52 protein-coding genes (2 of these 52 running past the window's edge) are annotated in these 56,453 nt (G+C 64.3%); 30 read left to right on the top strand and 22 right to left on the bottom strand.

The genetic code is table 11. The annotated features are described in order from the left end of the window. The 10 genes from ACFQNJ_RS02115 to ACFQNJ_RS02070 all read left to right on the top strand — a co-directional run. On the top strand, positions 1-294 hold the 3' portion of the coding sequence (locus ACFQNJ_RS02115) for a hypothetical protein (protein ID WP_374638867.1). Its footprint begins 84 nt before the window's first position; only the last 294 of its 378 coding nucleotides appear in the window; the start codon falls outside the window, past its left edge; the stop codon is at positions 292-294. Next, positions 291-1,163, top strand: a complete 873-nt coding sequence (locus tag ACFQNJ_RS02110) for a helix-turn-helix domain-containing protein (protein WP_382253451.1) — start codon at positions 291-293, stop codon at positions 1,161-1,163. The genes ACFQNJ_RS02115 and ACFQNJ_RS02110 overlap by 4 nt, the downstream gene beginning before the upstream one ends. Continuing rightward, a complete protein-coding gene (locus ACFQNJ_RS02105) occupies positions 1,156-2,550 on the top strand; it encodes a replicative DNA helicase (RefSeq protein WP_382253449.1) in 1,395 nt (464 codons plus the stop codon). Before ACFQNJ_RS02110 ends, ACFQNJ_RS02105 begins: the two co-directional genes overlap by 8 nt. Positions 2,551-3,072: 522 nt before the next feature. Further along, positions 3,073-3,624 (top strand): hypothetical protein, encoded by a 552-nt coding sequence (locus tag ACFQNJ_RS02100; protein WP_382253447.1) that lies wholly within the window; start codon positions 3,073-3,075, stop codon positions 3,622-3,624. A gap of 7 nt (positions 3,625-3,631) precedes the next feature. Next, positions 3,632-4,231, top strand: a complete 600-nt coding sequence (locus ACFQNJ_RS02095; RefSeq protein WP_374638871.1) for a hypothetical protein — start codon at positions 3,632-3,634, stop codon at positions 4,229-4,231. After that, entirely contained in the window at positions 4,228-4,581 is a 354-nt protein-coding gene (locus ACFQNJ_RS02090) for a hypothetical protein (RefSeq protein WP_374638872.1), read from the top strand. Before ACFQNJ_RS02095 ends, ACFQNJ_RS02090 begins: the two co-directional genes overlap by 4 nt. 958 nt (positions 4,582-5,539) lie before the next feature. Further along, positions 5,540-6,280 (top strand): hypothetical protein, encoded by a 741-nt coding sequence (locus tag ACFQNJ_RS02085; RefSeq protein WP_374638873.1) that lies wholly within the window; start codon positions 5,540-5,542, stop codon positions 6,278-6,280. 38 nt (positions 6,281-6,318) lie between these two features. Beyond that, positions 6,319-7,887: a hypothetical protein gene (locus ACFQNJ_RS02080; RefSeq protein ID WP_382253441.1), complete on the top strand. Its 1,569-nt coding sequence runs from the start codon at positions 6,319-6,321 to the stop codon at positions 7,885-7,887. A gap of 12 nt (positions 7,888-7,899) precedes the next feature. Then, on the top strand, positions 7,900-17,109 hold the full coding sequence (locus ACFQNJ_RS02075) for an LPD38 domain-containing protein (RefSeq protein WP_382253439.1): 9,210 nt from the start codon (positions 7,900-7,902) through the stop codon (positions 17,107-17,109). 53 nt (positions 17,110-17,162) lie between these two features. Beyond that, on the top strand, positions 17,163-17,867 hold the full coding sequence (locus tag ACFQNJ_RS02070) for a terminase small subunit (protein WP_382253437.1): 705 nt from the start codon (positions 17,163-17,165) through the stop codon (positions 17,865-17,867). A 254-nt stretch (positions 17,868-18,121) separates the two neighbouring features. On the opposite strand, the gene ACFQNJ_RS02065 is transcribed toward ACFQNJ_RS02070, so the two are convergent. From ACFQNJ_RS02065 to ACFQNJ_RS02055, 3 genes are read right to left on the bottom strand one after another with little or no spacing between them, the layout of a single operon-like run. Continuing rightward, positions 18,122-18,616: a hypothetical protein gene (locus ACFQNJ_RS02065; RefSeq protein ID WP_382253435.1), complete on the bottom strand. Its 495-nt coding sequence runs from the start codon at positions 18,614-18,616 to the stop codon at positions 18,122-18,124. Between the two features lie 32 nt (positions 18,617-18,648). Beyond that, on the bottom strand, positions 18,649-18,927 hold the full coding sequence (locus ACFQNJ_RS02060; RefSeq protein ID WP_382253433.1) for a hypothetical protein: 279 nt from the start codon (positions 18,925-18,927) through the stop codon (positions 18,649-18,651). Between the two features lie 2 nt (positions 18,928-18,929). Beyond that, positions 18,930-20,588, bottom strand: coding sequence for an SNIPE associated domain-containing protein (locus tag ACFQNJ_RS02055; RefSeq protein WP_382253431.1), 1,659 nt, complete (start codon positions 20,586-20,588; stop codon positions 18,930-18,932). A 416-nt stretch (positions 20,589-21,004) separates the two neighbouring features. Between ACFQNJ_RS02055 and ACFQNJ_RS02050 the strand changes: the two genes are divergently transcribed. Then, complete coding sequence (locus ACFQNJ_RS02050; protein ID WP_382253429.1) at positions 21,005-21,181, top strand: hypothetical protein; 177 nt, start codon at positions 21,005-21,007, stop codon at positions 21,179-21,181. A gap of 58 nt (positions 21,182-21,239) precedes the next feature. Beyond that, the gene (locus tag ACFQNJ_RS02045; protein WP_374638881.1) at positions 21,240-21,917 is read left to right on the top strand and encodes an SOS response-associated peptidase family protein; all 678 of its coding nucleotides are present in this window, start codon (positions 21,240-21,242) and stop codon (positions 21,915-21,917) included. A 2-nt stretch (positions 21,918-21,919) separates the two neighbouring features. Here the strand turns inward: ACFQNJ_RS02045 and ACFQNJ_RS02040 are convergent, their stop codons facing one another. The 4 genes from ACFQNJ_RS02040 to ACFQNJ_RS02025 all read right to left on the bottom strand — a co-directional run bounded on the left by ACFQNJ_RS02040 (position 21,920) and on the right by ACFQNJ_RS02025 (position 24,051). After that, positions 21,920-22,189, bottom strand: a complete 270-nt coding sequence (locus ACFQNJ_RS02040) for a hypothetical protein (RefSeq protein WP_382253427.1) — start codon at positions 22,187-22,189, stop codon at positions 21,920-21,922. Positions 22,190-22,332: 143 nt separating this feature from the next. Next, the gene (locus tag ACFQNJ_RS02035) at positions 22,333-22,584 is read right to left on the bottom strand and encodes a hypothetical protein (protein WP_374638883.1); all 252 of its coding nucleotides are present in this window, start codon (positions 22,582-22,584) and stop codon (positions 22,333-22,335) included. 8 nt (positions 22,585-22,592) lie between these two features. Continuing rightward, the gene (locus ACFQNJ_RS02030; protein ID WP_374638885.1) at positions 22,593-22,817 is read right to left on the bottom strand and encodes a hypothetical protein; all 225 of its coding nucleotides are present in this window, start codon (positions 22,815-22,817) and stop codon (positions 22,593-22,595) included. Between the two features lie 625 nt (positions 22,818-23,442). Next, positions 23,443-24,051 (bottom strand): HD domain-containing protein, encoded by a 609-nt coding sequence (locus ACFQNJ_RS02025; RefSeq protein ID WP_374638887.1) that lies wholly within the window; start codon positions 24,049-24,051, stop codon positions 23,443-23,445. A gap of 291 nt (positions 24,052-24,342) precedes the next feature. Between ACFQNJ_RS02025 and ACFQNJ_RS02020 the strand changes: the two genes are divergently transcribed. The 4 genes from ACFQNJ_RS02020 (at position 24,343) to ACFQNJ_RS02005 (ending at position 27,921) form a co-directional block, all read left to right on the top strand. Further along, entirely contained in the window at positions 24,343-24,882 is a 540-nt protein-coding gene (locus tag ACFQNJ_RS02020; RefSeq protein ID WP_382253425.1) for a hypothetical protein, read from the top strand. Positions 24,883-24,983: 101 nt separating this feature from the next. Next, the gene (locus tag ACFQNJ_RS02015; protein ID WP_382253423.1) at positions 24,984-25,703 is read left to right on the top strand and encodes a hypothetical protein; all 720 of its coding nucleotides are present in this window, start codon (positions 24,984-24,986) and stop codon (positions 25,701-25,703) included. Between the two features lie 365 nt (positions 25,704-26,068). Further along, positions 26,069-27,151, top strand: coding sequence for a TRAP transporter substrate-binding protein (locus tag ACFQNJ_RS02010; RefSeq protein ID WP_382253421.1), 1,083 nt, complete (start codon positions 26,069-26,071; stop codon positions 27,149-27,151). A gap of 14 nt (positions 27,152-27,165) precedes the next feature. Next, positions 27,166-27,921 (top strand): 16S rRNA pseudouridine(516) synthase, encoded by a 756-nt coding sequence (locus ACFQNJ_RS02005; RefSeq protein WP_382253419.1) that lies wholly within the window; start codon positions 27,166-27,168, stop codon positions 27,919-27,921. Positions 27,922-27,952: 31 nt separating this feature from the next. On the opposite strand, the gene ACFQNJ_RS02000 is transcribed toward ACFQNJ_RS02005, so the two are convergent. Further along, a complete protein-coding gene (locus tag ACFQNJ_RS02000) occupies positions 27,953-28,684 on the bottom strand; it encodes a DUF2726 domain-containing protein (protein ID WP_382253417.1) in 732 nt (243 codons plus the stop codon). Between the two features lie 165 nt (positions 28,685-28,849). Next, positions 28,850-29,665: an alpha/beta fold hydrolase gene (locus tag ACFQNJ_RS01995; RefSeq protein ID WP_374638895.1), complete on the bottom strand. Its 816-nt coding sequence runs from the start codon at positions 29,663-29,665 to the stop codon at positions 28,850-28,852. 80 nt (positions 29,666-29,745) lie between these two features. Between ACFQNJ_RS01995 and ACFQNJ_RS01990 the strand changes: the two genes are divergently transcribed. The 6 genes from ACFQNJ_RS01990 (at position 29,746) to ntrC (ending at position 36,590) form a co-directional block, all read left to right on the top strand. After that, a complete protein-coding gene (locus ACFQNJ_RS01990) occupies positions 29,746-30,651 on the top strand; it encodes an EI24 domain-containing protein (RefSeq protein ID WP_382253414.1) in 906 nt (301 codons plus the stop codon). 18 nt (positions 30,652-30,669) lie between these two features. Further along, a complete protein-coding gene (locus tag ACFQNJ_RS01985) occupies positions 30,670-31,503 on the top strand; it encodes a competence/damage-inducible protein A (protein ID WP_382253413.1) in 834 nt (277 codons plus the stop codon). Positions 31,504-31,762: 259 nt separating this feature from the next. Beyond that, on the top strand, positions 31,763-33,178 hold the full coding sequence (glnA, locus tag ACFQNJ_RS01980) for a type I glutamate--ammonia ligase (protein ID WP_374638898.1): 1,416 nt from the start codon (positions 31,763-31,765) through the stop codon (positions 33,176-33,178). 181 nt (positions 33,179-33,359) lie between these two features. Then, the gene (locus ACFQNJ_RS01975) at positions 33,360-33,890 is read left to right on the top strand and encodes a hypothetical protein (RefSeq protein WP_382253411.1); all 531 of its coding nucleotides are present in this window, start codon (positions 33,360-33,362) and stop codon (positions 33,888-33,890) included. Between the two features lie 10 nt (positions 33,891-33,900). Further along, on the top strand, positions 33,901-35,025 hold the full coding sequence (gene glnL, locus ACFQNJ_RS01970) for a nitrogen regulation protein NR(II) (protein ID WP_374638900.1): 1,125 nt from the start codon (positions 33,901-33,903) through the stop codon (positions 35,023-35,025). Between the two features lie 38 nt (positions 35,026-35,063). Then, complete coding sequence (ntrC, locus tag ACFQNJ_RS01965) at positions 35,064-36,590, top strand: nitrogen regulation protein NR(I) (protein ID WP_382253409.1); 1,527 nt, start codon at positions 35,064-35,066, stop codon at positions 36,588-36,590. A gap of 10 nt (positions 36,591-36,600) precedes the next feature. On the opposite strand, the gene xth is transcribed toward ntrC, so the two are convergent. From xth to ACFQNJ_RS01935, 6 genes are read right to left on the bottom strand one after another with little or no spacing between them, the layout of a single operon-like run. Further along, a complete protein-coding gene (gene xth, locus ACFQNJ_RS01960) occupies positions 36,601-37,368 on the bottom strand; it encodes an exodeoxyribonuclease III (protein ID WP_374638902.1) in 768 nt (255 codons plus the stop codon). Continuing rightward, entirely contained in the window at positions 37,365-37,871 is a 507-nt protein-coding gene (locus tag ACFQNJ_RS01955; RefSeq protein WP_374638903.1) for a dihydrofolate reductase, read from the bottom strand. The genes xth and ACFQNJ_RS01955 overlap by 4 nt, the downstream gene beginning before the upstream one ends. Next, positions 37,868-38,755 carry a DMT family transporter gene (locus ACFQNJ_RS01950; RefSeq protein WP_382253408.1) on the bottom strand — a complete coding sequence of 296 codons (888 nt, stop codon included), beginning with the start codon at positions 38,753-38,755 and terminating at the stop codon, positions 37,868-37,870. The genes ACFQNJ_RS01955 and ACFQNJ_RS01950 overlap by 4 nt, the downstream gene beginning before the upstream one ends. A 16-nt stretch (positions 38,756-38,771) precedes the next feature. After that, positions 38,772-39,611, bottom strand: coding sequence for a thymidylate synthase (locus ACFQNJ_RS01945; protein WP_382253406.1), 840 nt, complete (start codon positions 39,609-39,611; stop codon positions 38,772-38,774). Between the two features lie 42 nt (positions 39,612-39,653). After that, positions 39,654-41,072 (bottom strand): FAD-binding oxidoreductase, encoded by a 1,419-nt coding sequence (locus tag ACFQNJ_RS01940; protein ID WP_382253404.1) that lies wholly within the window; start codon positions 41,070-41,072, stop codon positions 39,654-39,656. Further along, positions 41,069-41,533, bottom strand: a complete 465-nt coding sequence (locus tag ACFQNJ_RS01935; protein WP_382253403.1) for a DUF2069 domain-containing protein — start codon at positions 41,531-41,533, stop codon at positions 41,069-41,071. Before ACFQNJ_RS01935 ends, ACFQNJ_RS01940 begins: the two co-directional genes overlap by 4 nt. Before the next feature lie 40 nt (positions 41,534-41,573). Here ACFQNJ_RS01935 and ACFQNJ_RS01930 point away from each other — a divergent pair, with 40 nt between their 5' ends. Continuing rightward, entirely contained in the window at positions 41,574-42,809 is a 1,236-nt protein-coding gene (locus tag ACFQNJ_RS01930) for a YihY family inner membrane protein (RefSeq protein ID WP_374638909.1), read from the top strand. Here the strand turns inward: ACFQNJ_RS01930 and ACFQNJ_RS01925 are convergent. From ACFQNJ_RS01925 to ACFQNJ_RS01915, 3 genes are read right to left on the bottom strand one after another with little or no spacing between them, the layout of a single operon-like run. After that, complete coding sequence (locus tag ACFQNJ_RS01925) at positions 42,802-44,061, bottom strand: cytochrome P450 (protein WP_382253402.1); 1,260 nt, start codon at positions 44,059-44,061, stop codon at positions 42,802-42,804. The two genes, ACFQNJ_RS01930 and ACFQNJ_RS01925, sit on opposite strands and share 8 nt — an antisense overlap. A 33-nt stretch (positions 44,062-44,094) precedes the next feature. After that, positions 44,095-44,913, bottom strand: coding sequence for an alpha/beta fold hydrolase (locus tag ACFQNJ_RS01920; protein ID WP_374638911.1), 819 nt, complete (start codon positions 44,911-44,913; stop codon positions 44,095-44,097). Continuing rightward, entirely contained in the window at positions 44,913-46,223 is a 1,311-nt protein-coding gene (locus tag ACFQNJ_RS01915) for an O-acetylhomoserine aminocarboxypropyltransferase (protein WP_382253400.1), read from the bottom strand. Before ACFQNJ_RS01915 ends, ACFQNJ_RS01920 begins: the two co-directional genes overlap by 1 nt. Before the next feature lie 136 nt (positions 46,224-46,359). On the opposite strand from ACFQNJ_RS01915, the gene ACFQNJ_RS01910 reads away from it, so the two are divergent. From ACFQNJ_RS01910 to ACFQNJ_RS01900, 3 genes are read left to right on the top strand one after another with little or no spacing between them, the layout of a single operon-like run. Then, complete coding sequence (locus ACFQNJ_RS01910; RefSeq protein WP_374638913.1) at positions 46,360-46,836, top strand: CBS domain-containing protein; 477 nt, start codon at positions 46,360-46,362, stop codon at positions 46,834-46,836. Between the two features lie 38 nt (positions 46,837-46,874). Next, positions 46,875-47,975, top strand: coding sequence for a chorismate synthase (gene aroC / locus ACFQNJ_RS01905; RefSeq protein WP_382253399.1), 1,101 nt, complete (start codon positions 46,875-46,877; stop codon positions 47,973-47,975). Further along, positions 47,968-49,143, top strand: a complete 1,176-nt coding sequence (locus tag ACFQNJ_RS01900; protein ID WP_382253397.1) for an MFS transporter — start codon at positions 47,968-47,970, stop codon at positions 49,141-49,143. Before aroC ends, ACFQNJ_RS01900 begins: the two co-directional genes overlap by 8 nt. 4 nt (positions 49,144-49,147) lie before the next feature. Here the strand turns inward: ACFQNJ_RS01900 and ACFQNJ_RS01895 are convergent, their stop codons facing one another. Then, on the bottom strand, positions 49,148-50,035 hold the full coding sequence (locus ACFQNJ_RS01895) for a pirin family protein (protein WP_382253395.1): 888 nt from the start codon (positions 50,033-50,035) through the stop codon (positions 49,148-49,150). Between the two features lie 34 nt (positions 50,036-50,069). Beyond that, positions 50,070-50,669, bottom strand: coding sequence for an FMN-dependent NADH-azoreductase (locus tag ACFQNJ_RS01890; protein ID WP_382253393.1), 600 nt, complete (start codon positions 50,667-50,669; stop codon positions 50,070-50,072). 95 nt (positions 50,670-50,764) lie between these two features. Between ACFQNJ_RS01890 and ACFQNJ_RS01885 the strand changes: the two genes are divergently transcribed. Further along, positions 50,765-51,715, top strand: a complete 951-nt coding sequence (locus ACFQNJ_RS01885) for a LysR family transcriptional regulator (protein WP_382253392.1) — start codon at positions 50,765-50,767, stop codon at positions 51,713-51,715. A gap of 5 nt (positions 51,716-51,720) precedes the next feature. On the opposite strand, the gene aroQ is transcribed toward ACFQNJ_RS01885, so the two are convergent. After that, positions 51,721-52,191 carry a type II 3-dehydroquinate dehydratase gene (gene aroQ, locus ACFQNJ_RS01880; RefSeq protein WP_382253390.1) on the bottom strand — a complete coding sequence of 157 codons (471 nt, stop codon included), beginning with the start codon at positions 52,189-52,191 and terminating at the stop codon, positions 51,721-51,723. Positions 52,192-52,268: 77 nt separating this feature from the next. After that, positions 52,269-53,162 carry a DMT family transporter gene (locus tag ACFQNJ_RS01875; RefSeq protein ID WP_382253389.1) on the bottom strand — a complete coding sequence of 298 codons (894 nt, stop codon included), beginning with the start codon at positions 53,160-53,162 and terminating at the stop codon, positions 52,269-52,271. Positions 53,163-53,319: 157 nt separating this feature from the next. Between ACFQNJ_RS01875 and ACFQNJ_RS01870 the strand changes: the two genes are divergently transcribed. The 3 genes in view from ACFQNJ_RS01870 to ACFQNJ_RS01860 are tightly spaced (at most 13 nt apart) and all read left to right on the top strand, a layout consistent with a single transcriptional unit that may run on beyond the window. After that, complete coding sequence (locus tag ACFQNJ_RS01870; RefSeq protein ID WP_382253387.1) at positions 53,320-54,057, top strand: ABC transporter ATP-binding protein; 738 nt, start codon at positions 53,320-53,322, stop codon at positions 54,055-54,057. Between the two features lie 13 nt (positions 54,058-54,070). Continuing rightward, a complete protein-coding gene (locus tag ACFQNJ_RS01865) occupies positions 54,071-56,440 on the top strand; it encodes an ABC transporter permease (RefSeq protein ID WP_382253386.1) in 2,370 nt (789 codons plus the stop codon). Continuing rightward, a protein-coding gene (locus ACFQNJ_RS01860; protein ID WP_382253384.1) for an efflux RND transporter periplasmic adaptor subunit crosses the window boundary here: on the top strand, positions 56,437-56,453 show its beginning. It continues 1,210 nt past the right edge of the window; only the first 17 of its 1,227 coding nucleotides appear in the window; its start codon is at positions 56,437-56,439; its stop codon lies off the right edge, out of view. Before ACFQNJ_RS01865 ends, ACFQNJ_RS01860 begins: the two co-directional genes overlap by 4 nt.

Below are 56,453 nucleotides of genomic sequence, written 5' to 3'. Positions count from 1 at the left end.
CCTGACGCGCGCAACTTCTGCGTCACCGGGGCCGTGGTCCTCTGCGCGAACGAGGACCAACCTCATGACGCCTTCGCCGGCTTCGCCCGCGCGGTCGTACCAGCGCTCCAGGACGTTCCCGCGGATGCCAAGCGCCTGGCAACCCTTGCTGCACGTGCAGCGCTCGCTGGCCACCAATGCACCCGCGCTGCTGATGGTTCGATCACCTTCAGCCGCTGGGCCAGGTCAGTGACGTTCGACGACCTTGCGGATGCCGAGGCATGGCTGGATCGGGTGACTGGGGCCGGCAAGTGAGTATCAAGGTCATGAACCTGGTCTGGGACCACTACCCGGCCGGAGGCTCCGAACTGCTGGCGCTGCTTGCGCTGGCCGACTGGTCGAACGACACCGGCGTTTGCTTCCCGAGCATGGCCGCCATCGCGACCAAGACCCGGCTCTCCCGATCGCAGGCCCAGCGAGTGGTGCACGGGCTGATCAACGACGGGTTCGTTTCGGTCCTGGAGAACTCCATGGGTGGCGCGCCCGGGATGACTCGGCGGTATCGCCTCAACATCGAAAAGCTGACGGGTAGCGCCGGTGCGACGGGTCGCATGGATGCTACCCCTACGGGTCGCACTGATGCGACGGGTAGCGCCGGTGCGACGGGTCGCATGGATGCTACCCCTACGGGTCGCACTGATGCGACGGGTAGCGCCGGTGCGACGGGTCGCATGGATGCGGCAGACGGGTCGCATGGGTGCGGCGAGACGGGCCGCATGGGTGCGACCCAAACCGTCATAGAACCATCAGTAACCACCAAGGAGAGTGGCAAACCTGCAGCGGCAGGTATTGCCGACCCCTGCCCGCATCTGCAAATCATCGATGCATACCACCGGCTGTTGCCGATGGGGCGGCAGGTCCGGGAGTGGACCCCCGCCAGGGCATCAGTGCTGCGCAGCCGGTGGCGTGAAAAGCAGGCCCGCCAGTCACTGGCGTGGTGGGAGCGGTTCTTCTCCTACGTGGCGCGATCTGCCTTTCTCACCGGGCAAGCCTCCACACCTGGCCGCCGGCCGTTCGAGTTGTCTCTGGATTGGCTGGTGAAGTCCGAGAACATGGCCAAGGTCATCGAGGGCGCTTATCACGACGCCGAGGACGTGGCGCAAGAGGAGACCACCCATGCATGACGGAGCCTTCCCCGATGAGGTTGCGCTGCCGCCTCACTCTATCGAGGCCGAATCCAGTGTGCTGGGTGGCCTGCTGCTGGACAACAGCGCGTGGGATCGGATTGCCGACCTCGTTTCAGAAGCCGACTTCTACCGGTATGAGCACCGCTTGATCTTTGGTGCCGTGTCCGAGTTGGTTAATGCGGCGAAGCCGGCTGATGTTGTGACGGTCTTCGAGCACTTGCGCAGTCTGGGCAAAGCGAACGAGGCCGGCGGGCTGGAGTACCTCAACGGCCTGGCTCAGTACGTGCCCAGTGCGGGCAATGCGAGGCGCTATGCAGAGATCATCCGCGCCAGGGCCACGCAACGCCGGCTTCTCAATGCATGCACCGAGGCCCGGGAAATCGCTGCGGCGATCAAGGGTGACGACGTGCTGGCCGCCTGTAGCACCATCCAGGGACTGTTCGAGCCGATTGCTATGCAGCACACGGCCAATGAGCCCAGGCATGTGTCAGAGCTGGTGGTGCCGATGCTGGACCGGATCAGTGATCTTGCAGACGGAAAGCAGCAGCCAGGTGTGCAAACTGGTCTACGTGGGCTCGATCGCCACCTTGGCGGCGGACTGAAGGCGGGCAAGCAGATCGTGATTGCAGCCCGGCCTTCGGTCGGAAAGACCTCACTGGCGACAGATATTGCCCTCCGCTGCGCGCAAGCGGGTGAGCCGTCAGCCGTACTCACCATGGAAATGCCTGCTGACGAGCTGGGCGACCGGCTGGTTGCACGTCTGGGCCGCATTGACCTGGGCCGGCTTAGTACGGGCAGCCTGGAGGACTCGGAGTGGTCCGCCCTGACCGATGCGGTGGAGGCCTTGCGGAATCTCCCGCTTTTTATCGACGACCAGGCTGCGCTGAGTCTGCACGAGATCCGGGCCAAGGCCAGAAAACTCAAGCGGCTGCATGGAATACGCGTGCTGGTGGTGGACTACCTGCAGCTCTGCGCTTCTAGCACCCAACGCGCCGGCAGCAATCGACACCTGCAGCTCGAAGAGATCAGCCGCGGACTCAAGGCCCTGGCCAAGCAACTGGGCATCACGGTGATTCTGTTGTCCCAGCTCAATCGTGAGGTCGAGAAACGCACGGGCGGTCGCCCAACGTTGGCCGATCTCAAGGAGTCCGGTGCGATCGAGGAGGACGCCGACACCGTGATCCTGCTTTCTAAAGATGGAGATCTCTCCGACGGGACCATGGTTGTCCATGCGGAGCTGGCCAAGAACCGTGGTGGCAAGCGAAATGTGTTCGTCAAGCTGGCATTCAACGGTGCACACCAGTCCTGGAGCGAGACGACAGCAACGGTTCCCACTTCAGCACCGACGCGGCGAGGCCGCCATTTCACGGAAGACTTCGAATGACTCAGAACTTCAACCCCTGGGCCGTTGCCTTCGCCCAACTCACGAGCACCGGCACACCCGAATGCCGAGTGGAGAGGATCAATCCTCGTCCTGCTGGAGTGGTTCGGCGAGGCAGTCCGACACACCTGATATGGCAGCACCTGGCCGAATGCCCTGGCCGATGGTTCACGGCTGTGGAGGTTCGTCGATTGACTGGTTTCAGCCACGCGGCAGCAAGTCATGCGCTTTTGTACCTCAGCCGACATGAACTCTTGGAGACCTCCCCAGATGTCAGAAACCCGCGATACCTCCGATACAAGGTTGTGTCCGGCGCCGCCTTCCGCGTCTCTGAAACAGCAGATGACCCGGGCCCGCAGCGCTTGGCACGCGATGAGAAGGCGATGCCTATCGCCGAGCAGCCACGCCTGGCACCGGTACGGGGGAGCTGGGATCAGGATCTGCCCGCAGTGGGAGACGTTCGAGCAGTTCCTGCAGGACATGGGGCTACCTCCCACTCCTGGGCACTGGCTTGGGCGCAAAGACGTGAGCGGGCACTACACGCCGAGCAACTGCCTGTGGACGGAGCCAGCAGCCCAGCAGCGGCGCCGAAAGTTCTGCCACCAGGTTCACCTGAAGGACGGCAGGGTGATGACGGCATTAGAGGCGTCGAGGTTGCCCGGGATGCCGGGGTTCTGGGCCGTGCGCAGCAGACTGGCCCAGGGCTTCAGCCTGGAATTACCCCAGCCACATCGGCTGTATCGCACGTCCCGCTGGATCAACTGGCAGGGGGAGACGCTGCCTCTTCCTCAGTGGGCGAAGCGTCTGGGTCTTCGGCCCCAGGTTCTGGCCAACCGTCTGCGCCGGATGACGCTGGATGCAGCGATGACGCCCCAGGTGATGCGCGAGCACCGGGCGATCGAGTGGCAGGGCGAGCGGCTGCCATTGAAAGTCTGGGCTTCACGTCTGAAGCTGAGCACACGGACCCTGAGACGGCGGATCGCCAGTGGCATGCCGCTGGAGCAGGCTATGACACCCGAACCCTTGAAACCCTTTCGGCGGAGCTTCCGCAAATCTGAACCCACCACCCAGGAGTGACACCACCATGAGCACAAAAGCGAATCTCTACCTCGATCAGGCCCTGGCAGCCACGGGCTTTGCCGTCATCGACAGCACCATCGCGTGCACCCTTCGTCCGGATCTGTGGTCATCGGGCATGGAGGCGGCCGGCGACTTCTCCCCGACGTTCTTCCGGCCGACTGACCGAATCGGGGTGCGTCGGTACCGCGGGTACCTGGAGGGACGCGAGGATCGTCCGGTGGATATCCTCGCCCGCAGCCACGATCGCTTGGCCATGCGGGTGGAGTGGATCACCGGCATGAAGCTGGTCGATCTGTACGAGGTCCTTCCTCAGCGCAGCCCCATGGCCGTCGGCGCTGGCGTGGTCCCTCCCCGCAATGACCGCCATGCGAGATCCGAGGATGTCCATGCCGGGGTGGCCACGAAGGAGCCAGGGCGCGCCTGTGGTGAGTGCGATCACTTGTCGGTAGCCGGCCGATGCATGCGCGCCTCGGTCAGCACTCTGGAGTGGCCCAACCAAAACGCGCCACGGCGCTGTGTTGCCTTTCAGCCGAAGTTTGACGCCAACGACCAGCGCAATGGCCTGCAGCTTTGGCCTGAACTTAAAGAAGTGGCCAGCGCATGACCACGTTCGTGAATACCAACGACGAGCCGGCATTGCACACCGAGGCTGCAGCGCTGGCCCTGGTGGCCACGCAAGCGGTAACGATCAGCGTGGTGCTGGCCAGGGAACTGGAGCGCCAGTGCTTCGATGCCTGCACCCAGGTCACCCAGCGGGACGTCGCAGAGCTTCGCTATGCCGCGGGTGAGGTGGTCAGCCCTGAGTTGGCCAGCAGTGTGCAGGCACTTCGCCAAGCGACTGGGCTTCGGGAAGAGTTGGAGTCCTCAATGCATCAGCTCCTTGGCTGGTGCGCATCCGTGCAGGTGCGAGAGGCCTGGATCACATCCAGGGAGTTCACCGGGGCCATGCAATGAGATCGCACAACCCTTTGACCCGATGGATTGTTGAGTTCCAGCGACACCAGCCTGATGCGTCAGTGAAGGATGCATGGTCTCACCTCCTGAACGTCGTGCCAGCCTTTGGGCAGTTGCCATGGGTTTCCACGATCGACACGAATGGTCATGCGATTGCCTACCGCCGACGGCCTGGCAATCCTGAGACCGTGGTTACTCGCTCCAGCTTTGCGAGGCAGTTTCAGCGATGCAGACTGACTCAGATCCGTGATGCCTCTGACAGCAGATCGGCCGATATGAGTAAGTCGATTGGGGCCCTGCGAGCTGAAGATGTAGATCTCCCAGGCCGATCAGAACCCAACACTGTGAGTGCAACATGACAGTCGTCTGCTCTGTGCAATGTCGGATGTACTCCCCTGCCGGCGAGCCCAAAAAGGGTGTCCAAATCACTGCGCGATTGAACCGTCCCAGCGTGACGACATCAACGGGTCTCATCTTGCGGAAAGTCCAGCAGGTGGAGACAGACGCCGACGGGTTTGCCGTCCTTCACCTTTGGCCAAATGAGCTTGGCATCGAGCCATCGGCATACCTCGTTTCGATATACGACCCCAAGATTGGACGGTCAGCGAAAGGAACGGCGCTCGTTCCCAACCTGGCATCAGCCGACCTTCACGAGATCCTCTGCCTCGGCACTAGTGGCGTGACGTTCTCGTCCTGCAGTCACTCAAGCAGCTCTTGAGCAGAGTCCGGCTGCCCTGCGACAACTTATCGAGTTTGTCGCCGTTTTCGTGGTGAGCATGCGAATCTAGCTCCGTTGTTTGTGCTGCAGAGGATGGCGGCGACGTTGTGATCTACGTCATGTGGGCGAAAGGATGCCGCTATGTTGATTCGCAGTAAGCACGATGGGTATTGGGGGGACGGCATTCGGCTGTACCTGGGTGGCGGCGGTGGCTCTGCTCCGCCCCCGGATCCTCGCCTGGTGGACGCACAGATCAACTCGCTGAACATCCAAGCGGATGCGGCGAAGTCGATCATGGCCAACGCCAACGCCATGGCCCCGCTGCAGCAGCAGCAGATGCAGTTTGGGCTCATGGCGGCAAGAACCGCCTATGCAGACTCGCGAGAAGACCGCCGGTACATGCTGGAGCGCCGTGGGCAGCTCACCACCCAGCAGAACCGGATGATCAAGGAGGCCAACGAGTTCAACCTGCCCGGCCGGCAGGAGGAGCTGGCCAGCAAGGCGATGGCCGACGTTGAGACGGCTGCCGCAAGCGCTGACCAGGATCGTGTCCGTAGTCTCACCCGCATGGGCGTCAACCCCAATTCCACGCGGTTTGGCGTGGATGCAAATGCCGCGAGTCTGGCCAAGGCCGGTATCAAGGCTTCTTCAGGGAACGCGGCAAGAGCTCAAGCTCGAGAAGAGGGTCGCGAGCTCACAAACAGAGCTGCCAATGCGCTTGCTGGATACCCAGCAATGGGCATGGCTGCAACTCAGAACAGTGCTGCCAACGGAATGGCGGGGGTCACGATCGTCAATCAAGGCTTGGCGGGGATGACCAGTGGTTATTCGGCCGCCGCGGGAGCAGCCAGCGGCGCGGGCTCGACTGCAGCACAGCTCTACGGCACCCAGTCCGGCATCTACCAGAACTCGCGCAACGCTGCCGCCCAAGAAGACGCCGCCCTCTGGGGTGCAGTCGGCATGGGTGCAGTCGCAATTTGACGTCTGACGTCAAGCACAACGAACCATAGGAGGCCACCATGGGCTTTGGTCTGAACTTTGCGAGCTTCATCAACGGCATGGGCAGCGGCTTGGTATTGCGCGATCGCTTCCAAGCCGCCGGCGATGCTGAGGAAATTCGCTCGATCACGAAAGCGCGACCGGAACAGTCGAAGGGCTTCACCGAAGCCCAGGGCGAGGAGCTGCGCCGCGCGGCCGAGTCTGGCCAGTACGACATCCGCTGGGATGAGCAGCGGGGCTCTTACACCGTGACCCCGAAAGCTGACTCGACCCAGGTTGGACACGTGAGCCAGCAAGGTGTGACGGACTTCCTGGGAAAGCGTACCGCGGGCAATCTCTCTGACGAGGAAGAATTCAGCGCTCGCCAGTTGGCCATCGCTGGTGTGCTCGACCGCCGTGATCCCGGCGCGGCCTCCCGCATTCGGCGTGATCTGGTCACATCCAAGCGGGAGGATCAGCGCTTTGAATGGGAGCAACAGCGGGCTGACCGCGAGGCGAGAGCAGCGGCACGCAAGGAAGCAGACGATACTGAGCTTCGCGATGCAATGGGCCACAACCCAGTCGTGATCACGCGCCAGCGTCCCGACGGCAGCCTGGAGCAGGCAGACTCCCGAATCACCCGCAATGCGAACGGGCAACAGGGGGCTGGCCAGCAGCAAGACGATGCGGCGAGCTACTTCCAGACTGCAGCACCACGGGTCGTGAGTGTCCTGGTCAAGCAGGGAAAGCTGCAGGAAGCGCAGAAGTACCAGGAGTTCATCGACTCCCAACAGGGCCGGCAGTACGCGACGATGTGGACGCGCGGCGTGCGTGCCTTGTCGTTTGGTGACACCCAGACGGCCATGCAGCAGTTCGAGCAGCTCTACAACTCTCAGCTTTTCAATGATGGCTTGACCGCCAAGTTCAGCGCCATCGACCCGAGGGCTGGAACCTTCCAGATCGATCTGCAGGACAAGGACGGCAAGGTCGTTGCAACTGAGCAGGGCTCTGCCAACGAGCTGGCCAGCAAGGCGGCTTTGTTCCTCGATCCTGTCCGCGCGGTCGAATTTCAGGCGAAAGAGACAGCCAAGAGGCAGTCCGAAGAGGCGGTTCTTGATCGACAGATCCGACTGGAGTCAATTCGACAGCAAGGCAGGGAGCAAGCGGAGGACCGGCGTGATGCGAGGCTGGCCGCCCGTCTTGGGGTGACTGGTCAGGCGCGGCCGTTGACCACCTCGCAGCAGCGGATCAATCAGGAGATCGACGTGTCCCGTCGAACGATTGCGGAGATCGACCCGGCCGAACTCAAGCGCAAAACGACTCCCACCAACCAGTGGGGAGGTCGAAATCCCGACTTCGACCCCGCGCTGGCGCGCGCGGCGTCTCAGGCCGCCCGCCGCAAGTACGGAGAAGACCAGGACTTTGATGCCCGTGGCACCGGTTCCAGCGCGCCTCCCTCAACCCAGCAAGGGGGTAGCAAGGTCGCACCCTCAGCGGCTGATCGATTCAAGGCGGACAAGTCCATGCAGGCGAACCGGCTGGGTAAGCAGACCGATCGCGGCTACGAGGTCTTCGATTCCAAGGGCAAGTTGATCGGTTACTACCGCTGAGGGAGATCGGGCATGGGATTCATTTCGCTTGATGAGCTGGAGCAGGGGCAACAACAAACTCCGGTAGCTGATGCGCAGCCCTTGGAGCCCATGGGCTTCGTTCCCATTGAGCGCGAACGCACCTGGGGGGAAGCGGCCAAGGACACCGCGGTGCAACTGGCTGAGGGTGTCAACACCATTGCGGGCGCGGTTCCCAACCTGGTGGCACCAGAAGGAAACGTCGCCGGGTTCTTTCGGGAGAACGCCGACTTCTGGCGCGACAAGCAATCTGATCCACTGAAGAAAAAAATGGCGCGCGCCGACGAGGCGATCACCGCCGCCGGTGAGGATGGCGTGATTGCCCAGGTTGCAGAGGCCGCATCACAGTATTTCAGTGACCCTGCACTGGCCGCCCGCTTTGTGGTGACCAATCTGCCGAGCATGATTCCTGGCATCGGAGCGGCGAAGCTGACCCAGGCCGCTGCCCTGGCCAAGGGCGCAAGCCTGGCGCGAGCCGCCCAAGTGGCCACGACAGCGGCAGGTGCAACCAATGCGGTGCTCAATGCCGGCGGCGCCCGGGGCGAAGCCTTCGAGGACATCAAGCGCACGCTGGTTCAGCAGGGCTACACCGTCCGGGAGGCCGAAGAGCTGGCCATCAAGGATTCGCGTGTGGTGGCGGCCGTCGGCGGTTTGACCGGTTTCATCAGCGGCAAGACGGGCCTGGAGGGCAGCGTCGTCGGCAAGGCTGGCGCGGGCAGCGCCGTGCGTGCTGGCGGGCGAGCCTTCGTGGCAGAACTGGCCGGCGAGCAACTGGAGGAGGTCACGCCCAAGGTGACCACCAACGTCCAAGCCTCACGCTATGACGGCCGATCCATCGGCAAGGATGTTGGGCGCACCATTGTCGAGACAGGCATCGGGTCTGGTCCGGGCGCTGTCGTCGCCGGCGGCACCACCGGCTTAAATGTGATCCGCAGCCAGCCGGGAGCCCAGCAGGCGGGCACGCCGACCGGTTCGGCTGCGCAAGCTGGTGCGCCCGCGGATGGATCTGCTGGCTTTACCCCCGTCGCGAGTGAGCCGAGTGGTAGCGCGTCGATCTCTGAGGCAGTGCAGCCTGCACCGCCGACCGCCCCGAAGGTGGCAGCACTGGCCCCTCTGGATGTTCGTCTGGCGGAGCTGGAGCTACTGGCGCAGTCACGTGACCTGACCGACCAAGAACTGACCGAGGCGCAGGATCTGGTGCGCCAGCTCGATGAAGCCGATCCGCTTGGCGATCAGCCTGGGATGACTGGACCGGGTGAGGAAGCTACCCCGGGGGCTGATGAGCTGGATCCTCTGAGCGCTGCAAGTCCTGAGCCCGCTGAATCGCAGGGCGCCAGCGATGCAGGGCCCGAGGTCTTGAGCGAGGGGCCGATGGCGCCCGTACTTGCTGAGCCTGGGCTGGCATCGGTGGATGTCGAGCAGGTCACACAATCACAACCGGATCCTGCCCTGCAGCAGCAGCCAGGCGCTGACGCCACGCCCGTACCAGAGCAGTCATCGAATCCTGATCGCATTGGGTTCACAGCGCTGACGGATCAAAGCGTCTCGCAGTCGTCCATGTCCCTGTCCGGTCCCACGGGACAAGTGCAAACTGCACCCACCGTGCAGGCACTGCAGAACAGGGATCGCTCCCGGGCGGCCTCGGTGGCTCAGATGGCCGACATTGCCCGAAACCCGGATTACATGCGCCTGGCAACCAGCCGGACGCCCGACGCAGGGGCGCCGATGGTGTTTGCGGTGGGCGATGAGCTGGTGAAGATTCCCCAGGGCAACGGCGGCAGGACCGATGTGGCTGTCATGAGTGACGGCCAGCGCGTGCCGTTCCGCTATGCAGTGGTGGACGCGAGCAGCGTGGAGCCGTCGAATTTCGTGGATGGTCGGAGCAACCCAGCCTTCAGCGCGAACGTGATCGGCACTCTCAAGGCGCTGAACAATGGCCGCACAGCAGGTCTGCGCGCTGCCTATGAGGAGGGGACGGCCGAACAGTACCGCGCGGAGCTGATTGCCGACGCCCAGGCCCACGGCGTTCCGGTGGAGGCGATCCAGCGCACGCCCAATCCGATCCTTGTCCGGGTGTACTCTGAGCAGTCCAATACGCCTGACATGGCGGCCAAGAGCCAGGGTCAGGGGCTTGGAATGTCGCCGGCAGAGCTGGCGGTCCAGGATGCCAGCCTGATCAACTCGGGTGCGCTGGCAGTCCTGCAGCCTGGCGATCTTTCCAGCGCAGCCAACCGGGATTTTGTTCGGACATTCATCGGACGGGTGCAGCAGGTCGGTCAGGACGTGGCCGGGATGATGACTGCCGATGGCACGCTCTCGCCGGCAGGTCGCCAGCGTATGCAGGCCGCGCTGATGCAGGCCGCCTATGGCGACGCGGAGCTGGTCGGGGAGTTGTTCGACAGCCTGGACACCGACATCAAGTCGATTGGGGAAGCCCTCAAGGCAGCGGCCGGAGAGTGGGCAAACCTGCGAGACAGCGCCCGACAGGGGGTCATCAACCCGGCCGCGGACATCACCGACAACCTGATGCAGGCGGTCAACCTGGTGCGCCGGGCCCGTCGGGACAGGACTTCACTCTACGATCTGACCCGCCAGCCAGACCTGATGACCGGTCAGACGCCCGATCCGATCACGGTCGGCGCCCTGCGCATGTTCTATGGGGGCTCGTATCTGGTCCGCGCGCTGGGCAGGGATGCCATGATCAGCATGTTGCGGGACTATGCACGTTCGGCCATGGCCACAACGGCTGGCGCCGATATGTTCGGCGAGCAGGTTACACCCGGCCAGATCCTGGCTGGCTTCGAAAACCAAGGAGTTCTCAATGCGCAAGATCCAGCCCAAGACCGTGGCCGAGCACCCGATGGCGGCCAAGTTGCTGTCCGGGGTCCTGATGCGACACGCGAGCCAGAACAACGATACGGCGGTGATGAAGGAAGCGCAGGAGCTGTCCGACCTGGCCGATCAGGCGCAGTCGAACCTGCAGGTTCCAGCCAGCCCGGCGACACCGGTGGACAGCCCGAGGCGGCCGACCAACCAGTAGCTGCAGATCTGGAGTTGCTGCGACGCGAGGCCCTTCCAATTGCTCGCACCGGCGCTTTTGCCAAGCATGGACTGAGCTTCGAGGAGCGCGGTCAGCAAACGGCGGTCATGTTCAAGGGGCAGGAGATTGCCCGCCTCGATGGCGCCGGAAGCCGTGCCAACATCGTCAAGGCCATTCAGTCGGCCATCGCCGGCAACACGCCGCAGGCCCAGTCCTCTCAGCCGGCGGTCCGGGCGCCCAAGGCGAAGGCTGCGAAAACACCGACGGCAGAAGTCCGGCCCGAGGAGCCTCGCATCGCGGATGTGGGCGAGCAGCTCTATGCCAACCGCCGAAACTTCACCGGCCGGGGTCTGAAGTGGGATGACGTACAGGACCTGAACGACACCCTCAAGCTCAAGGAAGTGACCAAGGCCAAGGTCTGGCCGCGCCCGGACTACGAGCAACTGGTCACCGATGGCATGCCGCCGGTGGTGGCCCGGCTGGTCAAGCAGGTGTATGACGGCATCAGCGCCGGCCCGACCGTGCGCAGTAGCACACCACCGACAGACGCGGACCTGCAGCGCTACATCGACACCCTCAGTAAGGTTCGGGAGGGGCTTTTCTCTTTCGTGAAAGACCGCCAGCGGGTCGCCGCATTCGCCCAGGGGGTGCTGGCCACCATCAAGCGCGATGCATCCGCGATCGGGCCGGTGTCGGTGATCGACCTTGCCCGGGAAACCATGGACCCTCAAGGCGTGGCCACCGTCTTGCTGCGCCAGGTTTGGCCAGACCAGTTTGCTGATGGTGTGCCGACCATGGGTCGCTTCCGCCGCGGATCAGACGCCCACCAGGATCTGGCGATCATCGGGGGCAACAAGGCGCTAGCGGCTATGCAGTTCACCCGGCCAGACCTGAGCAAGTGGGTTGCCGATCTGGGCAAGGGCTGGCCGGCCAAGCGCGAGGCCTGGCAGGTTCAGGGCTATCGAGTTCTGGGGCCGGACGAGTACGTGCTGGACCGATACGACGGAGCACGCGGAACCGTGCACTACATTCGCCCGGTTCAAGGGCGTGGCTCCTGGTCCAGGGCTGAGCCGTTCACCGGTGGCAAATTCGCTCTGGTGCTTGACTCCGGATCCTTCGCCCAGGAGTTCGACACCCGGGAGGCGGCCATCGAAGCAGCACGGGAGAAGGTCAAGCGATCTACCTCGGGCGGCCAGGACATCCGCGGCACAAACATCGCGGAAGCTGAGCGGGTGGGCCCTGCACGCCGCCAGGATGGGGAGGACGTCACCCCGCAGGGCCTGATGGACACGTTCGGCTTCCGTGGCGTTAACTTCGGCCGAGAGGGCTGGATCAAGCAGGCCGAGCGCCAGGAGTACCTGAACCAGGCGTATGACGGCTTGCTCGACCTGGCTGAAATCCTGGGTGTTCCCCCCAAGGCGATGAGCCTCAATGGAAAGCTGGGCATTGCCTTCGGTGCACAGGGCAAAGGCAAGTTCGCTGCCCACTTCGTACCGGGGTACAACGAGATCAACCTCACCAAGACAAAGGGGGCTGGCACGTTGGCCCACGAGTGGGGTCACGGCTTCGACCACTATTTCGCCACGCTGGCCGGCCTGGAGAAGGATGCCGAGCCGTTCCTCTCCGAGCACGCGAACAAGGGCGACACAACTGATCGGATGGTGTTTGAGGATGGTCGCTACGTCAGCAAGAAAGGCATTCCCACCTTTGGTGACGGCATCCGGCCAGAGATCGTCATGGCATTCCGGGCGATCTACCAAGCCATGGAGAAGCGCAACGAGTCGCCCGGTGAGGCCCAGGCCCGGCGAGCCATGGCCAAAGAGTCAGCGGCAAAGCGCCTGAAGCAATGGCTGCGCGTGGCCCGCGGCAAGATCGAGGACAGCGCTGCCAGCAACAAGGCCGATCTGCTGGCCGAGTTCGACCAGCACGCCGAGAAGCTGCGCGAGGGCGACACCGGTGACGGGTACGAGCAGGCCGGCAAGCAGGTGTTCAGCGCCAGGGTGGCCGCCGTGCGCAACCTGATCAAGGACGCCACCGGGCGGGTTTGGAGCCTGGACGAGTCCAATGGACTGGAGGCCTCCGCCAGCTACGTGCGCAGCCTGGCGGGCAAGGAAGATGCCGACGCGACTCACGAGCCCCAGAAGGTCAGCAGCCAGTACAAGCGCGACAGCGTGGCTATGGACCGGGAGAAGGGCGGCAAGGCCTACTGGAGCACGCCCACGGAGATGTTTGCCCGTGCGTTCGAGCTTTATGTGCACGACAAGCTGTCTCAGCGTGGCCAGCGAAACACCTTCCTGACTGACGCAGAGCAACGCGCGGCAACGCCGGTGCAGGTGGATGACACCACCAGCGCCATGGGCAGGGCCAGCGGCGCCAAGCGTGATCTGTACCTCTACCCGGTGGGCCAGGAGCGCCAGACGCTGCGCGATGCCTTCGACTCCCTGATCGGCCAGATCCAGACCCGCGAGACCGAGCAGGGCGTGGCCATGTTCAACCGCAAGGACGACACCTATACTGACCAAAATGGAACTGACACCCAGCCAACAGCCCAAGACCTGGCCGACATCGAGGCCCTCGAAGCCATCGTTGACGATGGAAATCGGGGCGCCATTGACGCCGGCCGGTCGCGACGTGCCCGTGACGTCCGTCCATTCCGATGGGTTCGTCTGCCTGACGGTGATGGACTTGCCGACATCGCCTCAGCCTTCGGCAAGCGAGTCGTCGGATTTGACGTCCCCGCCGGTGTTCTAAGCCGGGAATTCGGGTTCTTCAACGGGGTGACCCGCCCCGGGCGCGACAACCGGATCTTCATCAACGCGAAGTCAGACCGTCCGCAGCTTGCGGTGCTGGGCCATGAAATGGGGCACCAGCTCAAGCGGCAGCGCCCGGATCTCTACGACGATCTGGTGGCTGCGATCCGTCCTTATGTCAGGGCCAAGGAATACGGCACCGAGTTTGCGGCCTCGTCGGTGGCACGGTTTTCGTACCCCCAGGGCGCGACCGCTGAGCAGAGGGATGCTGCAGTGCGGGAGGAGTTCATCGGGGAAATCCTCTCCGATGGCTTCATGGACAAGGGCTTCTGGCGCGCTGTCGGTGATCACAACCCCAGTTTGCTGCAGAGTCTGGTGGGTTTCATCGGTGGCCTGATCGACCAGATCAAGGCGGCCGTGGGGTACGCACCAAGGACCGCCCGATACCTCACCGACTTCGACCGTGTGATGCAGATCGCCGGCCAAGTGATGGCCGAGTACGGCCTGGATTCCGCAACGGCTCGCATGGATTCGACCCCGGACGGTGCCCCCCGATTCCAGCGAAATGACCAGGACGAACAGACCCAGCCATCGACAGAGCAGCAGAACGTCTGGACCCGTGCCAAGGCGAAAGTCCAGGAGCTGACCAGCCCCGCAGCCATCGACCGCCTGCTGTATGAGTTCCAGGACAAGCTGATTGACCTGCGCCGGCTGCGCGATCACATCAAGGCCCTGGGCGGAACGGTCACGGACCTCAACGACGCCTATCTGGGCGAAGAGCTGTATCACAAGCGCCTGGCCAAGCGGACAGCAGACTTTCTGGACAAGGAGCTCAAGCCCCTGCTGGGCGAGCTGCGCGCGCGAGCGGTCAGCCTGCCTGAGTTCGAGCAGTACCTGCACGCCCGGCATGCGCCAGAGGCAAACCGTGTGCTCGCTCAGCGCAACCCCAATCGCACGATCCTGGAGGCCAACCGACAGAAGGCCGCCAAGGCGGTACGCGACCTGGAGACGCAACTGCAGCGAGCCAAAACACAGGGCAGTGCGACCACCGCGATCGAGGAAGCGCTGCAGCTTGCCCGGGAGGATGCGGCCATGTGGCGTGGTGCGCAGGCCTTCACCGGTACGGAGGATGAGCGGCTGTCGCTCTCCGGAATGTCTGACGCCCAGGCCAAGGCCTTCATTGACGCGCTGGCTCCGCGCAAGCGCCAGCACATGCAGGAACTGGCCGCACTGGTCGACAAGATCCAGGCCAAGACCCTGGATGATCTGGAAGCCTACGGGTTGATGGACAAGGCCACGCTCAATGCCTGGCGTTCGTCCTATCAGTTCTATGTGCCCTTGCACCGCGACGAGGCACGTCCGGAGAGTGACCGCCATCCGATCGGCCAAGGCTTCAGCGTCAAGGGTACCGGGGTCAAGAGCCGGGTCGGCTCCAACGAGAAGGTCACCAACATCCTGGCCCACATCGCCATGCAGCGTGAGGCGGTCCTGACCCGCGGCGAAAAGAACAACGTGGTCAAGAAGCTGTACCTGATGGCGGCACAGAACCCGGATGACGAGTTCTGGGTGCTGGACGCTCCGCCGAGAGTCAAGACAGTGGATCCGCGCAACGGGACCGTGCGCACGACGATCGACCCGACCTACAAGCATCGGCCCAACGTGGTGATGGTGCGCATCGCCGGCCGAGATAAGTCCATCGTGTTCAACGAGCACAACCCCAGCGCCGTGCGCCTGGCCGAGTCCATGAAGAACCTGGACATCGGCGATCTGCACGTGGTTGTGGGGCTGGCGGCCAAGGGAACCCGTTGGTTTGCCAGCGTGAACACGCAGTACAACCCGATCTTCGGCCTGATCAACTTCGCCCGCGACGTGCAGGCTGGACTGCTGAACCTGAGCACCACCCCACTGGCCGGCAAGCAAAAAGACGTTGCCAAGCACGTGATGACCGCCATGCGCGCCATCTACCGCCAGCGCAGGGGCAAGGCCTCGCGCAATGGCCAGTGGACCGCGCTGTGGGAGGAGTTCGAGAACGTCGGCGGGACTACCGGGTACCGTGATCTCTTCTCGGATGCCGACGACCGGGCCAAGGCCCTGGTGCGCGACCTGCAGGCGCTCGATCGTGGGCAGGTTTCCAAGGCAGCCCATGCGGTGGTCGACTGGCTGAGCGACTACAACGAGGTGATGGAGAACGCGGTCCGTCTGGCAGCTTACAAAGTGGCCACCGACCAGGGCATGAGCAAGGAGCAGGCCGCCAGCCTGGCCAAGAACCTGACGGTCAACTTCAACCGCAAAGGCCGGCAGACCCGTGAGCTGGGCGCGCTGTACGCATTCTTCAACGCGGCGCTTCAGGGCACGACCCGGATGGTCGAAACCCTGCGCGGCCCGATCGGCAAGCGGATCATGTACGGCGGGGTGGCCCTGGGAGCGATCAATGCCTTGATCGGCATGGCCATGATGGGTGCCGGTGATGACGACGAGGCGGACAACTGGGAGAAGATCCCCGAGTTCGTCAAGGAGCGCAGCATCGTGATTCCGTTGGGGCGCGAGGACTATCTGACCATCCCGATGCCGCTGGGCTTCCATGTGTTCCCCAACATCGGGCGCCTGGCGGTGGAGTTTGCCTTTGGGGACGACCAGAAGTCGCTGGGCAGCCGTCTGGGCGACGTGCTGTCGATCCTGGTCGACGCCTTCAACCCGCTGGGTGGCGCGCAGAATCTGGGCCAGATGGTGTCTCCAACCGTCATCGATCCGGTGGTGGCACTGATGCAGAACCGGGACTGGACCGGCAGGCCGATCTACCGTGAGGACTTCAGCGACCTGGATCCGACACCAGGATTCACCCGTACCAAGGACAGTGCATCGTCGGTTTCCCGGGCAATGGCCGAGGCGATCAACACGATCACCGGCGGGTCGGAGTACCGGCCTGGCGCCTGGAGCCCGACACCGGACCAGATCGACTACGTGTTCGGCCAGCTCACCGGCGGCCTGGGGCGCGAGCTGATCAAGGTCAATCAGACTCTGACCTCAGCCGTGACCGGTGATGAGCTGCCCCCGTACAAGGTGCCGCTGATGGGGCGCCTGTACGGCAACACCCGGGGCACGGCCGGTCAGTCCGAGCAGTATTACGAGAACCTGCGGCAGATCAATGAGGCGGAGCGTGAACTCAAGGGCCGCCAGCGCAAGGGAGACGCGGCCGAGGTCTTCATGCAGCGCGAGCCGATGACAGGCGTCATTTCGCTGGCCAACCAGGTCGATCGCCGGATCCGGGAGCTTCGCAAGGAGCGCAGCGAGTTGGTCGAGGACAAGGGGCCCGGCTATCAGACGTGGGTGCGCGACATCGACATGCGCATAGCCCAGGCCATGGCTGAGCTCAACAACGAGGTGACAAGGGTGCGCAGGGAGGCAGCCAAGTGACGAAGGCGCATGGGAAGCGGGCAGAGAGGAAGCCGGGGCAGGGCGGCCATCGGGTGAATGCCGGCACTCGTGAGTCGGTGGCCGGCGGCGAGTTGAACATCAAGCAGATGGCGTTCGTGCGCGAGTACCTGGTCGACATGAACGCCACCCAGGCAGCCATACGGGCTGGCTACTCACCCAAGACAGCAAGATCGCAGGGGGAGCGACTGTTGACAAATGCTGCCATTCGGCGTGAGGTGGATGCTGGCGTCTCGGACTTGGCGGCCCGTGTGGGGCTGACGGCTGAGCGGATCCTGCGCGAGCGCATGCGTATTGCGTTCTTCGACCCGCGCAAGCTGCTGGACAACGAGGGCAACCCGAAGCCGCTGCAGGAGTTGGACGAGGACACTGCTGCAGCGATTGCCGGCCTGGAGGTGGTGCAGATGACCGGAAGCGACGAGACGCCCGGTGTGATCAGCTACGTCAAGAAGTACAAGCTGGCCGCCAAGGACACGAGCCTGGCAGCGCTGGAGAAGTTCGTCGGGCTTAACGAGAAGCCGGTGCGCTTTTGCCTGCCCAAGATCACGCGGGCGGAGGATTGCAGTCTTGCTCAGGCTGTGGTGCTCGATGGCCTGGCATCCGGCCGCCTGGGGGCAACCGAGGCCAAAGTGCTGTCTGACTTGATCGAGGGCCAGCGGCGTGCCTTCGAAACCCATGCCCTCATGCAGCGCATGGAGGCCATGGAGGCAGCCTTATCTCAGAGAGGGATCAGACCATGAGCATCACACTCCAGCGTCGACTGGATCGGTTGGAACACATGGTCAACCAGGTTGCGAAACCGAAGGGGCCGCGGAAGATCATCTTGCTGGCAGTGCCACCGGATGATGCGTCACCCAAAGCGATAGCATCATTCGAGGCGCAGTGCCAAGCCGCTAAGAAACGTGGAGGCGGTGTTATTGGATTGGTTGGGGTCAGGCCACGTTTGCGGGAGTAGCCTGCGCGACCGGGGGAGCCCACCGCGTGCCATTCGGCATCACGTGCGCGGCAAAAGCTGCGGAAGCAGAAGGTTGTCCACGGTGATGCAGAGAGCCCCGATAAAGAGGAGGAAGCTCACTACTCCAAGGGTGACGGCGAAACGTCCCAGCCAGATCAATGGCTTCGGGATGCTGATAGCCATTGCTTCCACCAGATCTACCTCTTGGGCGTCAAACCGCTTAATCGCCACGCTCATCGCGAACATGAGACCACGGGTGGCGAAGTACGAAAGGGCACGGATGAAGCCGCAAAGAACCACCCCGGCAATGAGTATGGCGATCGTGTGTGCCAACCAGGCGATCTCCATTTTCCCGCGATCACTCGACAGGAAGGCGAGGGCTGCAACCAGGCCGCCGCCATGCACAGAAAACAGGAATGTCTGGATCTGCTCGTTGGCAGAGTTGAACAGGTTGGCCCGGAACATCAGTTGCTCGAACAAACGCTGCCGCATCAACTGATGGCCTTCTGCTTCAGTGCTGAGATGGTCATTCATCCTGTCCTCCTCCTAGGCTGCAAACGGGGCTGTCAGAGCTTTGCCGCCCATGATCCAAACCTGACCATGGCCAAACCGACGATCACGCCCGCAATCGCGAACGCGTATCCACCAGCGGTGGTCGGAAAGGGCAGGACCTCCAGCGCCTTGGTCAGATCGATATTCATGCCTGTCGCATCCTCGACACGATTGACCCGCTTTGCCAGTCGCCAAGCTCCAAGCAGCATGCCGATGCTGAAGGTCAAGAGCACCGACCCGGCGGCCTGAAAGCACCGAGGGCAGCCGAACAAGACTCGAAAGAGCAGTTCCATGGTCAGGCAGCGTCCGTGTGAACTGATGACACGGCCGCATCCTCTGCATCGTCCTCGAGGTGTTCCTCAGCAGCCAGCACAGCAGCAAGGGCTGCCCGGCGCTGTTCAGCCGACGCATGACGCAGGGCCATGGTTTCGCGGTATTCCCTGGCGGCAGCCGTGATCGTGAACTCAGCCTCGACCCCCAGCTCGCTCAGCTTCTGTTTCACATCCGCCAGGCCAACCCTGAAGAACTCCTTGCGCGGATTGACCATGTTCACCCGTGTCTCGTTGAAAACCCGGTGCAGCGTCTTCTCCAGCGTGGGAGCGTCGTCGCTGTAGACCATCGCGTGGACGTCAAACTCAAACGGCACACTTGCATCCCCGAGTTCGCGCACTCGGTCCAGCGGATCCAGGCGACGGGTCATCCCGATCTTCAGCACTTCAGCACCGAATGAGCCCTCGTTGCTGATGACGTAGCAGTGGCCTGCCCTGGTTTGCTGAGCCATGGAAAGGGCGCGTGCGCTCTTGGCCTCTGCTTCCGCCAGGGCAGCCTGCAGGGATTGCAGGCGTTCCTCCATCTTGGCCCTGTCCTCCGCGGCGGCTGTCTCGAACCGACGCTGTGCCTCGGCCAGCGCTTTGCGAACGCGCTCTTCCTCCTTTGCCGCTGCACGCTGAGCGGTTTCGAACTCACGCTGGGCCCGTGCCTCTTCGCGGATGCGCTCCTTGATGGCTCGCTGTTCCTCTTGTTCCTTCTTCAGGAGCGCCTGGAACCGCCCGGCGGCCTGCAGCTCCGCCATCCGGGCGGCCAGATACTCGTCGGTCACCCGGGCATTGCGAAAGGCTGCCCCGTGGTAGTTGATGACGGCGCACGCATCCTTGATCTCTTGTGCCAGCTTGCCCACGTTGTCGACCTTGACCCGGGCGAGCACTGAGTCGACGGCGCCATTGAACGCATCAGCCACGAAACGCTTGGCGGTCGATGCACGCTTGGGCTCGGCGTAGTCGCATGCCGCGGCACGTCCCGTCTTGAGCAGGATCCGGGAATGCTCTCGTGCAGCTTTCAGATCGACCGCTGCATCGTTCGATCCGTAGGCTTCTGCCAGGCCCTCCAGCAGGAGCGCAGCCGGCTGAATGTAGCTGTCGTCGTAGCCGTTGAGTCGGTTCTCCAGGGCCGTGACAGACGCCAGCAAAGCCTGTTCCCTTCCAACCAGGGCCATCGCTTCGCTCGCCTTTTCTCGCGCAGCCTGCAGCACGGCATCCGCCTCCTGCTTTGCCCGTCGACTCATCGCGTCCGCGTCAATCTGGGCCTGCTTGGCTACATTCTCGGCAGCCGCCTTCGCCTTCGCTGTCAGATCAGCGGCCGCTGCGCGCAGGGCATCTGACTCCGCTTTCGCCTCAGCAATGTGCGCCGACGACAGCTCCCTGACGCGATCAAGAATCTTCTTGGCCTCGTCGTCTGCGTCTGCGACCTTCTCGAAGGGCTTGAGCCGCTCCGCGATCATCTGCGCGGCTTCCTTGGCGCGATTGGCCTCGGTGATCTCAAACTCCAGGGTGGTCACTCGGCGCTTCATGAGGTCCGACTCCCTCATCAGGCGCTTGCCGTTCAGGTGGCAGCGCACGAGGAAGAAGCCCAGAACAAACGGGCTGAAGGCAAGGACGATTGCAGCTATGTCGGTCATGAGGGCAGCTTGATCACGAGGCGTTCGCTCGATTCTGTCTGACCATCTCTGATCAATGTCTGATCAATTGCCGCATGGTGCGCAATGTGTCGCGTTCGGACACCAGACATCCCCAATATGTGGGACGGAGCGGCGCAGGTGCTGTCGTTTCAGGAGCGAAAACTAGCCTTAAAAGGCTTGGCCAATAACCCCTTATGCACGCGGTTTTGTGCTGAAATTGCTTCACCGCGAACCTGCCGCGTGGGATTCAAGACGGCAGGAAAAGGCGGGGCCAGAAGGTGCTGCAACACCATCCGGCCCCTGACCACCCAGCACGTTGGAGGTGCTCAATGGCTCAAGCAACTGTAACCCCTTCCCTGAACCAACCGGATGCCGATCGCATCAGCTTGGCGCTCGACGCACTCGGAGAACTTGAGATGCTGATGCGTGCCCAGGCTGCTTACATCAGGGACCAGGGTGCGCCCGAGGAAATGCTGGTGCTGCGCTCACATGCAATGCGCAGCCTGCAACTGGCGTCAGTGGCGATGGCCTCGCTGGGCGACATGGCCGACCCCATCGAAGGCCTGCAGGCTCGTCTCACCGGCCCGGTGTGATCCCAGTCTGACAATGTGCAACCTGTACGGGACTACCGATCGCGGCACTTTGCGGACCATGACGTTGGTCCGTGTGCCCGAGGCACTGCCAGACTGGGCGGCCGTGGTGGGGCCCCTGAGTCAGGGTGTGTACGTGCGTCAGCGCGGTGAGGCTGTCGTCGGGCAGTGGGGCATGATTCCGCCCGACTCGCCCACCAGACGGCCGACCAGCAAGAAAACCGGCCGGCCACTGTCGACCAACAATGCCCGGCGCGAGACGGTGGCTACCGCCTGGACGTTCAGGTTCCCATGGTCACGTGGCCAGCGCTGCCTCATCCCGGCCTGGTGGTTCCAGGAGCCCTATTGGGGCATCAGCCGGGCCGACATGATGACTAGGGCACCGAAGTCCACGCCCTGGCATTTTCGGCGGGCAGATGGCCTTCCGTGGATGCTGGCCGGCCTGTGGGCAGAGTGGACCGATCCAGCCACTGGCGAAGTCGTGCCGTCATACACGCTGCTGACCCAGAACTGCGACGGGCATCCGGTCCTGGAGCTGATGCACAAGCCCGAGCCGGATCTGCCGCCTGACCGTCAGGACAAGCGCACCGTGGTGCCCATCTGGGAGCAAGACCAGGACGCCTGGCTGCATGGCACCAAGGAGCAGGCCGCGGAGCTGATCAAGGTTCCCGCCCCCGACACCCTTGAACATGGGCCGGCAGACCCTGAGCGGGCTTTGTACCGGGCTCTGCCGCTGTAGGTTCAGCCGAACCGCTTGTGTGGTGGTGTCCCGTTCCCGGGGCCGAAGAGAGTGTTGTGCTGCTGCTGCGCCAGCTCGTCCAATGGGTCCGGCTCGTCGAATGCCTCGGACAAGTCCAGGGTGCGTACCAGCACCCACCAGGTCTGAGGGTGCGATCTGACTTTCGCCTTGGCGCTGCCGGGTACTCGGGAATACAGCTCAATCCCTTGGATGACCAGCCGGGTGCTGGCCGATCTGGTCGAGAAGCGACACGACAACGTGAAGCGATCCATTGAACGCCTTGCCGATCGTGGCGTCATCACACTCCCGCCATTGGCGGAAGTCCCCAACCATGGCCCGGGGCCGAAGACGGTGACGGTTTACCAGGTCGGCAAGCGTGACAGCTATGTGATCGTCGCCCAGCTCTCGCCTGAGTTCAATGCCAGGCTGGTGGACCGCTGCTCACGCCGCCATTCAATCCCGTTTCTCCATAGGCGAGCTCTGCGTCTCGACAGAAAACTTCACCGCTCTCCGAGAGTTTGTCCATCAGGGCGATTGCTTCTCCTCGTGTGGTCGGGTTGTCCAGTGAGTTCCGCAGCACCTGGATGGCTTCGCGCAGGTCAGCGAATCGATCTGCAGCGGCACCGAACATTTGCGAGGCGGAGTAGGTTTCAAAGCAGGTGTTCATGCTCGTTCTCATTGGTCGAGTGCAGAGGGCCAGCGTTTCAACCGTTTCAGCATCGGCGCGCCATTGACCGTGCGAACGCGGTAAACAGCAAGGGTCCCGCCGATGTTTGAAAGGCGTACGTATTGAAGGCCCTCGTGGTCTACCTCGCACACCTCGCCAGGCTGCTGGAGCTGCCCAGACCCATCCCAGGCCTTGAGGTATGCGGCAAGTGCACGGGATTCGATGAGATTCATGGCTTGGGCGTCTCGAGGTAGGTCGATACATGCGTTTGACAAACGCAGGTAATGTTATCCAGATTGGTGCGTTTGTCAAACGCAGATTGCCGCTCGCAGAATCTGTCACTCCTATGCTGCAGAGGCAGCCCCCGGTGGGTCCTGGCTGAGTTTCAACCCTCGGGGACTCTGGGGGGGGCTGCTGGGGATTGCCGAGAATCAACCGCGTGGTTCAAGCACCAATCGACTTCGCCAGCCTCGCCTTTGCAGGTGCTCGCGTGGTGCGACGGGGCCTCGATTTGCAGCGCTTTCGCGCCAGTTCTTGGCGCCCTGAGGATTTGAGCAAGTTCGTTCATTGCCTCCTGGAAGTCTGCGATTGCCATTTCACGCTGGACTTGCCTGGCCTGGTCAGGGGGCAGCCCCGGAAGCGGTCTCAGGGAACCATCCGGTGTGTACCCGACAAGCCGAGGCCCATCGGTGGTTTGCAGTGGGCCCTGGCTCCAGGTGCGAACTCGCCACCCAGGACCACGGCCAAGCCCGAGCTCCGTGAAGTCCCACGATTCCAGGTATCGGTCCACGTAAACGACGCGGCCGATGTTCGGCCATAGGCCTTTGACGATGACGGCCAGGCCGCCGGGCTGGATGTTCATGACTTGCTCCCGATCAAACGCTCCAGCTCTCCCACCTCCTGGGTGAACTCGTCAAGCAGGGGGCTCGACCATCCCGTGGCCAGCGCGTCGCGGCACGCGCGGTAGTACCAGAGCTGCTTTTCAGCCGACCCGTTGGGTGTACCCGCTGCGTCAATGCGCCAGAGACCGACCCCCTTGGTTCGGATGTCTCGCAGCGTATTGCTCAGGTTGTGCAGCTTGTCGGCCGTCACCACCAGGCGGGCGCGCGCCGGCTCAGTGCGCATCCTGCAGATGTACGCCTCCTTGCGCGTGCGCCAGGCGGGCTTGGGCGACTCGAACGTGTCGGTGCAGCACTCGACGATGGAGGCGACTTCCTCACCGAACATCACCCGGACCGTTTCCAGCATGGGCCGGCCGCCGCAATCCTCTGCTGCGTCGTGCAGCAGCGCGGCGATGGCCTGGTCTTCGTCACCGCCGTATTCCAGCACCAGGGCGCTGACGGCCATCAAGTGGGAAATGTAGGGAGCCCCGAGCCCTTTGCGGACCTGGGTGGCGTGGATCTGGTTGGCGAACTGCAGGGCCAGGGCAAACCGGGGCGAGAGCAGGGGGGCTGTGCTTCTGGGCATGGACGAGCTTCCTTTGTGCCAGGACTCCAAAGGACGACCAGCCGCGAACCTGGCTATCGCAGCCGGTCGGGAAGAGTTCAGGAAGGGAAGAAACGCGGCGAGAGCAGAGCGAGATTTCGCGTGCCGCAGTGTCATTGTAGGTCAGGGCGTGAGCTGTTGGCCGTGCTTGCAAGCCTGGTGATAGACTGCACCAGCGCTGTCACGCGCCCGGGTGAACCTCCCTGACCCGGCATCGGCTCTGATCCGATGTTGCACCCGGCCCTGAGCCGGGTTTTCTTTTGAGGAGTACCGGTGGACGATCCCAGCGAAGAAGTGCTTGCGGAAGCCATGAATACCGTCGAGCGAAACGACTTGACGTTCCGAGAGGAACGCGCGCGACGAATGATCTGGGCTTCAAGTCTTCCAAAAGCACCAGGCATGGTGATGGGGCGATTCGAACAACTGCACCTCGCGGAAGAGGCAAGATGGTGCTACATCGATGGGCGCTACGCGGCCACCGTCATGATCTCGTATGCAGTGATCGAACATTCCCTGGACGAAATCGCCGAGGCATTCATCGGCACCCGGTCATCTAAGAAGGGGCAGACCTCGATTGATGTGTGTCGCGAGGCCAGTTTGCTGGACAACGATCTGCTGGATCAGGCAGACAGGGTACGCGAGGTCCGCAATGCGCTTGGTCATTACAAGCCAGAAGCCAACCCCCATAGGGCAGTGAATCGCTCAAGAGACAAGAACATCTCTCCCCAGGTGATGCTTCAGGAAGACGCCAAGGATGCGCTGAAGGTCGCGATGTCGATGTTCGTGGCCACCCTGCGCCCGGCTGAGTTCTGAGCTGGGACTTGCAGCGCACCCCCAAAATTGGGGGGCTTGATGGTTCCGGTTCGTGACTCTGACAGGTATGGTGGAGTTACGAAATCTCACAAGGGGCCCACATGACGAGGATCGCCGTGCTTCTGACGGGTGCTGCGCTGCTGAGCGGCTGTGCCACTACACCCTCGTACCAAAATCCGAACATCGCCGACCCGATTGCGGCGAAGCGGCAGTTCGACATAGACGACGGCTACTGCACGGGTGTCTCCTCTGGGTCTGTCCCCATGCCCATGGTCAGAACCTATGTTCCCGGCCAGCAAGCCTACAAGATCAACGGGACGGGCAGCATGTTCACGCCAGGCGTGGGCACTTCGAGCTACGGCTACCAGGCGCGTGTCACGCCGGTACCAAATCCTGGGGCAGCCTTTGCAACCGGAATGGCCAACGGCATGAACATGGGCATCGCCATGCGAGCGGCTCAAGATCGGCAGCGTGTGTACCACGGGTGCATGGTTTCGCTGGGCTGGTCGAATGATCCAGAGGTGCTTGCCGCTGCGTCAAAGCCCAATGCGCCGGCGAAAGAGCCGGCTGGCCAGGATGTGGATGAAGAGCGTTGGCGCCAGGCCATCGAGACCTTCCTGGACATGGAGGCAGCCTCACCGGGCGGGATCGACTATCGCAAGGATCCGGCCAAGATGGACTTGTTGGATGCAACCGTCAGGGCTCTGGGAAGAGATCCGCGGCACCAGGATAAGTTGATGTCCTGGTTCCTGATGGAGGCAAACCGGATGGTGAAGACGGCCTATGGGCAAGCAAACTTGCTTGAGTCGACGGCGAAGTGAGCTTGACGGTGCGAGAATGAGAGTCTGCGGACGCTGGTTAGGTTCCGAAGATCAACAAACACAACACCGGGTAACTTACCGGGTAACCCTCACTTTCATTGGCAGCTTGATCCTTGATTTGAAAAGGGTTTTTCGTTGATTTCGATAGACCCCAGCCCATATGCCAAACAAGGCCACCATTTTCCAGAGGAAATGGTGGCCTTTTCCATTGGTTTGCATGGATTGGCGAGGGCGGCGGCATCCAGGGTCGCCGATTGCCTTGCATCCCCATGCTCGATCGGGTATGGTCAAAGGCTTTGGTACGTTTTTTCAACTTCGGCAGCAGGTTTCTTTTTGCTGCTGATCATTACGAGGAGTACTTTTCCATGGATCGTCGTTCCCTGATGAAGAATGCCGGGCTGGCCGGCGTGCTGGCTGCCGGTATCGCACCCGCGGTGCACGCGCAAGCGGCCGTTCGCTGGCGTCTGGCTTCCAGCTTCCCGAAGTCGCTGCCCACCATCTTTGGCTCGGCCGAGAAGTTCTCGGAGACGGTCAAGGCCTTGTCGGGTGGACGCTTCGAGGTGTCGATCCATGCCGCCGGTGAACTGGTGCCCGCCTTTGGCGTCGTCGATGCGATCCAGGACAACACGATCGAGATGGCCCAGACCGCTCCCTATTACTTCACCGGCAAGGACCCGATCTTCGCTTTCGGTTGCGCTGTGCCCTTTGGCCTGACCGCGCGCCACATGGATGCCTGGATGGAGCACGGCAACGGCCGCAAGCTGCTGGACGAGTTCTATGCCAAGTACAACATCCTGTCGATGAGCTCGGGCAACACCGGCACGCAGATGGGCGGCTGGTACCGCCGCGAGATCAAGAAGGTGTCCGACCTCAAGGGTCTGAAGATGCGTCTGGGTGGTGGCCTGTTCGGCGAAACCATGGCCAAGCTGGGCGTGGTCGCCCAGAACATGCCGGCCGGGGAGGTCTACCAGGCGCTGGAAAAGGGCACGCTGGACGCCACCGAATTCGTCGGTCCTTTCGATGACGAGAAGCTGGGCTTCAACAAGGTGGCGCCGTACTACTACTACCCCGGCTGGTGGGAAGGCGGTGCCGAGCTCGAGTTCTTCATCAACAAGAAGGCATTCGAGGCCCTGTCGGCCGAGAACAAGGCCATCGTCCGGGCCGCTGGCGCGGTGGCCGCACGCGACATGACCGCCAAGTACGATGCCCAGAACCCGGCCGCGCTCAAGCGTCTGGTGGCCGCCGGCACCAAGCTGCAAGGCTTCTCCAAGGAGATCATGGACGCTGGCTTCAAGGCCGCCATGGAGGTGTTCGCCGCTCATGAGGCCAAGTCGCCCGAGTTCAAGAAGATCCACCAGGACATGCGTGCCTTCCAGCGCGACCAGATCCTGTGGAGCAAATTCTCGGAGTGGCGTTACGACGGCTACATCGCCAACGCGAAAATCTGAGGACGGTCTGCTGAATGTCGCGAGCGTTGCTTGAGCTGCACGAGGTCCTGTTCAGCCAGGGCTTCGGCACCCGGCGGGTGTGCTGGGGACTGGTTCAGCAGGGGCTGGTGCAGCTCGGTGAAGACCGGCAGCCTTGCGAGGACCCGGCCCAGGCGGTTGACACCGCCGGGCTGGTGTTCTGGGTGCAGGGTGAGCGCTGGACATATCACGCACAGGCGTATCTGATGCTGCACAAGCCGACTGGCTTTGAGTGCTCGCACAAGCCCGGTGCCCATCCCAGCATCTACACCTTGCTGCCCGCGCCGCTGCGACAGCGCGGCGGATCGGCGGCGGCCGGCGTGCAGGCGGTGGGGCGTCTGGATCAGGACACCACCGGCCTCTTGTTGCTGTCGGATGATGGCAAGTTCATCCATCGGATGACGTCACCCCGGCACCATGTGCCCAAGGTCTATGAGGCGGGTCTCAAGCACCCTGTGACAGACAATCTGCTCGGCAAGTTGCTGGAAGGGGTGGTGCTGGACGATGACCCCAAGGCGGTGAAGGCATCATCCTGTCGTCGTCTCGACAGTCATCTGCTGGAGCTGGTGCTGACCGAGGGCAAGTACCACCAGGTCAAGCGCATGGTGGCGGCGGCAGGCAACCGGGTCGAGACACTGCACCGCAGCGCCATCGGAGCGCTGGAACTGCCTGCTTCCCTGGCACCTGGTCAATGGCGCTGGTTGACCCCGGAGGAAGTGGCTGCCTTGTCAGCCAAACAGCCGGGCGGGTGAGGGTGCGCCCACGCCGGTCGACGGCATCGGCTCAGAGCAGCTCGCCCTTGCGGCTGTCCAAGGGCTGCAGGAACGAGTTCTCTCCACCCCAGTTGGAATGGAAGTCGCTGCGCGGTTCGACCGTGCTGGGAGGCCAGGTGGACAACGGAGTGAAATCACTCTGCCGATTCTTGCGCTGGCGGTCGATGGCGGTGCGAAGATTGTTTTGAGCCGCCATCGCTCGCTCTTCCATTTCCCGCTCACGCATGGATTGGGCCAAGGGGGTCTCTCCCAGGAACTCGCCCCGGATCTCGGCCACGGTGGGCAGGCTGTCGGCGCGGACGATCCAGTAGGGAAGCCCGCACTGGGTCAGCAGGGAATGTTTGATCTGGCGGACCGTTCGGGAGATGCCCCCACGTCCGGGCACGTCGACGCAACCGATCACCCGCCCGTCCGAGCGGCAGATGGTGAAGGTGCAGTAGACGCTGCCTAGCAGGGTGTACCAGGCTTTTCCCTGGTCCGGATCCCTGGGCAACGTGAACCGCGTCACGGGCAGTTTGACCATGACATGGTGGTCGTAGAAGGTGCGTGCCAGCCAGTGCCAGACCCGCGTTTCCTCGGTGTTGGCCAGCGGCCTGGCGGTCAGCGGCCAATGTTTGGGGATGCGGCGGCGTCGCCTGGCGCTGCGCTCGGCCCAGACGTGATGGCCCCAGGCGCCCAGCGCCAGCAGCGGGGGTGCCAGCGCGGTGAGCAACCAGGGGTCAAGGACGTCGACGGAAGACATGAGAATGCGTTGGCAGGGTTTTGTATCCAATTGTGTGCAATTGGCGCACAAAACACCATCCGACCGCAATCCAAGGATTGGGGATGTGTGAACTCTTTGGTATTTTTACCGCGAATTCATCACATCGCCGGTCCGATGCGCGATTTGACAGATGCCGGATGCGTCTCAAACGCCAGCAAGAAATTCGGCGACGGCGTCCGTCAGGCGGTCTGGCTGGTCCCGGTGGGGGCTGTGGCCGCACTGGTCGAGGACGAGCAGTTCGGCGGCTGGGAGGTGTTGTCGGATGTCCTCGACCTGGCGCAGGCTGCCATAAGGGTCGTCAATGCCCTGAATGGCGAGCACAGGCGCCTGGATGGCCGCGCATTCCTGGCGAATATCGAACGACCGGAAGGATTCGCTGAGCCAGATGTCGTTCCATTGCCAGAAAGCGTTGTCGACGTCGTGGTGGTAGCGGGAAAGACGTTCGCGCAGGCTGCCGGGCGATTGATGGTCCAGGTACTGCTGGCGGGCCGTGTCGATGGCCTGGATGGTCATCTCCTCCACGAAAACGTGGGGAGCCATGACGACGCAGGCCGCCACCGGATGTTGGGTGGCGTGCAGGAGCGCAATCGTGCCCCCGTCTGAGTGGCCGATCAGCACCGGACGGCGGATGTCGAGCGCGGCGAGCAGCCGGGGCAGGACGTCTCTGGCCTCACGGTGCATGTAGTCGACCTCATGGCGGCCGACATGCCAGAAGCCTTCGATCCGGGATGGGCCTCTGACGTCCGGCACCGGATCGGATCCTCCGTAACCACGCCGCGAATACACCCAACCTGCGCGCCCGGTGCGCTCACACAGTTCACGGGGCCAGTCCCGCCCCCGCTGTGGCCACATGGCCACGCTGCCCAGGCCCTCGTGCAGGAAGACCAGTGGTTCCCGGTGCGGATCGCCAGGATGGCAAGCCACTTCCAGATCCACGCCCTCGATGTTGATGCGCCTCATGGGAGCATGCTAGCGCAGATGCCCGACGCGGCGTAGCCCCCGGTGGCCGGCACACGCGGGAAACCCGCTATGCTGCAGGCATGAGACACATGCTTGACGCTTTCTGGCGCGCCGTGGCCTATTGCATGCATCCACGGGTCATTGGTCTTTCGATGCTGCCGCTGGCCCTGATGACCCTGCTGTCGTTTGGTCTGGGCTACTTCTTCTGGCAATCCAGTGTGCAGGCGGTGGAGCTCTGGCTCTCGGGCCTGGGCTTCTATCAGACCTTGTCCGGGTGGTTGTCCGGCATGGGGCTGTCTGGCGCCCTGACGCTGTTACCAGCCTCGCTGGTGCTGATGCTGGCCACGCCGGCCATCCTGGTGGTGAGTCTCCTGCTGGTGGCCGCGTTCATGACCTCTGCCATGGCCGAACTCGTGGCCCAGCGCAGGTTCCCCTCGCTGGAACGCAAGCGCGGCGGATCCATGCTGGCGGCGATCTGGTGGTCGCTGGTCTCGACGGTGGTGGCGGTGCTGGCCCTGTTGGCCTCGATGCCCCTGTGGCTCATCCCTCCGCTGATTCTGGTCCTGCCGCCCCTGATCTGGGGATGGTTGACCTACCGCGTGTTCGCGTTCGATTCGCTGGCCGCCCACGCCAGCCGCGAAGAGCGACAGACCATCCTGAAGGAACATCGGGGTAGCCTGCTGGCCATGGGGGTTCTGACGGGCTACCTGGGGGCTGCACCGAGCCTGCTGTGGGCATCGGGTGCGCTGTTCGTGGCCCTGGCGCCTGTGCTGGTGCCTCTGGCGATCTGGATTTACACGCTGGTGTTTGCACTGGCCTCTCTGTGGTTTTCCCACTTCACGCTGTCCGCACTGGAGGCGCTGCGCAGCAGGGCGGGCCCCGTCGAAGTCCTGGATCCGCAGGAGGGATCCTTGCCGTCGGGAACCCCTCCCGGTGGGGCGCCGCAGGAGCCGCCGCCGGTCTTGCCTCCTGCATCTTCCCGTTGAGCCAAGTTTCTGAACACCATGACAGACACCAGCAAGCTGCCCCCTTCCTTCGGGCTGATCATCATCGGGGATGAAATCCTGTCGGGAAAGCGGGCCGACAAGCACCTGCCCAAGGTGATCGAGCTGCTGGCTGCCAGGGGGCTGACACTGTCCTGGTCGCGCTGTGTCGGCGATGATCGACGCCGCATCACGGCGGCCCTGGCCGATGCCTTTGCGTCAGACGACATCGTGTTTTCCTGTGGTGGCATCGGCGCCACGCCCGATGACCATACGCGCCAGTGTGCCGCCGCCGCGCTGGGGGTGCCCTTGGCGCTTCATCCGCAAGCCCGTCTGTTGATCGAAGAGCGCATGCAGGACGTGGCCCGGGAGCAGGGCGTACCCTATGAGCCCGAACGCGCCGACAATGTGCATCGGCTCAACATGGGGGTGTTTCCGCAAGTGGCACGGATCATTCCCAACCCCTACAACAAGATTCCCGGGTTCACGTGTGATGGCACCGGCGGCGGTGCGGTGCACTTCGTGCCAGGATTTCCGGTCATGGCCTGGCCGATGATCGAACACTTGCTGGATACCGAATACCGTGCCTGGCATCGAGGCCCGGGCGACTGGGTCGAGCGTTCCGTGGTGGTGTTTGGCGCCATGGAAGCGACGCTCACGCCGTTGATGGAGGCGATCGAGCGGGATCACCCTGTCAAGGTGTTCAGCCTGCCCAGTGTCGATCACCCGACCTGGGGTCGGCACATTGAGCTGGGGGTCAAGGGCCCTTCGTCTGCCGTGCCGCTGGCATATGGGCAACTGATGGCAGGGTTGCGGGGGCATGGTGCGCAGCTTGGCCCCGAATTGGTGCGATAAGGGGCTCACCAAACCGGTGCGCTGCGCTCTATTGCACCACAAGCGTGCATTGCTTGACTTGGGCCGAGGCCAGGGCGGTGCGACGCATCGATATCGGTGCGCACGAAAGCTGTTTCTTGTGCGCTGGCCAAGGAGGATAATCGTCACGCCGTGTTTTCAGGCGTCAGGCTGAGTCCCCCGTGGTCAGTTCTTGGCATGGAAACTGCTTAGGCAAGGACATCCGACCGTTTTTCCACCCAACCCGACTCAGGAGCAATTGATGGCCAAGACCGCCGCCGACGTGATTCAGCTGGTGAAAGACAACGACGTGAAGTTCGTTGATTTCCGTTTCACCGATACCCGTGGCAAGTGGCAACACATCACCATTCCGGTCTCCCAGTTCAGCGAGGACAAGTTCGAAGAAGGTCAGGCCTTTGATGGCTCCTCGATTGCTGGCTGGAAGGGCATTGAAGCGTCCGACATGCTGCTGATGCCCGATGCCGGTTCCGTCTTCATCGATCCCTTCGTCGAAGAAACCACCGCTGTGCTGGTTTGCGACGTGATCGAGCCGACCGACGGCAAGGCCTATGAGCGCGATCCGCGTTCCATCGCCAAGCGCGCCGAAACCTACCTCAAGGCCACCGGCCTGGGCGATGTGGCCTTCTTTGGTCCGGAACCCGAGTTCTTCCTGTTCGACGAAGTTCGCTGGAGCAATGAGCCCGGCCACAGCTTCTACCAGATCGAAGAGTACGAAGCACCGTGGAACAGCGGCGCCAAAATCGAAGGTGGCAACCGCGGCCACCGTCCGCGCACCAAGGGCGGCTACTTCCCGGTCGCGCCGGTGGACAGCACCATCGACATGCGCAACGAGATGGTCCAGATCCTGGAAGCCGTGGGCGTGCCGGTCGAAGTGCACCACCACGAAGTGGCTGGCGCCGGCCAGTGTGAAATCGGTACCCGCTTCTCGACTCTGGTCGAGCGCGCCGACTGGACCCTGCTGCAGAAGTACGTGATCCAGAACGTGGCCAACGCCTACGGCAAAACCGCCACCTTCATGCCCAAGCCCTACCACGGTGACAACGGTTCCGGCATGCACGTGCACCAGTCGATCTGGAAGGATGGCAAGAACCTGTTCGCGGGCAGTGGCTACGCTGGTCTGAGCGAGTTCGCCCTGTACTACATCGGCGGCATCATCAAGCACGCCCGTGCCCTGAATGCCATCACCAACCCGGGTACCAACAGCTACAAGCGTCTGGTGCCGCACTTCGAAGCCCCGGTCAAGCTGGCCTACTCGGCCAAGAACCGCTCGGCTTCTATCCGCATCCCCAACGTGGCGTCGGACAAGGCCCGTCGCGTGGAAGCCCGCTTCCCCGATCCGCTGATGAACCCCTATCTGGGTTTTGCGGCCCTGTTGATGGCCGGTCTGGACGGCGTGGAGAACAAGATCCATCCGGGCGAGGCCGCTACCAAGGACCTGTACCACCTGCCGCCGGAAGAGGACAAGCTGGTCCCGACCGTCTGCCACAGCCTGGACCAGGCCCTGGATCATCTGGACAAGGACCGTGCCTTCCTGACCAAGGGCGGCGTGTTCACCGATGCCTGGATCGATGCCTACATCGAGCTGAAGATGACCGAGGTCACCCGTGCCCGCGTGGAAGTGTCCCCGGTCGAGTACGACATGTACTACAGCCTGTGATCGCTGACCGGACAGACTCTCTGCCCGGACGACGATACCCAAGGACGGCCTCGGCCGTCCTTTTTTTACGCCTGTTCGATGGCGTTGCGTCAAATGCAACAGTGGGCACTTTCCATCCGGAATTCGGTCATACTCAAAAATTCACGTGCGCCAAGGCGCAGGAGTGCGAAATTTGTCCCTGATGAAAGACTTCCGAGCTGTCCGTTGGATGTTGGCCGCGCTGGTCCTGGGTCACGGCGCTGCTGCGCTCGCCCAAGGCAAGATCTACCGATGTGGCAACGAGTACACCAACGATCCCAAGCTGGCCAAGGAGAAGGGCTGCAAGCTGATGGAGGGTGGCAACATCACCATCATCCAGGGGACCACACCACGCGGCTCGGGCGAGGGTGGCGCCACGCGCAGCAGCACCGCCGCACCGCGTCCTGCGCCGCCAGCGTCCGCCGAGCAGAGGGCCAGGGACAGCGATGCCCGTGCCATCCTGGAAACAGAGCTGCGCAGGGCGCAGGAGCGGCTGGCCGAGGCGCGCAAGGCCTACGCGGATGGCAACCCCGAGAAACAGGGCATCGAGGGTCGCAACCATCAGCGCTATCTGGACCGGGTTGCCGAACTGAAGGCGGCTGTGGGTCGCGCCGAGGCCGACGTGGCTGGTATCGAGCGGGAACTGTCCCGTTTACCTGGGGGCAACCCGCCGGCGGCGCAGGGCGCCCGTTGAAAGCCGCTGGATGAAAGGCAAGAGGGCCGCAGACCAGGCGAGCACGCCTTTGGAAGACCCGCAGGTTTCGCCCGAAGACCGGCTGGCGCGGCGCTTTCAGTCACTGGACCTGCTGGCCACGCTGGTGGCGGTGGTGTCGCCGGATGGTGGCATCCTGTTTGTCAATGCAGCCCTTGAGGATGCGTTAGGCATTTCCCGTCGCAGCATGGCGGGTGTCAGTTTTCCAGACTGGTTCACCGAACCCCAGCAGCTGGTCAATGCCCTGCAGGGCGCCAAAGGCAACGAGTTTGCGGCCCTGCGTTATGACGCCTGGCTCAAACGGCTCGGTCACGATCCTCTGCAGGTGCATGTGGTGGTGGCGCAAACCGAGACACCGTCCGAGGTGGTGGTGGAGTTGCTGCCGCTGGAGTTGCAGACCCGACAGGAACGAGAAGAGCGGCTGATCGACCAGGCACAGGCCAACAAGGAACTCATCCGTAACCTGGCGCACGAGATCAAGAACCCGCTGGGCGGCATTCGTGGGGCGGCACAACTGCTGCAGATGGAGCTCGAATCCCGGGAGCTGATCGAGTACACGCAGGTGATCATCCACGAGGCGGATCGTCTGCAGTCGCTGGTCGATCGCCTGCTGGCACCGCACCGCCGGCCACATGTGGTGGGCGACGTGAACATCCATGAGGTGTGCGAGCGGGTGCGATCCCTCATCCTGGCGGAGTTTCCCAAGGGCCTGAGGGTGGTGCGCGACTACGATACCTCGATCCCCGAGTTCAGGGGTGATCGGGAGCAACTGATCCAGGCCGTCCTGAACATCGCCCACAACGCGGCGCAGGCGCTGGCCGAACGGATCGCCGCGGGAGACGCTCAGATCATCTTCCGCACGCGGGTGGGTCGGCAGGTGACCTTCGGCAAGCAGCGCTATAGGCTGGCACTGGAATTGCATGTGATCGACAACGGGCCCGGCGTACCGGACTCGATCAAGGATCGCATCTTCTTCCCTCTGGTATCAGGGCGCGATGGTGGATCCGGTCTGGGGTTGACGCTGGCGCAGACGTTTGTTCAGCAGCACCACGGTCTGATCGAGTGTGAGAGTGTGCCGGGCCAGACGGATTTCAAGATCCTGATTCCGTTGCCATGAACAACCACACCTGAGCCTGACGAAGGGAAGACCGCGACATGAAGCCGATCTGGATCGTTGATGATGACCAATCCATCCGCTTCGTGCTCGAGAAGGCGCTGCTGCGAGAAAACCTGCCCACACGCAGCTTCACCAATCCGCAGGAGGTGCTGAAGGCGCTGACCGATACACCGGAAGCCGAGGGCCCGCAGATCCTCGTCAGCGACATTCGAATGCCAGGCGGCTCGGGGCTGGACCTGCTCGAGAAAGTCAAGGAGCGCTTGCCCGGCCTGCCGGTGATCATCATGACCGCGTTCTCCGACCTGGACAGTGCGGTGTCGGCCTTCCAGGGGGGCGCATTCGAGTACCTGCCCAAACCTTTCGATCTGCCCAAGGCGGTGGAACTGATCCATCGCGCCGTGGCCGAGAGTCAGCGCGAAGAGGTGGCCCAGGAGTCGATCACGGCGGCTCCCGAGATGCTGGGCCAGGCGCCAGCGATGCAGGATGTGTTTCGCGCGATCGGGCGGCTGTCGCAGAGCAACGTCACCGTGCTCATCACCGGTGAGTCGGGCTCGGGCAAGGAGCTGGTGGCCCGGGCGCTGCACAAGCACTCACCGCGTGCCAACGGTCCATTCGTGGCCATCAACACGGCGGCCATTCCCAAGGACCTGCTCGAGAGCGAGCTGTTCGGACACGAGCGGGGGGCTTTCACCGGGGCGCAGGCCATGCGTCGCGGCCGCTTCGAACAGGCCGAAGGAGGCACGCTGTTTCTGGATGAAATCGGCGACATGCCCTTCGACCTGCAGACGCGGCTGCTTCGTGTCCTGTCGGACGGCCACTTCTACCGCGTCGGCGGGCACAGCGCCGTCAAGGCGAACGTGCGCGTCATTGCGGCGACCCACCAGCACCTGGAACAGCGGGTCAAGGAAGGTGCATTCCGTGAGGACCTGTTTCACCGGTTGAACGTGATCCGCTTGCGCCTGCCAGCCCTGCGCGAGCGCCGCGAGGATATCCCGATGCTGACGCGGCACTTCCTGCAGCAGAGCGCCAAGCAGCTGGGGGTGGAGCCCAAGCGCATCTCCGATGCGGCCTTGCGGATGCTGTCGCAATTCGACTTTCCGGGCAACGTGCGCCAGCTGGAGAACGTCTGTCACTGGCTGACCGTGATGGCGCCAGCCCAGGTGGTCGATGTCAACGATCTGCCGCCAGAGGTGCTGAACGGACAGCCGGTTCCGTTGCCGGAGGCCGAGCGCAGGGTGGATGATAGGCCAGTTCCGGTGGAGGATCCCGTGGTCGCGATGACCCCCGTGACCTTGGCCAGCTTGCCTTCGGCGGTGGTTCAGGCCGGATCGGTGATGGCACCGGCTGGGGGCTGGGAGGGTGGTTTGCAGGCCGAGGCCCGCCAGCTGCTGGAGAGTGGGCGAACCGACGTCTGGGATGTGCTGACCCGCCGTTTCGAGACCTGCCTGATCCAGACCGCGTTGGTCAACACCCGCGGTCGCCGGATCGAGGCGGCACAGAAACTGGGCATCGGCCGCAACACCATCACGCGCAAGATCCAGGAACTGGGGATGGACGACGATTGAGCGGGCGGGCTCAGCTCCCGAGGGTCAGAACGACCGGGGCGTGATCGCTGGGCTGCTTGTTCTTGCGCGGGGCGCGATCGATGGTGCAGGCAGAGGCCCTGGCGCGGACCGCATCGCTTATCAGAATGTGGTCAATGCGCAGGCCCCGGTTCTTCTGGAAACCCAGCATGCGGTAGTCCCACCAGCTGAAGCTCTTGGGCGGCTGGTCGAACAGCCGGTGGGCATCATGCAGTCCCAGACCGATCAGCGCCTGCAGATGGGTGCGTTCTTCGGTCGTGCAGTGAATGGTTTCACGCAGGCCGTCCGGGTCCCAGACATCGGCGTCGTCAAACGTGATGTTGAAGTCGCCCATCAGCACCAGTTCGGGGTGGCGGGCCATTTCGGTGCGCACCCATTCGCGCAGCGCGTCCAGCCAGCGCATCTTGTAGGCGAACTTGTCGCTGCCCGGCTCCTGGCCGTTGGGGAAATAGGCTCCGATGACGCGGATGCCGTCGATCGTGGCGCACAGCACGCGTGACTGCTCGTCCTCGAAGCCGGGGATGTTGCGGATCACCTCGATGGCGGGCGAGCGGCTGATGAGTGCCACTCCGTTGTAGGTCTTCTGCCCGAACCACTGGGCCTGGTAGCCAGCTTCGGCAAAGGCCTGGGCCGGAAACTTGTCATCGGTGAGCTTGAGTTCCTGAAGGGCCAGCACGTCGACCGGGTTGGCTGCCAGCCATTCCAGCACCTGGGGCAGACGGACATTGAGCGAGTTGATGTTCCAGGTGGCGAGCTTCATGGCGTGCGGGTGTAGGTGACGAAGGCAAAGGGCAGGCCGCTGGCGCTGACATGGGCTTCACGGGCGGTCTCCTGCCACACGGCGCCGAGCACAGGCGCGAAGGCGTCGCCGTCGAAGTCGCGGTCGATCTCGGTGACCACCACGCGGCTGGCCAGCGGCAAGGCCTGTGTGTAGATCTGCGCACCACCGATCACCCAGGCGTCGGTATCCGGTGGACACAGGGCGCGGGCCTCTTCCAGCGAGTGCGCCACGCTGGCGCCATCGGCCACCCAGTTCCTGTCCCGGGTGACTACGATGTTGAGGCGGCCAGGCAGGGGCCGGAACTTCGGTGGCAAGGAGTCCCAGGTCTTGCGGCCCATGATCACCGGGCAGCCCAGGGTGGTGCGCTTGAAATGCGCGAGGTCTTCGGGCAGGTGCCAGGGCAGTTGGTTGTCCTTGCCGATCACGCCGTTGCGGGCGCGGGCGTAGATAAGGTTCAGGCGGGCTGGAGTCGCGGGGGTCATGCCCGGATTGTGCCGCGGGTGGGCCAGAGCACGCTGGCGATCGCCATCATCACGAAGCCCATGGCCAGCCAGTCTTGCCAGTGCGGGACTTCGCCGACGATGAAAGTGGCGCTGAGCGTGCCGACCAGCGGGATGGCCATGACGCTCATGGCGCTGGTGGCCGGCGGCAGGTCGCGGGCCATGCCGAACCAGATCAGCTGGGCGAAGCCATAGTTGATGAGCACGCCGTAGGCCAGGCTCAACCACATGGACAGGCTGAAACTCGCGATTTTCGGAACCGGTTCGGTGGCAAAGGCCAGCACCCACAGCACCAGGGAGCCCAGCAGCAACATCCAGACCGTGACCGCCAGCGGGGACAGCGTCAGCTTGGCGCGCCGGAACATCAGGGTGCCCAAGGCCCAGCAGATGGCGGCACCCAGCATCCAGGCGATGCCTGCCGGACGGCCCGAGAGTTTCTGCAGTTCGTGCCAGAGCAGCAGGGCAATGGCCAGCGCCGCACAAATGACCGCCACCCGAACGCGTGGCGTGATGCGTTCGCCGAAGAAGGCCGCCCCCAGCAGGACGGTGAAGATGGGCATGGTGAAACCCAGGATGGCCGCGCGGCCCGAGGCCAGTTCCTGCACACCGAAGATGGACAGGGTGTGCCAGCCCAGCACGTTGGGCAGGCCGAGCCACAGGATGGTCAGCCACTCGCGCCCGGTGGGATGCATGCGCTGTCCCTTGGCGGCCACATACACGAACAGCCATGCGGCCCCCAGGAGCATGGTGCTGGCACGGAAGTACAGTGGCGTGAGCTGCTGCAGGGACAGCTTCATCATGGGCCAGTTGACGCCCCACATGAGCGTGAGGGCCAGCAGCGCCCAGAGCTGGCGTCGCGACATCATGGGCGGAACCTGGTGGTCAGACAGCCACAGGCGCCTTGATCGCCGGATGGCACTCGTAGCCGACGACCTCGAAATCCTCGTACTCGTAGTCGAGGATCGAGGCGGGCTTGCGTTTGATGTTCAGCGTCGGGTAGGCGAAGGGCTGGCGGGCCAGCTGGGTCTGTACCTGTTCGACGTGGTTGTCGTAGATGTGGCAGTCGCCGCCGGTCCAGATGAAGTCGCCGACGTCCAGGTCGCACTGCTGGGCCAGCATGTGGGTCAGCAGGGCGTAGCTGGCGATGTTGAAGGGCACACCGAGAAAAATGTCGGCGCTGCGCTGGTAGAGCTGGCAGGACAGCTTGCCCTTGCCGCCCGGCTCGGTAGCGGGCGCCACATAGAACTGGAAGAACGCGTGACAGGGCATCAGCGCCATCTTGGACAGGTCTGCCACGTTCCAGGCGCTGACGATGATGCGGCGGCTGTCGGGGTTGGTCTTCAGCTGCTTGACCACCTCGGCAATCTGGTCGATGTGGCCGCCATCCGGGGTGGGCCAGCTGCGCCACTGAACACCGTAGACCGGTCCCAGGTCGCCGTCCTCGCGCGCCCATTCGTCCCAGATGGTGCAGCCGCGCTCCTGCAGCCATTTGACATTGCTGTCACCGCGCAGGAACCAGAGCAACTCGACGATGATGGCCTTGAGGAACACCTTCTTGGTGGTCACCAGCGGGAAGCCTTCGTTGAGGTCGAAGCGCATCTGGTGGCCGAACACGCTGCGGGTGCCCGTGCCGGTGCGGTCGCCCTTCTGGACGCCATGCTCGAACACATGGCGCATGAAGTCTTCGTACTGGGAGCGGATGGGGCGATTCGGGGCGGTCATGCGAAAGAAGCGGTATCGGTGGGACGGCGGATGCGCTCGGGTTCAGGCCAGCACGCGCCCGGGGTTGAGTATGTTGTGGGGATCGAGTGCCTGCTTGATGCTGCGCATCAGGCCCAGGGCCACGGGATCCTTGTACAGCGGGAGCTTGTCGGCCTTGAGGCTGCCGACGCCATGTTCGGCGCTGATGGAACCACCGAAGCGGTGCACCTGGTCAAACACCAGGGTGTTCACCCGGGCCTCTTGTTCGCGCAGAAAGGTGGCCGGGTCGCCATGGGCGGGGGCCTGCACGTTGTAGTGCAGGTTGCCGTCGCCCAGGTGGCCGAAGTTGACCAGGCGCACGCCCGGGATCTCGCGCTGGAGCAGGGCATCGGTCTCGGCGCAGAACGCCGGTATGCGTGACACCGGAATGCTGATGTCGTGCTTGATGTTCAGGCCTTCTTCGGCCTGCGCCAGCGGAATGCTCTCGCGGATGTGCCACAGCTGATGGGCCTGCTGCAGGCTTTCGGCGACCACCGCATCGCTGACGATGCCGTCCTCGAAAGCAGACTCCAGCAGGTGCTCGAACTGGGTCCGGGCGTGGGCCTCGGATTCGCTGTCGCTGTTTTCCAGCAGCACGCAATACGGATGGTCGGCCCACAGGGGCACGCGCAACTGCGGCATGTGACGGTCCACCAGCCCCAGGGCGAACTGGCCCATGACCTCGAAGCCGGTGAGGCCGGCACCCAGGTGGCGATGCGCCAGGCCCAGCAAGGCCACGGCCGCTTCCAGCGACGGCACGGCCGCCCAGGCGGTCAGCTGCGCTGCAGGCAGCGGGTAGAGCTTCATGGTGGCGGCGGTGATGATGCCCAGGGTGCCTTCGCTGCCGACAAACAGATCGCGCAGGTCGTAGCCGGTGTTGTCCTTGCGCAAGCCGCCGAGACCCTGCCAGACCTCGCCTTGTGCCGTGACCACTTCCAGCCCCAGGCACAGGTCACGGGCGTTGCCGTAGCGAACAACCTGGGTTCCGCCGGCGTTGGTGGCCAGGTTGCCGCCGATGGTGCAGCTGCCTTCGGCCGCCAGCGACAGGGGAAACAGGAAGCCTGCCTTCTGCGCGGTTTCCTGCAGTGTCTGAAGAATGCAGCCCGCTTCGACCGTCATCGTCAGGTTGGCGCCGTCGATGGCGCGAACCTGGTTCAGGCGCGTCAGGCTGAGCACCACCTGGTGGCCGCTGTCGTCGGGCACCGACCCGACCACCAGGCCGGTGTTGCCGCCCTGGGGCACCATGCTGTGTCCTGCGGCGGCGCAAGCCCGCACCACGGCGGACACCTCGTCGGTCGATCCTGGCCGCACCACGGCCAATGCGTGGCCATGGGCGCGTTTGCGCCAGTCCTGTTCCCAGGCGGACAGATCGTTGCCGTCATCCCGGGTCAGGACGTGGGCGGCGCCGACGATGGCGCGCAACTGGTCGATCAGGGTACTCATGGCTTGGTGCTGGTGGTGGGAACCGGATCGGACGGTGCACCGGTTTCGATCGCACGACGGGCGGCATCGGCCGCTACCGCGTCCTTGCCGGCCGACTTCAGCCGGATCCGCACATGCAGGGCGCAGGCCACAAACAGCAACACGCACAGCAGCACCTCGATACCGGCCAGGACGGCGGACAGGCCTTGGTCACTGGTGGCGCGCACCACGCCTTCGGTGAAATACACCCACACCAGCAAGCTCAGCCAGCGGTAGGTGTACATGCGGTTCTTGAGCAAACCGGCCAGCGGCAGGGTCAGCGGAAGGACTTTGAGTACCAGCCACGAACCGCCGGGGCGCAGAGGCGCCAGCCAGAGCTCCCAGGCCAGGCCAAGAACAATGAGTCCGATGAGGCTGGACACGGCCAGGACACGGGTCCGGGCGACCAGACGGGCAGAGGAAGCGGAAGAGGCTGGGGACATGGAGGGGCGGACGGCGGACGTGAGGTGGCATGATACCGGGATGACCCTGAGTGAGCGCCTGGGCGCGCTGGAAACCTTCCTCAACGAACTGTGGCGTGACCTGCTCGGCTTCCCCTGGCGGACCACCGCCTGGACCCTGCGCGAGCGTTTTCGCGAGGACCGGCTGGGCGTGACCGCCAGCAGCCTGACCTTCACCACCACGATTTCGCTGGTCCCCCTGTTCACCGTGGCGCTGGCGGTATTCAGCGCCTTCCCGATGTTCTCGCGCCTGCAGAACACGGTGCAGCGCTGGCTGGTGGAAAGCCTGGTGCCCGACAACATCGGCAAGCAGGTGCTCAGCTACCTCAGCCAGTTCGCTTCCAAGGCGGGGCAGATGGGCTGGGCCGGTGCGATGATCCTGCTGGTGACCGCGCTGGCGCTGATTCTGACCATCGATCGCAAGCTCAATGACATCTGGCGCGTGCGCACACCGCGGTCTCTTACGCAGCGGATCCTGGTCTACTGGGCTGTGCTGACCCTGGGCCCGCTGCTGCTGGCCGGCAGCCTGTCCGTGACTTCCTACGCGGTCTCGATGTCGCGCGGGTGGGTGGGTGCCCAGCCCGGATCGGTGCGGTTCCTGCTGGATGCGCTGCAGTTCCTGCTGGTGGCGGGCGGAGTGGCTGCCCTGTATCGCTACGTCCCGAACACCCAGGTGCGATGGACCCATGCCTGCGTGGGTGGCCTGTTTGTGGCGACCGGCCTGGAGCTGGCCAAGAGTGTGCTGGCCTGGTACCTGGGCCTGGTGCCCACGTATTCGGTGGTCTACGGGGCGTTTGCCACGGTGCCGATCCTGCTGGTGTGGATCTACCTGCTCTGGGTGATCGTGCTGCTGGGGGCGGTGGTGACCGCCTACCTGCCCAGCCTGCTCTCAGGGATTGCCCGTCGGGGTGACGGTGCCGGCTGGAACTTCCAGCTCGCGCTGGAGGTGCTGGATCAGCTTAGGGAGGCGGGCCGCCAGCCGGTCCGGGGCCTCGCGCTCGACGAGATCGCCCGGCGATTGCGGGTGGACCCCTTGCAACTGGAGGAGCCCGTGGCCGTGCTGATCCGGCTGGACTGGGTCGCACGCCTGGATGAAGGGCAGGAACGCTATGTGCTGATGGCCGATCTGGAGTCGACACCGCTGGCCCCCCTGGCCGAGCGGCTGTTGCTGGCCCGTGAGCCTGGCACGCAGGCGTTCTGGAGCGCCAGCCGGATGGTTGACATGCCGGTGGCCGATGCGCTGCAGCGGCTCAGCTGACGGCAAAGGGTGCTGACAGAAATCCGCGAAAGCGTGCCCGACCGCCGCGGATGGGGGCAGTCGTCAGCTGGTAGGTGGGAAAGCGCTGCAGGAAGCGCCCGATGGCGATGCGGCCCTCCAGGCGCGCCAGGCTCAGACCCGCGCATTGGTGGATGCCAAATCCGAAGGCCAGGTGCCTGTTGGTTTCGCGTCGCAGGTCCAGTGTTTCCGGGACTGCAAAAGCCGCGGGGTCGCGATTGGCGGCACCGATGCAGAGTGTGACCAAGGTGCCGGCGGGCACGTCCACTCCCCCGACGACCGTGGGTGCAAGCGCGCGCCGGTTCCCCAATTGGTTGGACGACTCGAAGCGCAGGCATTCGTCCACCGCCAGCGTCAGCACCTGTTCTTTGGCTGCCTCATCAGCACCGGCTGCGCGCAGATCGGCCTGCAACTGAGTTCTCGCCGAGGGGAACTCCTGCAGCAGGATGAGTCCGTTACCGATCAGGTTGGTGGTGGTTTCGTGGCCTGCGTTGAGCAGGAAGATGCAGTTCTGCAGCAGCTCCACCTCGCTCAGCTGCTCGCCGTTGGCCTCGCCCCGGATCAGGCGGGTGAGCACATCACGTTCGGGATCACCGGGCGCCTTGCGCCGCTCGGCCACCAGGGTTCTCAGGTAATCCAGCATCTCGGTCACGCTGCGGTTGCCGGCCGCATGCTGCTCCGGCGTGGGTACGGGTTCCAGCGCGCCCAGGATGGCCAGCGACCAGTCGCGCAGCGGGCCGCGATCAGCGTGCGGCACACCGAGCAGGTTGCCAATGATTTCCACCGGGATGGCGGCAGCGAAGTCCTCGATCAGGTCGCCGCCTCCTTGGGCCTCGATGCGATCGAGCAGGCTGTCGACCAGCGTGACCAGGCCCGGCTCCATGTCGGCGATCGCGCGCCGCGTGAGTGCGCCCATGATCAGCTTGCGCACCCGGGTGTGCAGTGGCGGGTCGTTGAACACCAGGCTGGTGGTGTGGTGCTCGTACAGCGGCGAATCCACGCCATACTTGGGCGCGAACTCGACATGCTTGTCCGAGCTGAACACCGCCGCGTCGCGGTACACCGCCATCAGGTCGGCGTGGCGCGTGAGGAACAGCGATCCGTCGGGCATACGGTGTACCGGCTCGGTCTCGCGCAGGGTGGCATACACCGGGTAAGGGTTGGCCAGAAAGTCGGCCGGCAGGGCGCGCAGATCGAAGCTGGCCGCGATCTCGCGCGCCCGTTCGGCGCTCATGGGCGGGGTGATCTGCGCGGCCGCCACCATGGCTCAGGTCTTGAGGAAATCGCGGATGGCGAAAAGCGTCTCGTCCGGCGTTTCGGTCATCTGGTGATGGCCGACGGGCAGGGTCACCACCTTCACCTTCTGACCAGCTGCTTGCGCCGCCTTGATCAGGCCCTGGGCCGCCTTGGGGTGGGTCATCTGGTCCTGCCCGCCAAGCAGGAACAGCACCGGGCAAGTCAGCGCTGCCATCGCCGCCTCGCCGCCCGCATAGTTGTCGCAGGCCACGAAGCCCCGGTGGAACACATTGACCCTGGGGTTGCTGCGCAGCACACGCCGACCCAGCGCCATGCCGGCGCCATAGACCCAGGTGCCCGGCCCCAGCGCCGACGGCGGGGCGCACAACGTGGAGCGCGAGAACACATTGACCATGGTCAGGGCCTTCTCGGGCTGATTCAGCGAGGCATCGATCAGGGCGGGTGAGACCTTCATCGGGAAGGCCGTGCCGACCAGCACCGCGTGCGTGACGCGGTCCTTCAGGCGTGCAGCCGCTTCCATGGCGATCAGCGAGCCCCAGCTGTGCCCGACCAGCGCGGCCTTCTGCACACCGGCGGCATCGAGCAGGGCACCGATGAAGTCGGCCGCTTCCTCGACCGTGGAAGGGGCATCGCCCTCGCTGCGGCAGTGGCCCGGCAGGTCCACCGCCAACACGTTCCAGCCGTGGTGGGCCAGGTAGCGCGTTTGGAGGATCCAGACGCTGTGGTCGTTGAGCACGCCGTGGATGAACACGACCGTGGGCTTGGCGGGGTCGAAAGCCTTGCCGCCGGTGTAGCAGTAGGTCTTGGCGCCGTTGACTTGGAGTTCCATCACGCACCTGCCTTTTCTGCGGCTTTGAGCGCACGCTTCAAATCGTCGATCAGGTCGTCCGGGTCTTCCAGCCCGATGGACAGGCGGATGGTGCCGGGGCCGATGCCGGCGCCGGCCAGTGCCTCGTCGCTCATGCGGAAGTGGGTGGTGCTGGCCGGGTGAATCACCAGCGAGCGGCAGTCGCCCACGTTGGCCAGGTGGCTGAAGATCTTGAGCGCCTCGATGAAAGCCTTGCCCTGCTCGCGGCTGCCCTGGATGTCGAAACTGAACACCGAGCCTGCGCCCTTGGCGCCGTGCCGGAGCAGCCGGTTCGCCAGCGCATGGCTGGGGTGCGATTCGAGCAGGGGGTGGCCGACCCGGCCGACCAGCGGGTGGCTGGCCAGGAACTGCACCACTTTCTCGGTGTTGGACATGTGCCGTTCCATGCGCAGCGGCAGGGTTTCCAGCCCCTGCAGGATCAGCCAGGCGCTGTGCGGGCTCAGGCAGGCGCCGAAGTCGCGCAGGCCCTCGCGGCGCGCACGCAACAGGAAGGCGCCGACGGTGCTTTCCTCGCTGAAGGTCATGCCGTGGAAACCGTCGTAGGGCTCGGTCAGTTCCGGGTATTTGCCCGAGGCGTCCCAGTCGAAGCTGCCGGCATCGACCACCACGCCACCAATGACGGTGCCGTGGCCACTGAGGAACTTGGTGGCCGAGTGGTAGATCAGGTCGGCGCCGTGTTCAAAGGGCTTGATCAGGTAGGGCGTGGTCAGCGTGCTGTCCACCAGCAGCGGCACCTGGGCCTCGTGCGCGATCTGCGCCACGGTCGGGATGTCCAGCACGTCCAGGCCGGGATTGCCCACGGTTTCACCAAAGAACAGACGGGTGTTCGGTCGCACGGCGGCCTTCCAGCCGTCGATGTCGCCCGGCTTCACGAACGTGGTTTCGATGCCGAAGCGGCGCAAGGTGTAGTGCAGCAGGTTCTGGCTGCCGCCGTAGAGGGCGGTCGATGCCACGATGTGCGAGCCGGCGCCCATCAGGGTGGCGATCGACAGGTGCAGCGCCGCCTGGCCACTGGCCACGGCAATCGCGCCGATACCGCCTTCCAGCGCCGCCATGCGCTGTTCGAACACCGCATTGGTCGGGTTGCTGATCCGGCTGTAGACGTGGCCGGCGCGCTCCAGGTTGAAGAGGGCAGCGGCGTGATCGCTCGATTCGAAGACGAACGAGGTCGTCAGGTGGATGGGCACCGCACGGGCGCCGGTGGCCGGGTCCGGCGCGGCGCCGGCGTGCAGCGCCAGCGTGTCGAAGCCGGGGTCGGAATAGCCAGGCATGGGAAGTCTCCTCGGTCAGGTCGGGTCGGCGGCAGCACATCCTGCGTGGTCCGCCGGTGGTTTGCACCAATTGTGGGCTATATTTGTGCTCACGCCAGCCAAGCTGGGGACAGCACCTATCCCGAGGAGAAGAGCCATGAAGGTCAGCGACATCCTGCGCGTCAAGGGCAACACGCTCTACACGATCACCCCCGAGGACAGCCTGGCCGATGCGGCACAGCTGATGGCCGAGAAGGACATCGGTTCGCTGGTGGTGATGGCCAATGGACTGGTGGTAGGCATGCTGACCTTCCGCGAGGTGATCCACACCGTGGTCAAGAACGGTGGCTCCTTCGGCACCACGACGGTCTACCGGGCCATGGATCCTGGCCCGCTCACCTGCACCATGGCCACCGACATGGATGAGGTGCGACGCATGATGCTCGACCGTCATGCACGCTACATGCCGGTCATCGAGAACCGCATGCTGATGGGTGTGATCAGCTTTTACGACGTGGCCAAGGCTGTGGTCGACGCGCAGAACTTCGAGAACAAGATGCTCAAGGCCTACATCCGCGACTGGCCCGAAGACGAGAGCGAACAGGCCAACGAAGCGGACAAGCCGGCTGCCTGAACAGGCTGCAGCCACAGGCTCTGGGATAATCCTGCCGCATGAGCGGCAACACCTTCGGCACCCTGTTTTGCGTCACCAACTTTGGTGAATCCCACGGCCCGGCCATCGGCTGCGTGATCGACGGCTGCCCGCCGGGCATGGACCTGTCGGAGGCCGACATCCAGCGCGATCTGGATCGCCGCCGCCCCGGCACCAGCAAGTTCGTGACCCAGCGCAACGAGCCCGACGCGGTGGAGATCCTCTCCGGTGTGTACGAGGGCAAGACCACGGGCACGCCGATTGCTCTGCTGATCCGCAACACCGATCAGCGCAGCAAGGACTACGGCAACATCCTGCAGACCTTCCGCCCCGGCCACGCCGACTATGCCTACTGGCAGAAGTACGGCATCCGGGATCCGCGCGGTGGTGGCCGCAGCTCTGCCCGCCTGACGGCACCCACGGTGGCGGCCGGAGCGGTGGCCAAGAAGTGGCTCAAGGAAAAGTTCGGCACCACCTTCCACGCCTGCATGACGCAGATCGGCGAGGTGCCGATCGGCTTCGAGAGTTGGGATCATGTGCCGAACAACCCCTTCTTCGCTCCGGTGGCCGATGTGTCGGCGCTGGAGGACTACATGAACCTCCTGCGCAAGAGCGGCGATTCCTGCGGCGCGCGCCTGCGGGTGGTCGCGAAGAACATGCCGGTAGGCCTGGGCCAGCCGCTGTACGACAAGCTTGATGCCGACATTGCCTACGCCATGATGGGGCTCAATGCCGTCAAGGGGGTGGAGATCGGTGCCGGTTTCGCGTCGGTGGCCGACAAGGGGTCCACCCATGGGGATTCGCTGACGCCTCAGGGCTTCATCGGCAACAAGGCCGGTGGCGTGCTCGGCGGCATCAGCACCGGGCAGGACCTGGACGTGTCGGTGGCCATCAAACCGACCAGTTCCATCCTGATTCCGCGCGATTCCATCGACGTGGACGGTCAGCCCACCGAGGTGATCACCAAGGGGCGGCATGACCCCTGCGTCGGCATCCGTGCAGCGCCCATCATGGAGGCACTGCTGGCGCTGGTGGTGATGGATCACGCATTGCGCCACCGCGCGCAGTGCGGTGACGTGCAGGTCGGCACACCGGACATCGCAGCCGCTGGTCGTGCCTGAGCAGCGCAAACAGCTGCTGCCCTTCGCAGCGCTATCGGCCAGCTACTTCGCTCACATCGGGTTTTTCAATCCCTACCTGCCGCTCTGGCTCAAGGAGCTGGGTTTCGGGCTGCTGGCCATCAGCGTGCTGACCTCGGTGCAGTCGGGGACGCGGCTGTTCGCCCCCTACGCCTGGGGGTGGCTCAGCGATCACACGGGCGAGCGCGTCAAGCTCCTGCGCTACGGCGCCACGGCCGCGCTGCTGCTGTCCATCGGGCTCTGGTTTCCACTGGGCGGCATGGCCTTGTTCGTGGTCCTGCTGCTGATGTTCAGCCACACCAGCGCCATGATGCCGATGAGTGAGGCGGCGCTGGCGCATCTGGTGAGCCAGGGTGGGGCGTTCGATGCCCGGCGTTACGGACGGGTGCGGCTGTGGGGCTCGCTGGGTTTTCTGGTCACGGTGCTGGCGGCCGGCGTCTGGTTCGAATACCGGGGGTTGGGCGACTTTCCGGTCTGGACCAGCCTGTCCTTGCTGGCGGTGACGGCCAGTGTCTGGTGGCTGCCTGACCACAAGGACGCATTGCCGCCCCACGAGGTCAAGCCCAGTGTGAGGCCGGTGCTCCGCCAGCCCGCGGTGCGCTGGTTCTTCGCGGCGCTGTTCTTTCATGTGCTGTCGCACATCTTCATCTACATCTTCTTCTCGCTGTACCTGGACAGTCTGGGCTACAGCAAGACCACCATCGGCCTGCTGTGGGCGGTGTCGGTCATCATTGAGATCGGCTGGTTCTTCACCCAGGGGCGCTGGTTGCCACGCCTGTCCCTGACGGGGTGGCTGCTGCTGGCGGCGGTGCTGATGGTGTTGCGCATGGGGCTGACGGCCGGTTCGCCCGAGCTTTTGTGGGTTCTGTTCTTGGCCCAGCTGGCCCATGCCATCACCTTTGCGGCGCACCACACCGCTTGCATCGCGCTGATCTCGCATCACTTTCCAGGCCGACTGCGCGGGCGTGGGCAGGCGCTGTACAGCCTGATCGGCTACGGCTTGCCCGGCGTCATCGGCGGGTTGGGTGGCGGCCTGCTGTCCTCACGCCTGGGTTTGTCCAGCGTGTTCTGGGTATCGGCCGGGTGTGCGACCATGGCCGCACTGTGCGCCTGGCGCCTGGGGCGGCTGGAGCACCCCCGGGCCACCTGATCACTCAGGCGCTGGTGTGGGCCTCTTCGCCCAGCTTGCCATCGCGGAAATCCGCCAGCGCCTGGTAAATCTCCTCCTTGGTGTTCATCACGAAGGGTCCGTACTGGGCAATGGGTTCATTCAGTGGCCGGCCGGCAATCAGCAAGGCCTTGGCGTCTGCCGTGGCCTCGATCATCACACCGTCGCTGGCAGGGTCGTTGGCCAGCAAGGCCATGCGCTGGGCGGGCACCACTTTCCCGTCGATGGTGACGCTGCCCCGGTAGACGTAGACGAAGGCGTTGTGCGCCGAGGACAGCGGCTGGCAGAAAGCGGCTCCAGCGGGCAGGTGAATATCGAGGTACAAGGGCTGCGTGGCGTCACGGGTGACCGCGCCGGTCACGCCATGGCTTTCACCCGCGATCACGGTGACCGACACCCCGGCGTCGGTGGTGAACTGGGGAAGGTCGGCGTTCTTGAAGTCGCGGTACCAGGGGCTGTTCATCTTGTCCCGTCCTGGCAGGTTCAGCCAGAGCTGGAAGCCCTCCATCACGCCATGCTCCTGCTGCGGGATCTCGGAGTGGATCACGCCGCGGCCAGCGGTCATCCACTGCACACCGCCGTTTTCCAGCAGGCCTTCGTGGCCGGCGCTGTCACGGTGCAGCATGCGGCCCGCGATCATGTAGGTGATGGTCTCGAACCCACGGTGCGGATGGTCAGGGAAGCCCGCGATGTAGTCGTCCGGATCATCGCTGCCAAACGCATCGAGCATCAGGAAGGGATCGAGCCGGCGCTGAAGATCCTGTGTGAGGACCCGCGTGAGCTTGACACCCGCCCCGTCGGACGTGGCCTGACCGGCCACCAGACGCTCGATGCGCCGGGGCTGCTGCAAGACAGAGGTGGGGTGTTGGCTCATGCGGTTCTCCTCAGTGCTGGAACAGGTTCGTGGTTCAGGCCAGTGCCTGGGCCAGATCGGCCTCGGCCTGGGCAAAGCCCTTGGCGGCGGCCTCGGGGCCCATGGCCAGGCCTTCGGCGTAGATGAAGCGCACGTCGGTCAGGCCCAGGAAGCCCAGCACGGTCTTCAGATACGGCACCTGGCTGTCGTGCGGCTGGTCGCGGTACAGGCCGCCGCGGGCCAGCGCCACGTAAACGGTCTTGCCCTTGATCAGGCCTTCGGGGCCGCTTTCCGTGTAGCGGAAGGTCACGCCGGCACGGGCGATCGCGTCGATCCAGGCCTTGAGCTGCACCGGCACGCCGAAGTTGTACATCGGGACGCCCAGCACGATGGCGTCGTGGGCTTGAATCTCGGCGATGAGGGCGTCGTACTCGGACACCACGACGGCCTGGGTGGCGCTGCGCTGCTCGGCCGGGGTGAACAGGGCACCCAGAGCGGCCTCGTCCAGCACCGTCACGGGGGTGGCGGCCAGGTCGCGCAGCGTCACGGTGGCGGCCGGTTGGGCGGCCTTCAGGCGCTCGGTCACGGTGTTGGCCAGCTTGGTGGAATTGGCGCCCTCACGGCGGGCGCTGGCGTTGATTTGCAGAATCTTCATGGTGGTGCCTTGATGGGGGATGGATGCGATGTCTGGACTTTAAATCGGGACAATATTTTGATAAATTGGGTTATTTGGATAACATTGTTCCAATAATGGAACAAAAAGACATTACCCCGCCTCCTTGGTGGACTGCGCCTGCCCCCCTTGATCCCGCTGATCTGCTGCTGTTCGCACAGGTGGTGGAGGGCGGCAGCCTGACGCGGGCCGCTGAGCGCATGGGCCTGCCCAAGTCCACTGTCTCTCGCCGGCTAGCGGCGCTGGAGCAGCAGATGGGCGAACCCTTGCTGATCCGCACCACCCGTCGCCAGACGCTGACCGAACTGGGTGCTCAGTTGATGGAGCACGCCCGGGAACTGGCCAGCAGCCTGGAAGCGGTGATCGCTTTGCGTGAGCAGCGCCGGGCCGAGCCCAGTGGTCGCTTGCGCGTGTCGATGCCCAGTGACCTGGCCAACCTGCTGCTGGCCGACAGCCTGGCGGCTTTCTCGGCCTTGCACCCGGCGGTCACACTGGAACTGGACCTGTCACCGCGGCGGGTGGACCTGATCGGCGAGGGTTTCGACCTGGCGGTGCGCATGGGTGAGCTTCCGGATGACGCCCTGCTGGTCGCGACCCGCCTGGCGGTGTTCACCCACGGACTCTATGCGTCGCCAGACTATCTGGCCGAACACGTCGAGCCACGTGAGCCGGAGGAGCTGATGCGGCATCAGGCCATCCGCCTGGGCAGTGCTGGTCGCTCACAGCCATGGGTGTTGATCCGGGGAGATCGCCAGTGGCAGGGGCAGCCACCGGCGAGAATCCAGGCGAACTCGCCGGAAACGCTGGTGCGTCTGGCCCGCAGCCGAGTGGGATTGGCGGCCGTGCCCGATCTGTTTGCCCTGGCCGATGTGCGGGCTGGTCGACTGCGCCGCGTGCTGCCAGATTGGTGCCTGCCCGAAAGCACCGCATGGGCGGTGACTCCCGGCCGCAAACTGCTGCCCGCCAAGACGCGGGCCTTCATCGAGATGCTGCAGCAGGTGCTTCGGCAGGCCGCCAGCAGTGGCTGAGATGCTCAGTCGCGGGCAGTCGCGCCGTACTTGCGCACCAGCCCGTCAATGGCCAGCAGGTAGCCATCCGTACCGAATCCGACCACGATGCCACCGGCCACCGGTGACACCCAGGAGTGGTGCCGGAACGCTTCCCGTGCATGCACGTTGGAGATGTGGCACTCGATCACGGGCAGCGGCTCCACGCCCTTGATGGCATCATGGAGCGCAATGGAGGTGTGCGTCAGGGCGCCCGGGTTGAAGACCACACCCAGGACCTTTCCTTCACGGAAGAGGCGACCGTATTCGTGGATCTTGTCGATCAGGGCGCCTTCCCAGTTGCTCTGGAAGCACTCCACCTCATGGCCCAGTCGCTGGCCGTGCGCCGTGCAGGCAGCCTCGACATCGGCCAGTGTCGAGTGGCCGTACTGGCCGGGCTCCCGCGTACCGAGGAGGTTGAGGTTGGGGCCGTTGAGGACGAGGATCTTTCGGGTCATGGTCGGTGCGAGGCGGCACAGGGGCGATGGCGCTATGTTGCCACGTTTGTGCGACGTCTCGGCGCTGTCCCTGGTGGTCAGGGCGCCGGTTCCACCGGCGGCGCGTTGCGGCGCAGTGGGTTGAATCCGGTGACCAGCGCGGTGGCCAGCAGCACCAGCGCACCACCGGCAAAGATGCCGGGCGAGAGAGCCTCGCCCAGGAAGATGTGGCCCCAGGCGACGCCGAATACCGGGATCAGGAATGCCGGGCTGGTGGCCGCCACGGGCGAGACGTGGCGCACGATGCGCAGGTGCAGCCAGTAGGCCAATCCGGAAGTGATGATGCCCAGCACCAGCAGGGACAGGAGCGCAGGCGTGGTGTATCCGGCCTGTGGCAGTGACCAGACGGCACCCGGCACCACCATGCCAAGGGCGAACACATGGATCGATGCGGAAATCGCCAGCGGCTGGATCCGTTGCGTGGCGCGCTTCATGAGGGGAGTGCTCACGCCGTAGCAGAACGCAGCACCGATGCAGGCCAGCGCCGCCAGCAGCGTCTGCGCATCGGGTTGGACCGGCCCCAGTCGCACGATCAGGGCCACGCCGGCGGCCCCGGCCGCACAGCCGAGCAGTTTGCGGGCGCTCAGCGTGTCCTCCTTGAACCAGGCGGCCGACAGGGTGCCGAACAGCACCACCGTGGTGTTGAGCAGGGCGCTGTAGCCCGCTGGCAGACGCAGGGCAGCCCAGGCGAACAGCAGGAAAGGCAGGGCCACCGACAGCGCACCCAGCAAAGTCAGCTCGCGCCAGTGCTCCCAAGGCCAGCGATGGCGCAGCAGGCGCATGATCACCGCCAGGGTCAAGGTGGCCAGCAGCACCCGTGCGCCGGCCAGCACCTGCGGCCCGAAGACCGGGCTGGCAATGCGCAGAAACAGGAAGGATGCGCCCCAGAGCGCAGACAGACCGACAAGCTGGGCGAAATGGCGTGTTTTCACCGCGGTGATTGTCGAGGAAAAGGCCGCAGCGCGCTGTCCTGTCGGCTCATGCCTGCCAGATGGCCGCCTGTCTGGTCCTCGCGCTACGGAAACCGAGGATCGATACGATGTTGATGCAAGTCATCGCCCGGTTTTCCGGATGCTTCATCATCGTCCTATGCTGGCGCCCTCCACGAGTTCACCTTCCGTTTTCACGGCACGAGCCCTGACCAAGACCTATGGCGAGGGGGAGACGGCCGTCCACGCCCTGCGCGGGGTGGATCTTGACATCGTGCGTGGCGAGTTTGTGGTGCTGCTGGGCGCGTCGGGCAGCGGCAAGTCCACGCTGCTGAACATCCTGGGCGGGCTGGACACGGCCACCAGCGGCTCGGCCAAGTGGACGCATGACGGCCAGGAACACGAGCTGATTGGCGCGGGTGATGCCGAACTGACGCGCTACCGGCGCGAGCACGTGGGCTTTGTGTTCCAGTTCTACAACCTCATTCCCAGCCTGACGGCCGAGGAGAATGTGGCGCTGGTGACCGACCTGGCTGACGACCCCATGGATCCGGCCGATGCGCTGGCGCTGGTGGGCCTGGCACCCCGGCGGCACCACTTCGTCTCGCAGCTCTCGGGCGGCGAACAGCAGCGGGTGGCTATTGCCCGCGCCATCGCCAAGCGGCCTGAGGTGCTGCTGTGCGACGAACCCACCGGTGCGCTGGACTGCGCCACGGGCATCATGGTGCTGCAGGCCATCGAGCGGGTGAACCGTGAACTGGGCACCACCACCGTGGTGATCACCCACAACGCGCCGATTGCCGATATGGCCGACCGAGTGCTGCGCCTGGCCGATGGCCGCATCGTCGAGAGCCACGCCAACGAGCACAAGGTACCGGCCTCGTCGCTGAGCTGGTGACGAGGGTACGGCCATGACTGCCCTGCAGACCAAGCTTTGGCGTGACCTGACCCGCTTGCGGGCGCAGGTCATCACCATCGCGGTGGTGGTGGCCATCGGCGTGGCCGGATTTGTCGGTATGTTTGCGGTGCACGACTCCCTCAAAAGCTCGCGCGATGCGTTCTACCGCGACAACCGGCTGGCCGACCTGTTCGCTGGCGTCAAGCGCGCTCCGGTGTCGCTGGGCGAGCGCATCGAGGCGATCCCCGGCGTGGCCGAGGCGCAGCTGACTGTGGCCTTCGACGCGCAGGTGGATTTGCCGGGCGTGCTGCAGCCGGTCACCGGCCGCTTCATCGGTCTGGATCTCTCGCGTGTGCACGCTGGCCGTCAGGGCCTGAACGCGCTCACGCTGCGCGCCGGCCGATGGCCCGAACGCGACGGCCAGCTGGAAGCCCTGGTGAGCGACCGTTTTGCCGCCGCGCGCAACCTCAAGCCCGGTGACGTGGTGCACGCCATCTTCAACGGCCGCCTGGAACGCGTGCACCTGGTGGGCACCGCTGTCTCGCCCGAGTACGTGTTCGCCTCGCAGGGCGGTGCGCCCGACGACACCAGCTTCGGCATCTGGTGGATCGACGGCCAGCGCATGACCGAGGCCTTCGACATGCAGGGCGCGTTCAATCAGGTCTCGCTGCGCCTGCACGGGGGCGTGGCCGAGCAGCCGGTGCTCACGGCCCTCGACCGCCTGCTCGAACCCTATGGCAGCGTCGGTGCGGTGGGGCGCGACCGCCAACTCTCGACTAAGATCGTCTCGGACGAACTCTCGCAGCTCAAGGTCATGGGCACGGTGCTGCCCTCGATCTTTCTGGCCGTGGCCATGTTCATCCTCAACGTGGTGCTCAGCCGCCAGGTGGCCACACAGCGCAGCCAGATCGCCGCGCTCAAGGCCCTGGGCTACAGCGATGGGGCCATCGCCTGGCACTACATCCAGCTGGCGCTGGTGATCGCCGGGCTGGGCGTGGTGGCCGGGCTGGGCCTGAGCCAGCTCATTGGCCGAGGCATGCTCAGCCTGTACGACGAGGTGTTTCGCTTCAATCGCCTGGCCTATGCCACCGACACCGGGCTGGTGTTGCTGTCGGCGCTGATCGCCGCGCTGGCCGCCGCCGCCGGCACCTGGACCGCCATCCACGCCGTGGTGCGCTTGCGCCCGGCGCAGGCCATGCTGCCGCCCGCGCCGCCGGCCTACACCGCCACGCTGCTGGAGCGACTGGGGCTGGGGCGCTTTCTTTCCACTGGCGCGCGCATGGTGGTACGCAACCTGGAGCGCCGGCCCCTGCGTGCGGCGTTCACTGTCACGGGCATTTCACTGGCGGTGGCGCTGCAGATCTCGGGCGCATTCTGGCTCGACGCCATCGACCACATCGTGGATGTGCAATTCCGCCAGGTGCAGCAGGGCGATGTGCTGGTCAACTTCCACCGCCCGGTGCCGGTGGACGCGGTGCGTGACCTCCAGCGCCTGCCCGGCGTGATCGACGCCGAGGTCTACCGCACCGAATCGGTCAAGATCAGCCTGCGCGGCACCACCAAGGACACTGCGGTCATGGCGCTGCGCGGCGACGCGCGCCTGATGCGCCTGGTGGACGAACACCGCGGCGCACTGTCGCTGCCGCCCGACGGGGTGGTGCTCTCGGCCCTGCTGGCCAAGGAGCTTGGCGCCCGCGTAGGCGACCGGGTGCAGATCCGCTTTCGCCTCTGGAGCCAGCGCACGGTGGACGTGACGGTGGTGGACATTGCCCACACCATGTTCGGCCAGCTGCTGTACATGAACCTCGACACCCTCAACCGCCTGGCCGGCGATGGCGACGGCGTGGCCGATGCCGCCCTGCAGGTGGACCCGCAGGCCATGGACGCTTTCTGGTCTGCCGTGAAGACGGCGCCGCTGATCAACTCGGTGTTCGACAAGGCCAGCACCATGGCAGAGTTCAACCACCGCACCCAGCGCAACATGGGCGTGTTCAGCGGCATCCTGACCCTGTTCGCCGTGGCCATGGCGGTGGGCATCATCTACAACGCGGCGCGCATTTCGCTGTCCGAGCGGGCCTGGGAGCTGGCCAGTCTGCGCGTGCTGGGCATGACGCGGGCCGAGGTCTCGGTGCTGCTGCTGGCCGAGCTGCTGGCCGAGCTGCTGCTGGCCTTGCCGATTGGTGCGCTGCTGGGCTGGGGCCTGGCCTCGCTGATGATGCGGCTCATGTCCAGTGACGCGATCGATTTTCCGGTGGTGATTGAGCCGTCGACTTATGCATCGGCGGCTCTCATCGTGCTGGCCGCCGGGGTGGTGAGCGCCCTGCTGGTGCGCCGGCAGATCGACCGTCTGGATCTGGTTTCCGTCTTGAAGGTGCGTGAATGAACAACAAAGCTAT

It is taken from the genome of Hydrogenophaga bisanensis (genome assembly GCF_042665135.1).
Lineage (GTDB): Bacteria > Pseudomonadota > Gammaproteobacteria > Burkholderiales > Burkholderiaceae_C > Hydrogenophaga > Hydrogenophaga bisanensis.
The sequence above is the reverse complement of the archived record's forward strand: the minus strand, read 5'-3'. Positions and strand labels throughout refer to the sequence as shown.

Bases quoted from the DNA above. Each gene is read 5' to 3' on its own strand.
- ACFQNJ_RS02105 (WP_382253449.1), top strand. From the start codon at position 1,156: ATGCATGACGGAGCCTTCCCCGATGAGGTTGCGCTGCCGCCTCACTCT.
- ACFQNJ_RS01950 (WP_382253408.1), bottom strand. From the start codon at position 38,755: ATGATGTCGCGACGCCAGCTCTGGGCGCTGCTGGCCCTCACGCTCATG.
- ACFQNJ_RS01890 (WP_382253393.1), bottom strand. From the start codon at position 50,669: ATGAAGATTCTGCAAATCAACGCCAGCGCCCGCCGTGAGGGCGCCAAT.
- ACFQNJ_RS01925 (WP_382253402.1), bottom strand. From the start codon at position 44,061: ATGAGCGCCGAACGGGCGCGCGAGATCGCGGCCAGCTTCGATCTGCGC.
- ACFQNJ_RS02000 (WP_382253417.1), bottom strand. From the start codon at position 28,684: ATGTCTTCCGTCGACGTCCTTGACCCCTGGTTGCTCACCGCGCTGGCA.
- ACFQNJ_RS02060 (WP_382253433.1), bottom strand. From the start codon at position 18,927: ATGGAACTGCTCTTTCGAGTCTTGTTCGGCTGCCCTCGGTGCTTTCAG.
- ACFQNJ_RS02065 (WP_382253435.1), bottom strand. From the start codon at position 18,616: ATGAATGACCATCTCAGCACTGAAGCAGAAGGCCATCAGTTGATGCGG.
- ACFQNJ_RS01985 (WP_382253413.1), top strand. From the start codon at position 30,670: ATGACAGACACCAGCAAGCTGCCCCCTTCCTTCGGGCTGATCATCATC.
- ACFQNJ_RS01910 (WP_374638913.1), top strand. From the start codon at position 46,360: ATGAAGGTCAGCGACATCCTGCGCGTCAAGGGCAACACGCTCTACACG.
- ACFQNJ_RS02025 (WP_374638887.1), bottom strand. From the start codon at position 24,051: ATGCCCAGAAGCACAGCCCCCCTGCTCTCGCCCCGGTTTGCCCTGGCC.
- ACFQNJ_RS01865 (WP_382253386.1), top strand. From the start codon at position 54,071: ATGACTGCCCTGCAGACCAAGCTTTGGCGTGACCTGACCCGCTTGCGG.
- ACFQNJ_RS02050 (WP_382253429.1), top strand. From the start codon at position 21,005: ATGCTGATGCGTGCCCAGGCTGCTTACATCAGGGACCAGGGTGCGCCC.
- ACFQNJ_RS01935 (WP_382253403.1), bottom strand. From the start codon at position 41,533: ATGTCCCCAGCCTCTTCCGCTTCCTCTGCCCGTCTGGTCGCCCGGACC.
- ACFQNJ_RS02035 (WP_374638883.1), bottom strand. From the start codon at position 22,584: ATGAACACCTGCTTTGAAACCTACTCCGCCTCGCAAATGTTCGGTGCC.
- ntrC (WP_382253409.1), top strand. From the start codon at position 35,064: ATGAAGCCGATCTGGATCGTTGATGATGACCAATCCATCCGCTTCGTG.
- ACFQNJ_RS02080 (WP_382253441.1), top strand. From the start codon at position 6,319: ATGGGCTTTGGTCTGAACTTTGCGAGCTTCATCAACGGCATGGGCAGC.
- ACFQNJ_RS02075 (WP_382253439.1), top strand. From the start codon at position 7,900: ATGGGATTCATTTCGCTTGATGAGCTGGAGCAGGGGCAACAACAAACT.
- ACFQNJ_RS01870 (WP_382253387.1), top strand. From the start codon at position 53,320: ATGCTGGCGCCCTCCACGAGTTCACCTTCCGTTTTCACGGCACGAGCC.
- ACFQNJ_RS02010 (WP_382253421.1), top strand. From the start codon at position 26,069: ATGGATCGTCGTTCCCTGATGAAGAATGCCGGGCTGGCCGGCGTGCTG.
- glnL (WP_374638900.1), top strand. From the start codon at position 33,901: ATGAAAGGCAAGAGGGCCGCAGACCAGGCGAGCACGCCTTTGGAAGAC.
- ACFQNJ_RS01885 (WP_382253392.1), top strand. From the start codon at position 50,765: ATGGAACAAAAAGACATTACCCCGCCTCCTTGGTGGACTGCGCCTGCC.
- ACFQNJ_RS01975 (WP_382253411.1), top strand. From the start codon at position 33,360: ATGAAAGACTTCCGAGCTGTCCGTTGGATGTTGGCCGCGCTGGTCCTG.
- aroC (WP_382253399.1), top strand. From the start codon at position 46,875: ATGAGCGGCAACACCTTCGGCACCCTGTTTTGCGTCACCAACTTTGGT.
- aroQ (WP_382253390.1), bottom strand. From the start codon at position 52,191: ATGACCCGAAAGATCCTCGTCCTCAACGGCCCCAACCTCAACCTCCTC.
- ACFQNJ_RS01940 (WP_382253404.1), bottom strand. From the start codon at position 41,072: ATGAGTACCCTGATCGACCAGTTGCGCGCCATCGTCGGCGCCGCCCAC.
- ACFQNJ_RS01895 (WP_382253395.1), bottom strand. From the start codon at position 50,035: ATGAGCCAACACCCCACCTCTGTCTTGCAGCAGCCCCGGCGCATCGAG.
- xth (WP_374638902.1), bottom strand. From the start codon at position 37,368: ATGAAGCTCGCCACCTGGAACATCAACTCGCTCAATGTCCGTCTGCCC.
- ACFQNJ_RS02095 (WP_374638871.1), top strand. From the start codon at position 3,632: ATGAGCACAAAAGCGAATCTCTACCTCGATCAGGCCCTGGCAGCCACG.
- ACFQNJ_RS01930 (WP_374638909.1), top strand. From the start codon at position 41,574: ATGACCCTGAGTGAGCGCCTGGGCGCGCTGGAAACCTTCCTCAACGAA.
- ACFQNJ_RS02015 (WP_382253423.1), top strand. From the start codon at position 24,984: ATGACGAGGATCGCCGTGCTTCTGACGGGTGCTGCGCTGCTGAGCGGC.
- ACFQNJ_RS02030 (WP_374638885.1), bottom strand. From the start codon at position 22,817: ATGAATCTCATCGAATCCCGTGCACTTGCCGCATACCTCAAGGCCTGG.
- ACFQNJ_RS02055 (WP_382253431.1), bottom strand. From the start codon at position 20,588: ATGACCGACATAGCTGCAATCGTCCTTGCCTTCAGCCCGTTTGTTCTG.
- glnA (WP_374638898.1), top strand. From the start codon at position 31,763: ATGGCCAAGACCGCCGCCGACGTGATTCAGCTGGTGAAAGACAACGAC.
- ACFQNJ_RS02005 (WP_382253419.1), top strand. From the start codon at position 27,166: ATGTCGCGAGCGTTGCTTGAGCTGCACGAGGTCCTGTTCAGCCAGGGC.
- ACFQNJ_RS01955 (WP_374638903.1), bottom strand. From the start codon at position 37,871: ATGACCCCCGCGACTCCAGCCCGCCTGAACCTTATCTACGCCCGCGCC.
- ACFQNJ_RS01915 (WP_382253400.1), bottom strand. From the start codon at position 46,223: ATGCCTGGCTATTCCGACCCCGGCTTCGACACGCTGGCGCTGCACGCC.
- ACFQNJ_RS01945 (WP_382253406.1), bottom strand. From the start codon at position 39,611: ATGACCGCCCCGAATCGCCCCATCCGCTCCCAGTACGAAGACTTCATG.
- ACFQNJ_RS01920 (WP_374638911.1), bottom strand. From the start codon at position 44,913: ATGGAACTCCAAGTCAACGGCGCCAAGACCTACTGCTACACCGGCGGC.
- ACFQNJ_RS02090 (WP_374638872.1), top strand. From the start codon at position 4,228: ATGACCACGTTCGTGAATACCAACGACGAGCCGGCATTGCACACCGAG.
- ACFQNJ_RS02045 (WP_374638881.1), top strand. From the start codon at position 21,240: ATGACGTTGGTCCGTGTGCCCGAGGCACTGCCAGACTGGGCGGCCGTG.
- ACFQNJ_RS01990 (WP_382253414.1), top strand. From the start codon at position 29,746: ATGAGACACATGCTTGACGCTTTCTGGCGCGCCGTGGCCTATTGCATG.
- ACFQNJ_RS02040 (WP_382253427.1), bottom strand. From the start codon at position 22,189: ATGGATCGCTTCACGTTGTCGTGTCGCTTCTCGACCAGATCGGCCAGC.
- ACFQNJ_RS01995 (WP_374638895.1), bottom strand. From the start codon at position 29,665: ATGAGGCGCATCAACATCGAGGGCGTGGATCTGGAAGTGGCTTGCCAT.